The organism is Vibrio sp. 10N.222.49.C9 (assembly GCF_041474985.1).
Taxonomy (GTDB): domain Bacteria; phylum Pseudomonadota; class Gammaproteobacteria; order Enterobacterales; family Vibrionaceae; genus Vibrio; species Vibrio crassostreae_C.
This window is the reverse complement of sequence record NZ_JBFRVD010000018.1, coordinates 302,048-359,718: the sequence shown is the minus strand read 5'-3', so window position 1 is coordinate 359,718 and position 57,671 is coordinate 302,048. Positions and strand designations below refer to the sequence as shown.

The window sequence follows — 57,671 nt, the reverse complement described above, 5'->3', positions numbered from 1 at the left end:
CTTGGGTGATGGGACACGGACGCAGTGAAAACCTAGGCCATGCATCAATGGTTGATAAAATTGTCGCACACAACCTCAGCAAGGTTCGTTAAGCTCCAGCTTAACCCTTCATATTCCGCATTATTCGCAAAGGGCACTGTTTTCGGGTGCCTTTTGTTTTTCATCGTCCTGTCTTCTATTCCACTTGTTGTCAGCCTTTATTGCTTGGCACTGCTGATTCATCTGCTTCAAACTAATCATCTGATTTTGAATAGTGCCCATGGCCGTTTTGATTATAAAGAGGATGGTGATATTCGACTCAATGACCGAACTTACCGACTCAAGTCCGTTGATAAGATCTGGGCGCAGTTCTTCGTTAAATTACAGTTTGAATGTGGGCACTCGGTACTGCTTTGGCGAGACAGCTGTTGCGAGCGCGAATATCGTCATTTTCTGGCGAACTTACAACGAGTGCGCTAGAGAAGCCAAACTATTCGATGAAAGAAAGTATTAGATAAAAGAAAGCGTTAGACAAAAGAAAAGGGAGCACTCGGCTCCCTTTCGTTTAATCATTTTCCGCTGACGGCTAATTCGCTAAGCACGTTTAACCAATTATTATGATTGGCGTTTCTCTGGCGTCAGAATCGTTGGGCCACTGTCTTCTGCAAGTTCAGGGTAATCCAACGTGTAGTGGAGGCCGCGGCTCTCTTTACGTTGCATTGCACAACGAACCATTAGCTCTGCCACTTGTAGCAAGTTACGCAGTTCTAATAGGTTATTCGAAACCTTGAAGTAGCTGTAGTACTCATGAGTTTCTTGTTGCAGCATCTGAATGCGACGCAATGCTCGCTCTAGTCGTTTATCCGTTCGAACAATGCCCATGTAATCCCACATGAATAGGCGCAGTTCGTGCCAGTTGTGTTGAATGATAACTTCTTCATCACTGTTGGTGACCTGGCTTTCATCCCATGCTGGCAGTTCAGCGCACAGTTGAGATTGGTCGATGTTCTCAACGATATCTTTTGCTGCTGCCCATGCGTAAACCACACACTCAAGCAGTGAGTTAGAAGCCATTCGGTTTGCACCGTGTAAGCCGGTGTAGCTCACTTCGCCAATCGCATACAAGTTCGTTAGGTCGGTTTGACCCTGCTTATTCACCATGACACCACCACACGTGTAGTGAGCGGCTGGTACGATAGGGATCGGCTCTTTGGTCATGTCGATGCCCAAGTCCATCAAGCGAGTATGGATCATCGGGAAGTGCGCTGTGATGAATTCTTCAGGCTTGTGGCTGATATCAACATACATACAGTCGGCACCTAAGCGCTTCATTTCGAAGTCAATTGCACGAGCAACCACATCACGTGGCGCCAGTTCACCGCGCTCATCGAAGTCCTTCATAAAGCGAGAACCATCTGGACGACGCAAGTAAGCACCTTCACCACGCAGTGCTTCCGTTAGTAGGAAGTTACGCGCTTCTGGGTGGAATAAACAAGTTGGGTGGAACTGGTTGAACTCAAGGTTTGCCACACGACAACCCGCACGCCAAGCGATAGCAATACCATCACCTGAAGAAACATCTGGGTTAGAGGTGTATTGGTAAACCTTTGAAGCGCCGCCTGTTGCTAATACAACAAACTTAGCGCGCACGGTTTCAACATGTTCTTGGTTACGGTTCCAAATGTAGGCACCGATCACCTTGTCTTTTGAACCACCAATCTTATCTTCCGTGATCAAATCCAGCGCATTGTGGCGCTCGAAGATCTCGATATTTGGGTGGTTGTTGACGTTATCTTGTAGTGAGGTTTGCATCGCCATGCCAGTTGCATCGGCAGCGTGCAGAATTCTGCGGTGACTGTGGCCACCCTCACGAGTGAGGTGATATTTTGGTTGGCCTTCTGTGCTGTTCTCATCTTTATCAAATGGAACACCACCATCAATCAGCCATTGCACACACTCTTTCGCATTTTCAGCAATGAATTGAACTGTATCTTCTTCGCATAACCCAGCCCCAGCGATTTGAGTATCCTCTACATGAGACTCAATACTGTCCGACTCATCGAACACCGCGGCGATACCACCTTGTGCGTAATACGTCGATCCTTCGCTGCGTGGTCCTTTGCTTAATACAATTACTTTTGCATGTTCTGCTACGCGTAAGGCTAATGACAAGCCTGCCGCACCACTTCCTACCACTAATACATCACACTGATGTTCACGGTTTGCGTTCATAAAACTTATTAAATCCCGGGCTATAGTCGAGTTGTCCACTCTCAATTGACTTTGTCTTGTTTTAGGAGTTTGGCTAAGACTGTTATAATCTCTCCAGAGTCATCCTTAAACGCTATGCAAAATCAATATATAGACAGCTATCTAGAAATATTTAATTGCTCAATACCATTGCTTTTGCTCAAGTTTCCCCAAATTGATAGGGATAGCTATTTTTATTACATCACATTGTGAAACAATAATGGCAAATAATTTTAAGAAAGTTGGAACTTTCGGTATTTGGCTTAGTCACAATAGTGCTCTTGTAGACGGTGGTGTCAATACTACATTTCGCATAATTAGTACCCATATCTGTGAAGGTGAGGGTTATAACAATAGGAGTACCCGCTCGAATGAACGAGCAGCTAACCGATCAAGTGTTGATTGAGCGAGTTCAGAGTGGAGATAAGCAGGCATTTAACTTACTAGTGGTTAAGTATCAAAACAAAGTTTGTAATCTTATCTCTCGATACGTGAATAATTCCGGTGATGTACCTGATGTAGCACAAGAAGCTTTTATTAAAGCTTACCGCGCGATACCTAACTTTCGTGGCGAGAGTGCCTTCTATACATGGTTATACCGAATTGCCGTGAACACCGCTAAAAATCATATCGTTGCCCAAAGCCGTAGGCCGCCAGCAACCGATGTAGATGCAGAAGATGCAGAATATTACGAAACAGGCAGCGCGTTAAAAGAAATATCGAACCCTGAGAACTTAACGCTGTCTAAAGAATTGAAACAAGTTGTTTTTGGAGCGATTGAAGCGCTACCAGAAGACTTAAAAACTGCAATGACGTTGCGAGAGCTCGAAGGTTTGAGCTACGAAGAGATTGCAGAAGTAATGGATTGCCCTGTAGGAACCGTACGTTCGCGTATTTTCCGAGCTCGTGAAGCGGTGGAAAAGAAAATCAAACCTCTTTTGCAACGCTAGAACTTGTAATAATTATGGTGAAAATAATGGCTGATAAAGAAAAGCTTTCGGCACTAATGGATGGTGAAACGATCGATAAAGCTCTCATTGTAGATCTAGAATCTGATCAAGAAAGCATGGATACTTGGCAGAGTTACCATTTAATTGGTGATGTTATGCGTGGGGATTCGCCAGAAACTCCAGAGTGGAACATTGCTAATAGTGTAGCGGCAGCGCTTGAGAACGAGCCTGCACATGGTTCAATGTCGAACCTGCACCAAGTGAATGTTGAACCTACTGTTGCTCCAATTGAAGAGCAACCTAAACCTCAGCAAGCGAAGCGTCAGCTTCCGGCGTGGTTACAACAGTTTGGACAAGTTGCCGTGGCAGCGTGTGTTTCATTAGCCGTTGTATTAGGTGTTCAACAATATGGTGGTAGCGACCCTGCAGCACCAGAGCAGTTGCCTGTACTCCAGACGATTCCATTTGCCGGTTCTGCGGAACCAGTAAGTTTAACGCGTGACTCTGTTGAGAAACCAGCATCTGAAGCTAACTTGCAAGAGCAGCGCAAACGCGTTCATGCATTGTTAGAAGATTATGAGCTGCAGCTAAGATTAAACAGTGATGCATCGCCAATGCAAGATGCACATCTAGAATCGGACATTGAATGAAGAAAATCCTGGTCAGTGCACTGACACTGTTCAGCTTGATGTCTCCAACAGCCTTTGCAGAGGAAACCACTGCAAAGGCCTTGTTGCATCAAATGAACGAGGCCAGTCAGCATCTAAATTACGAACTCTCCTACATTTTGATAAAGAAGAGCAGTATTGAGCCTCTTGTTTATCGCCATGCGGTTAACGACGACCAACAACTTGCACACCTTGTTTATCTAAGCGGCCCTGTTCGTGAAGTCATTCGACGTGGCAACGAAGTTAGCTACATCGAGCCGGGTACAGAGCCATTTACGATTCAGTCAGGCAGCATGGTTGCGCCTGTTATTCCGATGATTAATCGAGATATCGAATCTCTGAATCAGTACTACGACTTTGTGAAAGTTGGTCGCTCTCGTGAAGCAGGTAGCACCACTCAAGTGCTGCGTGTCGTGCCGAAAGATGGCCTTCGCTACTCTTACGTGGTTTGGGTAGACGAAAAAACGAATCTTCCTTTGCGTGCCGACCTTTTGGATCGTGATGGCGAAGTGCTTGAACAGTACCGCACTATCTCTTACGTGGTGAACGATAAGATTGCTGAGGCTATGGGTGGCTTGAGCCAAGCTCAATTGCCGAAAGTTTTATCATTACCGGAAGGCTTAGTGAGTGAAACTAACTGGCAAGCGTCGTGGATTCCTGAAGGGTTTAAATCAAAAGAGCTTAGCCGCTATCAAATGGCTGCGACCGATAAAATGGTTGAAAGTCAGCTTTTCAGTGATGGACTGTTTAACTTTTCGGTTTATATCGCGGAAAAAGATGAGCATTCATTGAAAGGGCAGCTGGTGCGTCAAGGGCGTAGAACCTTGCACAGCTTAGTGATTGGCGATAAAGAGATCTCTGTGGTTGGTGACATTCCGCCGGCAACTGCAAAACGTATTGCTCAGTCAGTTACATTTAATAAATCGGTACAAGCGCAATGATGACCGCGCTGGCGACCGTTAGCTCGGTTGAACAAAAAGGTAAGCAATACTTTGTTCAATTGAGCTGCGAACAACAAACCAGTTGTAGCAGCTGTTCTTCTCAAAAAAACTGCGGTACGGGTATTGTGACCAAGGCTGTTGGCAATAAATCTTTGTTTTGGCAGCTTAAAACCAAAAGCTTAGTCAAAGCTGGACAAATCGTAGAAATTGGCTTTCCAGAAAAAAGCCTACTTCAGTCGGCGGCGATTGTTTATCTCATCCCACTTTTCATGTTGATGATTGGTGCTGGTTTTGGGCAACTCTTGTTACAACCCTTACTCCAGGGGGGCGAGGGCATTGTTATCTTAAGTGCAGCACTGTTTACTGCTGGTGGGATTGCCTTAGCGAAGCGGTTAGCCAAACCCATGGAAGACAAATCCAAGCAAGAAGTCGTCTTGATTCGAATCCTAGGTGAGTCTCTCGTCTAATTTATGATGCTTCTTGCCCTTAAATTGGGTAGAATCTGCCAACTTGATTGAAATGCCGCCACCAATGCTGACTGTAGATTGGACGCGTCGCGGCTTTCTTATTATCCCTATTCAAAGAGTTTAGTCACACCAAGCCTATGAAGCACATTCGTAATTTTTCGATTATCGCCCACATCGACCACGGTAAGTCGACCCTTTCTGACCGCTTAATCCAAGTTTGTGGAGGATTAAGTGAACGTGAGATGGCAGCTCAAGTCCTCGATTCTATGGATATAGAACGCGAGCGTGGTATTACAATTAAAGCGCAGAGTGTGACTTTAGATTACAAAGCTAAAGATGGTAAAACTTACCAACTTAACTTTATCGACACTCCTGGACACGTAGACTTCTCTTACGAAGTATCTCGTTCTCTAGCGGCTTGTGAAGGCGCACTACTTGTAGTGGATGCTGGCCAAGGTGTTGAAGCACAAACTCTAGCAAACTGTTACACAGCAATCGAAATGGAACTGGAAGTAGTGCCAATCTTGAACAAGATTGACCTACCAGCTGCTGAACCAGAACGTGTTGCTGAAGAAATCGAAGAGATCGTTGGCATCGATGCGATGGAAGCGACTCGCTGTTCTGCGAAAACAGGTTTGGGTGTTGATGATGTTCTAGAAAACATCGTGACGGCAATCCCGCCACCGGAAGGTGATCCTGAAGCGCCTCTACAAGCGTTGATCATTGACTCTTGGTTCGATAACTACCTTGGCGTAGTTTCTTTGGTTCGTATCAAAAACGGTAAGCTGAAGAAGAACGATAAGATCAAAGTAATGTCGACAGACCAAGTATGGGGTGTTGACCGTCTAGGTATCTTCACGCCTAAGCAAATCGATACTACAGAGCTAAATACTGGCGAAGTAGGTTGGGTTGTTTGTGGTATTAAAGACATCCTAGGTGCACCAGTTGGTGATACGTTGACGCTTGCAAAAGGCGGCAGCACTGAACGTCTACCTGGTTTCCAAAAAGTGAAGCCTCAGGTATACGCTGGTCTATTCCCTGTATCATCTGATGACTACGAAAACTTCCGTGACGCGTTAGGCAAATTAAGCCTGAACGATGCATCACTGTTCTTTGAACCAGAAAGTTCAGCAGCACTTGGTTTTGGTTTCCGTTGTGGCTTCTTAGGAATGCTTCACATGGAGATCATCCAAGAGCGTCTAGAGCGTGAATACGACCTAGACCTAATCACAACTGCTCCAACAGTAGTGTATGAAGTTGTAAAAACAGATAAAACGGTTCTTTACGTTGATAGCCCGGCTAAACTGCCAGCGGTTAATGACCTAGAAGAAATTCGTGAGCCAATTGCACGCTGTAATATTCTGGTACCTTCGGATTACCTAGGTAACGTAATCACACTGTGTGTTGAGAAGCGTGGCGTACAAGTAGACATGGTCTACCACGGTAACCAAGTTGCTGTGACGTACGATCTTCCTATGGCAGAAGTAGTTCTAGACTTCTTCGACCGTCTGAAGTCAACGTCTCGCGGCTATGCATCATTGGATTACAACTTCCAACGTTACGAGCCATCAAACATGGTACGTGTAGACGTACTGCTGAATGGCGAAACAGTTGATGCACTAGCTATCATTACGCACAAAGATATTGCTCAGTCTCGTGGTCGTCTACTGGTAGAGAAGATGAAAGAATTCATCCCTCGTCAGATGTTCGATATCGCGATTCAAGCAGCGATTGGTAACCACATCATTGCTCGTTCTACAGTGAAACAACTGCGTAAGAACGTAATCGCAAAATGTTACGGTGGTGATATCAGTCGTAAGAAGAAACTTCTTAAGAAACAAAAAGAAGGTAAGAAGCGTATGAAGCAGATCGGTAACGTTGAACTGCCTCAAGAAGCTTTCCTTGCAATCCTTCATGTTGGCAAAGACTAGGTATCAATCGCACTAACTATCTGCTGAACATTACTGGTTAAAATCGTTTATTTCTTTGTTGCAAAGATTGCAATTAGGCCCACTAGTCACTGCACTTTGCGCCTCGAACTAAACGATTTTTCCTGCGTAATCTCCCCAGCATTTAGTCAGCATGATTGATACAGATTAGAAATATTAAGCAGAGTGAAAGGGTTATACTCTTTCACTTTCGTTATTTTTAAAGAAATGAAATTTAAGGGATATCAATGGCTAATACATTTTCGCTTATCTTAGTGATCGTAACTCTAGTGACCGGCATTGTATGGGCGTTGGAAAAGTTTGTGTGGGCGAAGAAGCGCCAGCAAAAGCTTGCTGACGTTGAAGCACAATCGAATGGCCTAGACGCTGAAACCAGCGCAAAAGTTACGGCTCAACCTTGGTGGGTTGAGAACAGTGTGTCCATTTTCCCGGTAATTGCATTTGTTTTGATCTTGCGTTCATTCATCTATGAACCGTTTCAAATCCCTTCTGGCTCGATGATGCCAACCCTTTTGGTTGGTGATTTCATCTTGGTAGAGAAGTACGCGTACGGTCTAAAAGACCCAGTATGGCGCACTCAACTGGTAGAAACGGGCAAGCCAGAGCGTGGTGATTCAATCGTATTTAAGTACCCACCTCAGCCTAACATCGACTACATCAAGCGTGTTGTTGGTATGCCAGGTGACACCATTCGCTACAGCAGTCGTAAAGAGATCTGCATTCAGGCGAAGGGTACAAGTAGCTGTGAACCAGTGAAACTAAGTAATGTTGAAGAGAGCCAATTTATTCAAGATGGTGTGCCTCTGATTCAGCTGAACGAACAGCTTGGAGACGTAGAACACCAGATTTTAGTTAACCCATTGCGCCGCGATCGTGTGCAAGCATATCAGCCTCGCAATGGTGTTAACGAATGGGTCGTTCCAGAAGGCCAGTACTTTGTGATGGGTGATAACCGTGACAACAGTGCCGATAGCCGTTACTGGGGCTTTGTCCCTGAAGCAAACCTTGTTGGTAAGGCCGTTGCTATTTGGATCAGCTTCGAATTCGAACGCGGTTCAGACAGTGTACTTCCAACATGGATTCCTACTGGTGTGCGTTTTAATCGCATCGGTGGGATTCATTAATCGATCACATAACACATCGAGAGAGCATGAATTCTCCAATTGATAAACTAGAGAGAAAGATTGGCTATCAGTTTAATGATGCCGATCTTATCCACTTGGCGCTGACTCACCGCAGCGCCGCAGGTAAACATAACGAACGTCTTGAGTTTCTGGGCGATTCAATTTTAAGTTTTGTTATCGCTGATGATCTTTACCACCGTTTTCCTAAGGTAAACGAAGGTGATATGAGCCGCATGCGCGCAACATTAGTACGTGGTCATACATTGGCAGAACTAGGTCGTGAATTCGAACTAGGAGATTACTTAAAATTAGGTCCAGGTGAGTTGAAGAGTGGCGGTTTCCGTCGTGATTCTATTCTAGCGGATGCGGTTGAAGCGGTCATCGGCGCTGTCTATTTAGATAGTGATACCGAGACGGTTCGCGGCATTATTTTAAGCTGGTACCAATCTCGCCTAGATGCTATTCAGCCTGGAGTATCTCAAAAAGATCCGAAAACTCGCCTACAAGAGTTTTTGCAAGGTCGAAGAAATCCTCTACCTGTCTACACAGTGACTAATATTAAAGGTGAAGCACACAACCAAGAGTTTACGGTTGAGTGTGAAGTGGCAGGTGTGGATAAACCTGTTATCGGTAAAGGCACTAGCCGCCGCAAGGCAGAACAAGCGGCTGCTGAAACAGCATTAGAGCAACTAAGCAATGTCTGATAACAACCAAGATTTCGATATCGATGCATTCTTTTCATCTGATAGCAAAAAAACAGGCCTACCGGAAAACCAACACTGTGGCTTCATCGCTATTGTCGGTCGCCCAAATGTAGGTAAGTCGACGCTTCTGAACCATATTCTGGGTCAGAAGATTTCTATTACATCACGTAAACCACAGACGACACGTCACCGTATTATGGGCGTTGAAACTGAGGGTGATTACCAAGCGATCTTTGTTGATACTCCTGGACTTCATATTGAAGAAAAGCGTGCCATCAACCGCTTGATGAACCGTGCGGCGAACAGCTCATTGAGTGATGTAAACCTAGTATTCTTCCTTGTCGATGGTACTCACTGGACTGACGACGATGAGATGGTTCTGAACAAACTGAAGAAGACTGACTTCCCAGTTGTACTTTGCATCAACAAAGTAGATAACGTTCAAGACCGTACTAACGTGATGCAGCACATGATGGAAGTCTCTAAGAAGATGGACTTCATTGATGTAGTGCCAATCTCAGCGAAGCAAGGTAAAAATATTGATGTACTGCGTAAGCACGTACGTGAACATTTACCTAAAGCGACACACCACTTCCCTGAAGAATACGTGACTGATCGCTCGCAACGTTTTATGGCCTCTGAAATTATCCGTGAAAAGCTGATGCGCTTTACGGGTGACGAGCTACCTTACTCGGTAACGGTTGAAATCGAACGTTTCGATTACAACCCAGATAACGATGGCTTCCACATCAATGCACTGATTCTTGTTGAGCGTACAGGCCAGAAGAAAATGGTGATTGGTAAAGCGGGCGAGAAGATCAAAACGATTGGTCGTGAAGCGCGTATCGATATGGAAGAGCTATTCGGCCGTAAGGTTTACCTAGAGACTTGGGTCAAGGTTAAATCTGGCTGGGCTGATGATGAGCGTGCACTTCGCTCGTTAGGCTACATCGACGATCTATAATATATTGAACGTCACTTTCTGAGATTAAGAAAGTTGAACTGAAGATAAATCCAAGAGAGAGTGCGAACTCTCTCTTTTTGTATCTGTAATAAGGGTAAGTGATTGAGCGAAGGGTTACAGCGATGCTTTGTGTTGCACCGTCGACCATACAGTGAGTCGAGCCTGATCTTGGACGTCTTCAGCGAAGAGTTCGGTCGGGTGACGTTGATGTCTAAAGGCGCTCGCAGCAAGCGTTCCAATTTGAAAGGTGCATTACAACCTTTTACGCCGCTATTGCTTAAGTGGTCTGGTAATGGTTCGATGAAAACCTTACGCCAAGCTGAACCCATCAGCTTGGGGCTCCCTCTCGCCGGTATTAATCTGTATTCAGGCATGTACGTGAACGAGCTTATCGGTCGGGTATTGATGGCGGAAGTACCGATGCCTGCACTTTTTCACGACTATCTTCATGCTTTAACAGAGCTGGCGCATAATGATAATCCTGAGCCAGCACTGCGTCGCTTTGAGCTGGCTCTATTATCTGCTATGGGTTACGGCGTCGACTTTTTACACTGCGCGGGCACTGGCGAAGCGATTGATCCGAGCATGACTTATCGCTATCGAGAGCAGAAAGGTTTCATCGCTTCAGTACGTCGAGATAACCTGACTTTTATGGGCGATGAACTTATTGCAATCAGCGAACGTAGGTTTATCACTAAAGAGCAGTTAAAAGCGGCAAAACGCTTTACACGCATAGCCTTAAAGCCGTATCTTGGCGGCAAACCATTAAAAAGTAGAGAGCTATTTATGCCAACAATAGCCCTCTCCAGAGCACGGAGTATTGGAAAATGAGCTCAATCCTTTTAGGCGTTAATATCGACCATATTGCAACACTACGTAATGCACGTGGTACTAAATACCCAGATCCAGTACACGCAGCTGAAATCGCTGAACGTGCTGGTGCAGATGGCATTACTATTCACCTGCGTGAAGACCGTCGTCACATCGTTGATCGCGATGTGCGTATTCTGGCTGAAACACTTCAAACTCGCATGAACTTGGAGATGGCCGTAACGGACGAGATGGTTCAAATTGCACTCGATACTAATCCTGAGTTTGTTTGTCTGGTTCCTGAAAAACGTGAAGAGCTAACCACTGAAGGTGGCTTGGACGTAGTTGGTCAACTAGAGAAGATCAAAGCGGCGACACAAAAACTGTCTGCAGCAGGTATCAAGGTATCTCTGTTTATCGATGCTGACCGTGAGCAAATCGATGCTGCAAAAGCGTGTGGCGCACCGTTCATTGAACTGCACACGGGTCACTATGCTGATGCTAAGACAGAAGAAGATCAACAAGACGAGCTTAAGAAGATCGCAGCAGGCGCAAGCTATGCAGATGACTTAGGTATCACAGTCAATGCGGGTCATGGTCTGACTTACCACAACGTAGCACCGATTGCGGCACTTCCAGAGATCTACGAGCTGAACATCGGTCACTCGATCATGGGACGTGCAGTGTTTGATGGCTTAAACAAAGCCGTTGCAGACATGAAAGCAATCATGGAAACAGCACGTAACAACGCTTAGTTCGGCAAGTCGTCGGCACTAAGCGATGTACAGTTAATCATTAGACAGAAGTTAAGTAGTAGAGGAAACATGGCAGTTGTTGGATTAGGTACAGATATCGCAGAAATCGAACGTGTCGAGAAGGCGCTGTCGCGAAGTGGCGACGCTTTTGCTCAGCGTATTTTGACGGATTCTGAGTTTGAAGTATTCCAACAGTTGAAGCAAAAAGGCCGTTACCTTGCAAAACGTTTTGCTGCTAAAGAAGCTGCATCTAAGGCGTTAGGTACGGGGATTGCGCTGGGTGTTACCTTCCACGACTTTGAGATTTCAAACGATGAGCATGGTAAGCCAGTATTGAGCTTACACAAGAAAGCGCGTGAAATCGCAGAGGCGAATGGCACAACATCGATTCATCTGACTATCTCGGATGAGCGTCACTACGCTGTGGCAACGGTGTTACTCGAATCGTAAACAGATTATCGCGACTTTATATCTAGTGCTCTTGGCTCTAGACAGAAAAAAGCAGAGCTCATGAGCTCTGCTTTTTTATTGGCGGGTAAACCCTCTAAAGAATACTAGTGAGTAACAAGTACCCGCTAGGCCTTCGCCTGTTTCAAGTAGTGAATCGCGGTTGCTTGAACCTTATCTAATTCATCCTGAAGCTCGAAAAGCTCAGGTTCAATGTCTTCAACAGAAGTACCTGAACGCAGCTCTTTCTCTATTGTCGCACATACCGATTTTAGCCTTGGTACGCCGCTGTACGAGCTGCTGCCATGCATCTTGTGAATGATGTGTATCAGCTCTTCAACTGGATAGTCACTGTCTTCTATCGCTTTGTCTGCTGCCTCATACACCTCTGGAATAAAGTCGACGAGCATTTGCAGCATATCGCGTGCGAGGTCTTCTTTATTGGCGGCTTGTTTCATCGCAGCTTGCCAATCAATGATGATGTTTGTGTGTACGCTGGCTTCAGTTTCTGACACTGGACCGTTGTCGACTTCAGCGGAGACCGCTGGGTGGTCTGGATCTATTTTTTCGATGTGCTCAACCTCAGAGGTCGGGCTCCAATGAATCAGAACCTGCTGTAAAACATGCTCTTCAATCGGTTTGGTTAGGTAGTCATCCATGCCCGCTTCAAGCAGTCGATCACGCTCGCCAATCATTGCATGTGCGGTCACGGCAATTACAGGTGTATTCGCATTGTTCGCCAGTTTTTTGATGTTCTGACAAGCGGTTACACCGTCCATCTGTGGCATTTGAATATCCATGAAGATGATATCAAATGGCGTCTCTGTCGCTTTGTCTATCGCCTGCTGACCACTGGTACAACTGATGACGGTTTCTACACGCTCTTTAAGCAGCGCGGTAATCAACTTAAGGTTGGCTGGGTTGTCGTCTACTGCCATCACAGTAAGCGGTAACTTCTCTTCAGAATGCGTTTCAATCGCTGGTGCAATCAAGGTAGGTGCCTGATTCGATACCAGAGTTTGCAGCAACTTCTTACGAGAAAGAGGCTTGGTGATGCACTGAACATCGACCTCTTTCATTAGTTGCTCACCCAACGCTAGCTCGGTACTTGGTGTACCAATAATCACGTTTTGAGCAATCTTCTTCGCACCGATCGCCCAACCACTCACAGTATCAAATTGATACTCTTGGTTGGCGGCTAGGTTAAGCAGAACGTAGTCATACGAGGTCGTCTCATCTGGCATCACCGAACGATACGTTACCACTAAGCCTTCTTGGGTTAGGATTTGCTGAGTAATCGATGCCGCTTGCATGTTTGGCTCGATAAGCAGCAGTTGTTTGTCTTGCAGACACTGCGTCTCAATCAGCTCTGTCATCGGCATATCAGTCGTTGATAGTCTCAAGGTGAACCAGAAGGTAGAGCCTTGGTGAAGACGACTGGTTAGGCTGATCTCTCCGCCCATTTGGCTGACCAGTTTTTGGGTGATAACCAGACCTAAGCCTGTACCGCCGTAACGACGAGAGATACTTGCATCGGCTTGGCTGAAAGCTTGGAAAAGCTGAGCTTGTTGACGCTCAGAAATACCAATACCCGTATCGCGAACCATGAATTGCAGCTCGATGTTGTCTTCACTTTGTGAGCGAAGCTCAACGCTGATATCAATGTTGCCGCGTTCGGTAAACTTGATTGAGTTACCAACAAGGTTGGTTAGGATCTGCTGAATACGCAGTGGATCGCCCACCACACCTGGCGGTACTTTAGGGTCGATCTTCAGTGTCAGTTCTAGGCCTTTCTCATGAGCGTTGGTTGCTTGAAGGTTTACTACCTCTTCAAGGCTGGCTTGGAATTCAAATGGGATGTTCTCTAGGGCTAATTTACCGGCTTCAAGTTTCGAGAAGTCCAAGATATCGTTGATGATGCTAAGCAGGTTGTTTGCCGAGCGTTCAATGGTTTGTAGGTAATCGGTTTGACTGTTCGATAGGTGAGTCTTGAGCATTTGACGAGTAAAGCCAATCACACCGTTCAGCGGCGTTCTCAATTCGTGAGACATATTCGCTAAGAACTCAGACTTAACACGAGCCGCTTCTTGAGCGCGTTTCTTCGCGATGTCTAACTCAACGTTTTGAATCTCTAGCTGTTCAAGAGTTTCACGCAAATCTGATGTGGCCTGGTCGATACTGTGCTGCATCTCGACGTGATACTCTGATAGCGATACCGCCATCGCATTGATACCGTTTTTCAGCGAGTCTAGCTCACCATGCATCTTACCTTCGATACGCACATCTAGGTGACCTCGACGAATTCGGTCGACCATGTTTTTCATGTGTGTGATCGGTTGAGTGACATCGTGCATTAAGCGGAACGCAAACACGCCCGATAAACCAAGCCCGAGAATCAACACTAAGAATGCAGAGAACACTTCTTGATATTGCTGCAATCGAAGTGATGAAAGATCTAATTCAATCGCAATGTAGCCGATCGCTTGATTAGCTTGAGACTGACCGTTGGCTGAATTGATGTACTGGCCTTCGGCGATGATAGGTGTCCGCAGAATCAGCGTATTATCGAGAAGGTTCGATGAGCTTAAATGCGGGATCGGTTTATCTTTGGGGTAGGTCAGGCTTTCAAAATCGGGGTGGAAGTTTGAGGTTACAAACAACTCATGACGCTCATCAAACACCGCGATACTGCGCACTAGCTTAGAATTCTTTCGATGCGCATAGCTAATAAGCTGACGAACAGACTCTCGACTTTCGAGCTTCATGCCTGATTCACTCGTAATCGCAAGTGGCTCAATGATGCTAGTACCAGTGTTAACCACTTGACCTTCAAGGTCTTGATAGCGGTTAAATGAGAAAAATGCACTCAATAGCAACCCAATAATCAGGGTTGGAGCTAGAGTTAAGGTAATTACACGGGCTCTTAAGCCATATCTGGTCATGTTCTTTAATTACATCGAGGTCTGGATATGGGAAAATAACGCACACAATGGCGGTTAAGTGAACGGTAAGCTTAATCAAAGCCGTGACGTTCGACAATGATTCCAAGACATAATAGTGAGTCCTGGATACCAATTACTTATTAAAAGATACATTAGGCACAAGCAATGGCACGTTTTTTCCAACCAAAAAAGAAAACTCAACTCGAGACCAAGCATCAATCGGTTTTGGTTGAACGAATGGATCACAATGGCGCTGGCATCGCTTATCAAAAGAATAAACCGGTTTTCATTGATGGCGCATTGCCCGGTGAGCAGGTGGTTATTCAACTTACTGAGAGCAAAAGTAAGTTTTCGCGAGCTAAACTCATCAAGTTATTGAAGCCGAGCGAGCAGCGTTTAAAGCCGTTTTGTAAGCACTTTAATCAGTGTGGTGGCTGTCACCTTCAACACCTAGGTTACTCTTCTCAGGTTGAGCATAAATCGCAATCTCTGACGCACCTGATGAGCCAATACCAAACGGCGAACACTGAAGTTGCACAACCTATTGTCGGTGATGAAACCGGTTATCGACGTCGCGCACGTATCAGCCTATTTGTTGATAAGAAGACACAACAGCTTCAATTCGGTTTCCGTAAGAAGCAGAGTAAGCAGATTGAAAACATCACCGACTGTGCCGTGCTTGATCCTCGCCTTAATGTGTTGCTGCCAAAACTGAAAAATTTACTGAACACTTTCAACAGCCTTACGTCTTTAGGACACGTTGAATTGGTGTTGGGCGATACTGGCCCTGTTATGGTGCTACGTCACCTTAAGCCTCTGGTTGAAAAAGATGAGCAAGCGCTGATTGCGTTAGCAAAAGAAGAAGGCGCTACGCTGTATTCGATGCCTGAAACCGATAAGTTGGTTCGCTTAGTCGGCGATACACCTTCTTACAGCGAAACTGGCGTGACGTTACCGTTTGAGCCAAACCACTTTATCCAAGTAAACCAGAAAGTGAATCAGCAGATGGTGGCTCAAGCGATTGAGTGGCTAGAGCCTCAAGCGGATGAGCGAGTGCTAGACCTGTTTTGTGGTCTCGGTAACTTTAGTCTGCCTATCGCGCAACAATCGGCGTTTGTGGTTGGTGTAGAAGGCGTTGATGAAATGGTTCAGCAAGCCGCATCTAATGCAGCGTTAAACCAGTTAAGCAATACGGAATTTTACCAAGCTAACCTTGAAGAAGACTTATCTTCACAGCCTTGGGCAAAAGAGAAATTTGATAAAATCTTACTTGACCCAGCTCGTGCTGGAGCGAGTGGTGTTGTTGATCAAATTTCAGCGTTAGGAGCGAAGCGTGTGGTTTATGTTTCGTGTAATCCTGCTACTCTAGCTAGAGATTCAGAGAGCTTAGAAAAGCAAGGCTACCAATTAGCCAAACTTGGTATGTTGGATATGTTCCCACACACTAGCCATTTAGAATCGATGGCTCTCTTTATCAAGGCTTAAAGGCCCGTAAATAAGGCTTAAAAATGAATGACAAAGGCGCAGGGACACCTGCGCTGATATCAATATGGTCGAACTAACTTGGAACCAGTTAGTCATATTGAATTGGGTATAAAACAGAATAACTAGGAAGGCACGATGGTTGCGGTACGAAGCGCACATTTAAACCCAAGCGAACAGTTTGAGCTAGAAAGTTGGATTGCGTCATTAAAGCAAGACGCAAAAACCTCGAATAAACTGAACAAAGTTTATCGTCACTGTGAAGAGCTATTAAAAGATCACGAGCAAGCATCACTCTTGCTATGGCGTGGACGCGAGATGATTGAAATCTTGGTCACGCTGTCGATGGATCGTGCAACATTAGTCGCAGCACAACTCTTCCCAGTGGTATCAAGTGGCGTTTTTGAACGCGAAGCCTTCGAAGAAAGCTACGGCAAAGAAATCGTTAAGCTGATTGACGGCGTTGAAGAAATGGCGGCCTTGGGCCAGCTAAACGTGACCCTTGAAGGCAGTGCAGCCTCGGGTCAAGTCGATAACGTTCGTCGCATGCTATTAGCAATGGTTGATGACTTCCGTTGCGTAGTCATCAAGCTAGCGGAGCGAATCTGTAACCTTATTGAGGTGAAAAAGGCACCTGATGCTGTGCGTCGCGCGGCCGCAAAAGAGTGTTCTAACATCTATGCCCCACTGGCAAACCGTTTAGGTATCGGCCAACTTAAGTGGGAAATCGAAGATTACGCATTCCGCTACCAACAACCAGATACCTACAAGCAGATTGCAAAACAGCTGTCTGAGCGTCGTATCGTTCGTGAACAATACATCACAGATTTCGTTGATGATTTAACCGCAGAAATGCAGCGTTCAAACATCAATGCTGAAGTGAGTGGCCGACCAAAACACATCTACAGTATCTGGCGCAAAATGCAGAAGAAAGGCTTAGCCTTCGATGAGCTTTTTGACGTACGAGCAGTACGTATTATCGCTGACCAGCTGCAAGACTGTTACGCCGGCCTTGGGGTGGTACACACTAAATACAAGCACCTCCCGAGCGAATTTGATGACTATGTGGCGAACCCTAAGCCAAATGGTTACCAGTCGATTCATACCGTAGTACTTGGCCCTGAAGGCAAGACCATTGAGATTCAGATCCGTACTAAGCAAATGCACGAAGACTCTGAGCTTGGTGTGGCGGCGCACTGGAAGTACAAAGAAGGAGCTTCAAGCGGCCGTAGTGGCTACGATGAGAAAATCACTTGGTTGCGTAAACTTATCGACTGGCAAGAAGAGATGTCGGACTCTGGCGAGATGCTGGATGAGGTACGTAGCCAAGTCTTCGATGACCGTGTATACGCATTTACTCCACGTGGTGACGTGGTCGACTTACCAATGGGCGCAACCCCGTTGGATTTCGCCTACCACATCCACTCGATGGTCGGACACCGCTGTATCGGTGCCAAAGTAGCGGGGCGTATCGTACCGTTCACTCATAAACTATCGATGGGCGATCAAGTTGAGATCATCACGCAGAAAGAGCCGAACCCATCTCGTGACTGGTTAAATCCAACCACAGGTTTTGTTCATTCTGGTCGAGCTCGAGCGAAAATCAACGCTTGGTTCCGCGCACAAAGCCGTGAGAAAAACCTAGAAGCGGGTCGTGATATCCTGGAAGTTGAGCTAGCGAAAGTAGGCGCAACCCTAAAAGATGCTGATCAATACGCACTAAAACGCTTTAACGTGAATACGCCAGACGAACTCTATGCAGGTATTGGTAGTGGCGACTTGCGTATTAACCAAGTGGTTAATCACATCAATGCGCTAGTGAATAAGCCAACGGCGGAAGAAGAAGACAAGAAAGCGCTAGAGAAACTGCTTGAGTCGGAAAACAAGCCGGCACAACAGAGTCGTCCGAAGAAAGATGCGGTAGTGGTTGAGGGCGTTGATAACCTAATGACGCACCTAGCGCGTTGCTGTCAGCCAATCCCAGGTGATGTGATTAAAGGTTACATCACTCAAGGTCGTGGTATCTCAGTGCACCGCGCTGACTGTGAACAGCTAGGCGAGCTAAGCGTGCATGCGCCAGAACGTATCATTGATACCGTTTGGGGTAATGGCTTTGTCGGTTCATACATCCTAACGCTGCGTGTTGAAGCGCTAGAACGTAATGGCTTGTTGAAAGACATCACCTCACTGTTCTCGAATGAAAAGATCAGCGTGACCACAATGAAGAGCCGCATCGACTACAAGCGTCAGCTATCGGTAATGGATTTCGATTTGGAAGTGACCAATATTGAAATTCTGAGCCGAGTGACAAGTCGAGTAGAACAGATCAAAGATGTAATGAGCGTTAAGAGACTTGGATGATCCTTTTGTGTCATTTATGTCATTCCCTACAGTGAGGGACGAACGTGATAGGGAATCTCGCCAAGCGGTTTGAGATCCCCAACTCGCTCATACTTCACTCTTGGAGATGACGAAAAATAGAAAGGTGAGTGGTTTTGGCTGCTCACCTTTTTAGTTTTAAGAAAAGAATTAGATTAAAACAATCAAACAGAATAATAGGAAAGCACCATGAGCCACCCGATTGAACAACTAGAACAAATTATGACTAAGCTGCGCGATCCAGAAGGTGGCTGTCCTTGGGATTTAAAACAAAATTTTGAAACAATTGTCCCGCATACTATCGAAGAGACGTACGAAGTGGTGGATGCGATTCACAACAAAGATTGGCCGAACCTACAAGAAGAGTTGGGTGACTTGTTGTTTCAGGTGATCTTCTATAGCCAGTTAGCGAAAGAACAGGGGTTGTTTGAGTTCTCTGATGTGGTTGATGGCATTAACGAAAAGCTAACACGCCGTCACCCGCATGTGTTCTCTGATACTGAGTTTGCCAGTGATGAAGAAATCAATGCCAATTGGGAAGCGGAAAAAGCCAAAGAAAAAGCACAAGCAGGCAAAACTCAAGAAAGTATTCTAGACTCAATACCAAACTCTCTACCTGCACTTTCGCGTGCTACAAAAATTCAAAAGCAGGTCGCGAAATATGGCTTTGATTGGGACTCAATTGGCCCAGTCGCCAATAAGGTATTAGAGGAAGTGGACGAGGTGCTAGAAGAAGCACTTCAAGTGACGCCAAACGAAGAATTGGTTGAAGAAGAGCTGGGGGATTTACTGTTCGCGACCGTTAACTTGGTACGACATTTAGGTAAAAACCCAGAATCGGCACTCAATAAAGCCAATCTCAAGTTTTCGCGTCGCTTTAAAGGGGTGGAACAAAAAGTTCGTCAGCAAGGTAAAAATTTGACCGATTTTTCACTACAACAGCTTGATTCCATGTGGGGTGAAGTCAAAGTGGCGGAGAAAAGATAACCAAAGCTTTTATCATGAATTGATTTGAAGCAAAAAATAAAAAATAGCAGTGTGATAGATTTCACGTTGTGGCGATAAGGGGCTTCTGGTATATTTTCATCCCGTCCAGAAGTAGTCCATTTCCCTCATTCAACCAATTTCAGGTTAAACATGACGACAAATTACATTTTTGTTACTGGCGGGGTTGTATCCTCTCTAGGTAAAGGTATTGCTGCAGCATCTCTTGCGGCTATTTTAGAAGCTCGTGGTCTTAAAGTGACTATGATGAAGCTTGACCCTTACATCAACGTTGATCCAGGCACTATGAGCCCGACTCAGCACGGTGAAGTGTTCGTTACGGAAGATGGCGCTGAAACAGACCTTGACCTTGGTCACTATGAGCGATTCATTCGCACCAAGATGACTAAGCGTAACAACTTCACTGCAGGTCGTGTTTACTCAGACGTACTCGCTAAAGAGCGTCGCGGTGATTACCTAGGTGCAACTATTCAGGTTATCCCACACATCACTAACTCTATCAAAGAGCGTGTAATTTCTGGCGCAGCTGGCCACGATATTGCGATCGTTGAAGTTGGTGGTACGGTTGGTGATATCGAATCTCTACCATTCATGGAAGCGATTCGTCAGCTAGCAGTAGAACTAGGCCGTGAACGCGCAATGTTCATGCACCTTACTCTAGTGCCATACCTAGCAGCTGCGGGCGAAGTGAAAACTAAGCCAACGCAACACTCTGTAAAAGAGCTACTGTCTATTGGTATTCAGCCAGACATCCTAGTTTGTCGTTCAGACCGCAACATTCCTTCGAACGAGCGTAAGAAAATTGCTCTGTTCTGTAATGTGCAAGAAAATGCAGTTATTTCTATGCGCGATGTTGACTCTATCTACAAGATCCCTCAGCTTATTAAAGCTCAAGGTACTGATGAACTTGTATGTAAACGTTTCGGCATCACAGCTCCAGAAGCAGACCTGTCTGAATGGGAACAAGTAATTTACGAAGAAGCTAACCCAACGGGTGAAGTGACGATTGGTATGGTTGGTAAGTACATTGAACTACCAGACGCATACAAATCAGTAAATGAAGCGCTAAAACACGCGGGCTTGAAAAATCGCCTAAGCGTTAATATTAAATACGTAGATTCACAAGACGTTGAGTCTCGTGGCGTAGAAGTTTTAGAAGGCCTAGATGCAATCCTAGTTCCTGGTGGCTTTGGTGACCGTGGTGTTGAAGGTAAGATTCTTGCTGCTCAATACGCTCGTGAAAACAAAGTACCGTACTTAGGTATCTGTCTAGGTATGCAAGTAGCACTTATCGAGTACGCTCGTAACGTTGCGAAAATGGAAGGGGCACACTCTTCTGAATTCTGTACTGAAACTAAGTACCCAGTTGTTGGTCTTATCACTGAGTGGACTGATGGCGAAGGTAAAGTTGAAGAGCGTACAGAAACATCTGACCTTGGCGGCACAATGCGTCTTGGTTCACAGCTTTGTCACCTAGCGAAAGGGACGAAAGCTTACGAATTATACGGTAGCGCGACGATCCATGAACGTCACCGTCACCGTTACGAAGTGAACAACAATCTTCGTCCACAAATCGAAAAAGCGGGCCTAAAAGTATCGGGTCTATCTGCGGACAAGAAACTGGTTGAAGTTATTGAGAACCCGAACCACCCATGGTTCGTTGCTGCTCAATTCCACCCAGAGTTCACTTCAACACCTCGCGATGGTCACCCATTGTTTGCAGGTTTCGTTAAAGCGGCTGGTGAGTTCCAGCGCGGCGAGTTAGAGAAGTAAAAAGGAATACAGGTAGCTGCGTAAGTTGTGCTGCTACCTTTAAATTTGACATTTATATATTCAACGAGAAGGAAACATTCAATGTCTAAGATCGTTAAAGTTCTAGGTCGTGAAATCATCGATTCACGTGGTAACCCAACTGTAGAAGCTGAAGTACACCTAGAAGGCGGTTTCGTAGGTATGGCTGCTGCTCCATCTGGCGCATCTACTGGTTCTCGCGAAGCTCTTGAGCTACGTGACGGCGACAAATCACGTTTCCTAGGTAAAGGTGTTCTTAAAGCTATTGAAGCTGTAAACGGCCCAATCGCTGAAGCTCTAGTTGGTACTGACGCTAAAGCACAAGCTGACGTTGACCAAATCATGCTTGACCTAGACGGTACTGATAACAAGTCTAAGTTCGGCGCGAACGCTATCCTAGCTGTATCTCTAGCTAACGCAAAAGCTGCTGCTGCTGCGAAAGGCATGCCTCTATACGAGCACATCGCTGAGCTAAACGGTACTGCTGGTCAGTTCTCTATGCCTCTACCAATGATGAACATCATCAACGGTGGTGAGCACGCAGATAACAACGTTGACATCCAAGAGTTCATGATCCAACCAGTTGGCGCTAAAACTCTTAAAGAAGGTCTACGTATCGGCGCTGAAGTATTCCATAACCTAGCTAAAGTTCTTAAGTCTAAAGGCTACAGCACTGCAGTTGGTGATGAAGGTGGTTTCGCTCCTAACCTTAAGTCTAACGCTGAAGCTCTAGAAGTTATCGCAGAAGCTGTTGCAGCTGCTGGTTACGAACTAGGTAAAGACGTTACTCTTGCTATGGACTGTGCAGCATCTGAGTTCTTCGACAAAGAAGCTGGCATCTACAACATGAAGGGCGAAGGTAAAACTTTCACTTCTGAAGAGTTCAACCACTACCTAGCTGAGCTAGCGAACAACTTCCCAATCGTTTCTATCGAAGACGGTCTTGACGAGTCAGATTGGGATGGCTTCAAGCACCAAACTGAACTTCTAGGCGACAAGCTTCAAATCGTTGGTGACGATCTGTTCGTTACAAACACTAAGATTCTTGCTGAAGGTATCGAGAAAGGCGTAGCTAACTCTATCCTTATCAAGTTCAACCAAATCGGTTCTCTAACAGAGACTCTAGCTGCTATCAAGATGGCTAAAGACGCTGGCTACACTGCAGTAATCTCTCACCGTTCTGGCGAAACTGAAGATGCAACTATCGCTGATCTAGCGGTAGGTACAGCTGCAGGTCAAATCAAAACTGGTTCTATGAGCCGTTCTGACCGTGTTGCTAAGTACAACCAACTTATCCGTATCGAAGAAGCTCTAGGTTCTAAAGCTCCTTACAACGGTCTTAAAGAAGTTAAAGGTCAATAATTCGTCCTATTTGGCACTGTAGCTGCGTTAACTGCAGAAGATTCACTAAGTCACATAGGAAACTATGCTCCATAGCTGAATCTTCTTTGTTGCCTTGCTACAGCACCAACTAGTTAGAATTATGCACTAATACTTTTGAATGCCTCGCTTATGCGGGGCATTTTTTTGTCTGTAGAAAACTGAATGAAAGAAGCTCTAGGCTCTAAAGCTCCTCCTTGTCACATATAAAGTTCGTCATTCCCTAGACTGACGAAGGAAGGAGTAGGGAATCTCATTGTTTTCCTGACAATGACTCCCCGACTTATTGATTCCCTGACACCACATATCTCGCACCAATAAGCTCATTATGGTATATATGTGCCTTATTCTAGTTCCTTCTTTTTCAACCGGCGAAAGGTGTTATGCGAATTTTTGCTTTAGTACTGCTCATAGTGTTTGGCTGGCTACAACACACACTGTGGCTCGGTAAAAATGGTATCTCTGATTACTACGGTGTGAACAACGAAATCCAAGTTCAACAGCAAGTAAATGAAAAGCTGCATATTCGAAATGCAGAAATGTTTGCTGAAATTGACGATCTACGCCAAGGCTTAGACGCGATAGAAGAACGCGCACGTCATGAACTTGGAATGGTCAAAGAAGGTGAAACGTTTTATCGCATCATTGGTGAGGAATCCCATTAATGTCGACTCAACTTCAAAGCGTGATTGCCGTTGTACCTGCGGCGGGCGTCGGTAGCCGAATGAAGGCAGACCGCCCTAAGCAATATCTCAAGATTCACGACAAAACAATTTTAGAGCACACCATTGAGAAATTACTGTCTCACCCACAAGTCGCTCAAATTGTCGTTGCGATCAGCGATGATGACCCATACTACCCTGATCTAGCACTCAACCTGAACCCGCAAGTGATCAGAGTGTCAGGCGGAAGCGAGCGAGCGGACTCTGTACTCTCTGCGCTAAACTATATCGCTGAGCAGCAGCTTAGTGATTGGGTAATGGTTCACGATGCGGCAAGGCCGTGTGTTCAGCTAAGTGATATCGACAAGCTAATTTCCGGCGCGATGAGCCATGATGTGGGCGCTATTTTAGCGGCTCCAGTTCGTGACACGATGAAGCGCGGTGCCCAAGGGCAGATCGAGCATACCGTTGAGCGTGCCGATTTATGGCATGCACTTACGCCGCAAATGTTCAGAGCAAAGCCTCTGTGGAAGGCATTAAGTGAGGCGTTGCAACAAGGCGCTTCAATTACTGATGAAGCCTCAGCCTTTGAGTGGAAAGGTTTATCGCCCGCATTAATCGCTGGGCGTTCAGATAATTTTAAGATTACTCAGCCAGAAGATTTAGCGCTCGCTGAGTTCTATTTAAGTCAGAATAAGGAATAATGATGATTCGTATTGGCCATGGCTTTGATGTACATAAGTTTGGTGGTGAAGGCCCGGTAATTATTGGTGGCGTGAGCGTCCCTTATGAACAAGGTCTTATTGCACACTCAGACGGTGATGTTGCCCTTCATGCGTTGTGTGACGCTCTATTGGGTGCGATTGCTGCGGGTGATATTGGTCGTCATTTCCCTGATACCGATGACGAATGGAAAGGTGCGGATAGCCGTGAGCTACTGAAAGATGTTTACCGTCGAGTAAAAGAACAAGGTTACGTGATTGGTAATGCCGATATTACTATCATGGCGCAAGCTCCAAAGATGGCGCCTCATATAGACTCTATGTGCCAAGCTATTGCTCAAGACCTAGAAACCAGCATTAGCAATGTGAATGTAAAAGCGACGACCACTGAGCGTTTAGGTTTTACAGGTCGCAAAGAGGGCATCGCATGTGAAGCGGTGGTCCTAATTACTAAAAGTGCGTAAGCACCAACACGAAAAGAACAGCATGTCAGATATTTTATCTTCATTGGCTTATCTAAACGGTAAACCAACTGCGAAAGCAAAACTAAAAGCAAAAGCCGAACACTTTGTCGTTAATGAAGACTTGGGTTTTGAGTTTGCTGGTGAAGGCGAGCACCTAATGGTTCGTATTCGTAAAACTGGTGAAAACACGAGCTTCGTAGCCAATGAGCTGGCTAAAGCTTGCGGTGTTAAGTCGAAAGACGTGAGCTGGGCGGGTTTGAAAGACCGCCACGCTGTGACAGAGCAGTGGTTGAGCGTTCACCTACCGAAAGGTGAGCCTGACTTTTCAGGGTTCTTAGCACAGTACCCAAGCATTGAGATCTTGGCGACAGCACGACACAACAAAAAGTTACGTCCGGGTGATTTAGTTGGCAACCAATTCGAGCTGACTTTGTCTGAAGTAACAGACTGTGATGATGTCGTAAAACGTTTGGAAAAAGTCGCTCAAGTCGGTGTGCCAAATTACTTTGGTGCTCAGCGTTTTGGCAATGAAGGTAACAACCTATCTGAAGCTCGTCGTTGGGGCCGCGATAACGTTCGTACTCGTAACCAGAATAAGCGCAGCTTGTACCTTTCTGCTGCTCGTTCGTGGATTTACAACCTGATCCTTTCAGACCGTATTGAGCAAGATGCGTTTGTATCAGCATTGGTTGGCGATATCGTGGTGAAAGACGGTGCTCAACTGGCAGTAACAGCAGACAACATTGAAGCTGTAAACCAAGACATTGCGAACGGTTCTGCTTTGATAACTGTTGCTTTGGCTGGCGATAATGCCTTACCAACGATTGATGAGTCTCAAGCTCTAGAACAGAAACACCTTGATGCTGAACCGGATCTAATGGCTCTGATTCGTGGTAACCGTATGCGTCATGATCGCCGTGAAGCGTCACTGAAACCAACAGACTTAACTTGGGAAGTGAACGAAGATAATGTCACGCTTAAGTTCTCTCTTGATGCGGGTTGTTTCGCAACAGCGATCGTTCGCGAATTGGTTGAAGAAGTACACGTAGAGAGAACCTACGAGCAATAACGATTCTGCTTGGAGCTGAGTCACTTGATATTGGAATTTAAGTGACTTGGCTTAGCATGGGAACAAAAGAAAGGATACAAGATGAAGATTTTACTCAGCAATGATGATGGTGTGCACGCTCAAGGTATTCATGAGCTGGCAAATGAGCTACGTGATCTTGCTGACGTTATCATTGTTGCCCCTGACCGTAATCGCTCGGGTGCGTCAAATTCATTAACTTTAGAACAGCCTCTGCGTGTTCAAGAGATTACTGAAAATACCTATTCGGTACAAGGAACACCGACCGACTGTGTGCATTTTGCGTTAAACGAACTGCTAAAGAATGACATGCCTGATCTGGTATTAACGGGCATTAATCACGGTGCTAACCTGGGTGATGACGTGCTTTATTCCGGCACGGTGGCTGCAGCAATGGAAGGGCATTTTCTAGGCGTTCAATCGGTAGCGTTTTCTCTGGTGGGAAAAAAACATTTTAAGACAGCGGCAGCGATTGCTCGTCGTATTGTCGAACAACATTTAGCAAACCCAATCCCGACCAACCGCTTGTTGAACGTAAACGTTCCTGATTTAGCCTTAGAACAATTGTCTGGTACTCAGGTGACGCGCTTAGGTGCTCGTCATCACGCTGAAGATATGATCAAGCAAAAAGACCCGCGTGGTCACGATATCTATTGGCTTGGCCCTCCGGGTAAAGAGCAAGATGCCGGTGAAGGTACCGATTTTTACGCGATTGAGCATGGCTTTGTGTCGGTAACACCGTTGCAGGTTGATCTGACGGCGCATGAGTCGTTGGGTGCGATGGCAACATGGTTAGGGGAGAAGTAAGTGAGTAATCCGCAAGCTGAGCGTTTAATTACTTTCCTGATTGAAAATGGTATTCAGGATCAAAAGGTTCTTGATGCGATTTACCAACTGCCGAGAGAGAGCTTTTTATCACAGGCGATGTATCACCAAGCCTATGATAATAATGCGCTGCCTATCGGTCAGGGTCAGACAATCTCACAGCCATACATTGTTGCTAAAATGACAGAGCTACTTGAATTACAACAAGATAGCCGTGTCTTGGAGATCGGAACGGGTTCTGGTTACCAAACTGCGGTATTGGCTCAACTTGTTGATCATGTGTATTCGGTTGAAAGAATAAAGTCGCTACAATGGGATGCCAAGCGTAGGTTGAAGCAACTCGATTTCTACAATATCTCAACTAAGCACGGTGATGGTTGGCAAGGTTGGTCTTCAAAAGCCCCTTTTGATGCGATTATTGTCACCGCCGCTGCAGAGTCGATTCCTCAAGCGCTTCTGCAACAGCTGAAAGATGGCGGTCGTTTACTGATTCCTGTCGGTGATGACGAACAGCAACTATTGAAGATCGTTCGACACGGCGATGAGTTTTTATCGAGTGTTATCGAGATGGTGAGATTTGTACCTCTTGTTCCTGGTGAGCTAGCTTAATAAAAGACTAATGGTGTAGGTGGATAGAGAGTCGATGCGTTCGAAGTTGTTTAAAGGAAGTACTTTACTGCTTAGCTGTGCCCTTGTTGGGTGTGCAGCGAATTCGCCTGCGCCGGTTTCAAGCCTTAACAAGAAATACTCATCGATTGATCGTGGTAGTTATCGCGGCAGTTACTATGAAGTGAAAAAAGGCGATACGCTTTATTTCATCGCTTATGTGACCAATAAAGACGTCAATGACCTCGTCAGCTACAACAAATTGTCTGCGCCTTATACTATCCACCCCGGGCAGAAGCTTAAGTTGTGGCGTCCTAGCTACAATGCGCCAGCGTATGGTAAATCAACGGTAGCGGCAGCAGCAGTTGCTGCGCCTGTCGCGGCATCGACAACGTCATCTGCGGCAAGTAAACCTAAAACCACATCGCAACCGAGCAAAAACTCTAAACCGGCTCCAGCTCAAACTACCACCAAAGTGGTGAAAAAAGATCCACCAAAGAAGGTTGAACAATCCAAATCAAAGGAGTATGTTGGTTCTAAAGGTAAACAGAATGTTACACCGCCCACCAAACCAACAAGTGATAAAGTATCCAAATGGTTATGGCCAACTAAAGGGAGAGTAATCAAGAGTTTCTCTGTAGGCGAACAAGGAAATAAAGGCATAGACATAGCAGGACAGCGAGGTCAGCCAATAGTATCTACTGCAGGGGGAACGGTTGTTTATTCGGGTAATGCACTACGAGGCTACGGCAATCTAGTGATTGTGAAGCACAATGATAATTACTTAAGTGCATACGCGCACAACGACCGACTATTAGTATCTGAAGGGCAAAGTGTGAAACCAGGGCAGAAGATTGCAACAATGGGAAGCTCTGGAGCCAGCAGTGTTAGGCTGCACTTTGAGATTCGTTACCAAGGTAAGTCCGTTAATCCAAAACGATATTTACCTTAAATACAATATGCAAAAATTACGTATTGTATGGAGTGACATAGTCATTTAGCGACATATGAAGTTGTAATGTCATGCTAATTTCGCCAGGGGGAGGCGTTATGAGTATAAGCAATGCAGTAACCAAAGAAGAGTTCGATCTTGACCAAGCAACCACGGAACCGGAAGCTCTTGGAAAAGCAAAACGAACAGTCACTAAGAAAACCGAAGCGAAAGAAGAAGTTGAAGTTACGTCTAAAAGTTTAGATGCCACTCAACTCTACTTAGGCGAAATTGGTTTCTCACCACTACTAACCGCTGAAGAAGAAGTGCTATATGCACGTCGAGCTCTACGCGGTGATGAAGCAGCACGTAAACGCATGATCGAAAGTAACCTGCGTTTAGTGGTAAAAATTTCACGTCGTTATAGCAACCGCGGCCTTGCACTTCTCGATCTAATCGAAGAAGGCAACCTAGGTTTGATTCGCGCCGTAGAGAAGTTTGATCCAGAGCGTGGCTTCCGCTTCTCAACTTACGCGACATGGTGGATTCGTCAAACCATTGAACGTGCGTTAATGAATCAGACTCGCACTATCCGTTTGCCAATCCATGTTGTGAAAGAGCTGAACATCTACCTACGTACTGCAAGAGAGCTATCACAAAAGCTTGACCATGAACCAACGGCAGAAGAAATTGCTTCTAAGTTAGATAAGCCGGTTGGTGATGTGAGCAAGATGCTTCGTCTAAACGAAAGAGTGAGTTCTGTAGATACGCCAATTGGTGGTGACGGTGAGAAAGCACTGTTGGATATTATTCCAGACATCAACAATTCAGATCCTGAGGTTTCAACTCAAGATAGCGATATCAAGAACTCACTGATCTTCTGGCTTGATGAACTGAATCCTAAGCAGAAAGAGGTACTTGCACGTCGATTTGGACTACTGGGTTATGAACCGTCAACGCTAGAAGAAGTTGGCCGTGAAATCAGCCTGACTCGTGAGCGAGTTCGTCAAATCCAAGTTGAAGGTCTTCGTCGTCTACGTGAGATTTTGATCAAGCAAGGTCTGAACATGGAAAACCTGTTCAACGTTGAAAACGACTAAACGATATTCCACGATATCGAAATAAAAAAACGCTGACCTAATGTCAGCGTTTTTTAGTTTTAGCTTCTGGTTTAATTTTGACTTCAGCTAGAAACCACAGTGCTTGGCTATTTTAACTAGAGTGCTTCTTAAGCTAGAGTAGTTTCTTCAAGCGGTAGAGCTCTTCTAATGCTTGGCGAGGTGTTAGATCATCAGGATCAACATTCGCTAGTGCTTGCTCCACCTCACTCGGTTCAGGGATCAGGCTAAGTTGGTTCGCGATATCAACACCACTTGGCTTTGATGTTGGCGACTCCATACTTAACGCTTCTAACTGAGTCAGCTTCGCACGAGCATTCTTGATCACTGCTTTCGGTACGCCAGCTAAACCTGCAACCGCTAGACCATAAGATTTACTTGCAGCACCTTCTTGAACTGCGTGCATAAAGGCAATGCTATCACCATGTTCAACCGCATCTAAGTGTACGTTTGCTAAAGTTGGAAGTTGGTTAGGTAGTTCAGTTAGCTCAAAGTAGTGCGTTGCAAACAGTGTCATCGCATTGATTTGATTGGCTAGCCACTCTGCACTTGCCCAAGCCAGAGACAGGCCATCGTAAGTACTGGTACCACGACCGATTTCATCCATTAGCACAAGGCTGTTTGGTGTTGCATTGTGCAGGATATTTGCGGTTTCTGTCATCTCAACCATGAAGGTTGAACGGCCAGAAGCCAAATCATCGGATGCGCCAATACGCGTAAAGATACGGTCGATAGAGCCGATGGTTGCGCTTTCTGCAGGAACATAACAACCGATATGAGCCATCAATGCGATGAGTGCCGTTTGGCGCATGTAGGTCGATTTACCACCCATGTTGGGACCCGTGATGATCAGCATCTTACGTTGATCATTCAGGTCGATAGGGTTAGCAATGAAAGGTTCGTCCATCACTTGTTCAACAACAGGGTGACGACCGGCCTGAATTTGTACGCCAGCAGACTCTGTCATGGTTGGACGACAGTAATCAAGGGTATCTGCACGCTCAGCCAAGTTCTGTAGAACATCAAGCTGAGATACTGAAGAGGCGATATTTTGTAGGCGCTCTAGATACGGCAGTAGTAAGTCAAACAACTCTTCCCACAGCTGTTTCTCGATAGCGAGTGCTTTCGACTTAGAGTTAAGTACTTTGTCTTCGTGCTCTTTTAGCTCAGGAATGATGTAACGCTCAGCATTTTTCAGCGTTTGACGACGAACATAGTGTGGCGGCACAAGATGGCTTTGCCCACGGCTTACTTGAATGAAGAAACCATGTACGTTGTTGTAGCCAACTTTTAGCGTGTCGATGCCATGACGTTCACGCTCTTCTTGCTCAAGCTTATCAAGAAATTCAGTTGCGCCTGCTGCAAGGTCGCGCCATTCGTCTAACTCGGCATTGTAGCCTTCTGCAATCACACCACCGTCACGGATAACCACCGGTGGGTTCTCTTTGATTGCACGTTCAAGCAGCTCAGAAACCTCATCCACAGGAGAAGCATATTGAGCAAGTTGAGTTAGGTATGGGTGCTTCAGTTGCGTCAGTGTTTCAGCAAGCTCTGGTAAATATTCCATTGCTTGGCGAAGACGCGCCATATCGCGAGGGCGAGCAGAGCGAAGTGCTAATCGAGCGAGAATACGTTCGATATCACCAATCTGTTTTAAGGTTGGCTGTAGTTCTGTGAATAGAGCCAAATCTTTCATTTCACCAATTGCATCTAAGCGCTGATCGAGTGCAGATATATTGCGCATTGGTTGATGTAACCAACGCTTAAGCATACGGCTACCCATTGCTGTCGCAGTGTGATCAAGTACTTCGGCAAGGGTGTTATCAGTACCACCCCCAAGATTTTGCGTGATCTCCAAATTACGACGAGTTGCAGCATCAAGGATCACCGAGTGATCTTGTTTATCCATCGTGAGTGAACGGATATGAGGGAGGGCAGTACGTTGGGTATCTTTCACGTATTGGATCAAACAACCAGCCGCACATAGACCCAGTTTCGCGCTTTCTACGCCAAAGCCAACCAGATCGCGAGTACCAAACTGCTTATTCAATTGCTGCTTAGCGGTGTCTAATTCAAATTCCCATACAGGGCGGCGGCGGTTGCCATTACGGCTTGCCATTAAATCGACGGGTTCGAAATCTTCAGGGAACAGCAGCTCACGCGGAGAGGTTCTTTGTAGCTCAGCGGCCATCGCTTCTTCTGTTTCTGGCTCGCAAAGTTGGAATCGGCCAGAGGTAATATCAAGTGTCGCATAACCGAATTTACCGTTGTGGTGATAAATGGCTGCAATTAGGTTATCAACGCGTTCAGAAAGCAAGGCTTCGTCGGTTACGGTACCCGGTGTCACGATACGCACTACTGCGCGCTCAACAGGGCCTTTTGAAAGTGCTGGATTACCAATCTGTTCACAAATTGCTACGGACTCACCAAGTTGCACTAACTTTGCAAGGTATCCTTCAACCGCATGGTATGGAACACCTGCCATCGGAATCGGTTCACCATTTGATGAGCCACGCTTAGTCAGTGAAATATCGAGGAGTTGAGAGGCTTTTTTAGCGTCATCGTAGAAAAGCTCGTAGAAATCGCCCATGCGGTAGAACAGCAGAATTTCTGGGTTTTCTGCTTTCAGTTTTAGATACTGCTGCATCATGGGAGTATGTTTTTGATCGGCTTTCACAGTTAACTTCTTTCGTTTATTTCTATTGCGGCTTAGGATACGTGAAAGCGTTTCGTGCGAAAAGCGGCTGATGCGAAAAGATGCGAATCCAAATGATATGACAGTAAATAAAGGGAAGCAGATGATGCAGATGACTCAAGACCTTAGTGAGCAGCTTGGACATTTACTCGCTAAACACAAACACGTGTTAGTGACGGCTGAATCTTGCACTGGCGGAGGTGTCGCGAGTGCAGTCACCGATATTGCGGGCAGCTCTGGATGGTTTGATCGCGCTTTTGTTACGTACAGCAATGAAGCCAAACAAGAGATGATCGGTGTACAGCTTAAAACCTTAATGGAGTTCGGCGCCGTGAGTGAGCCTGTCGTAATAGAAATGGCGAGCGGGGCATTGCAACATTCAAACGGGACGATCTCTGTATCAATCAGTGGCATCGCTGGCCCAGGTGGCGCGACCGAAGATAAGCCTGTTGGTACAGTATGCTTCGCGTGGAAAGCGCTAAATGGCTGGGATAAAGTAGAAACGCATGTATTTACAGGCGACAGATCACAAGTACGCCAACAAGCCACGCACCATGCCCTGCAAGTTATTTATGATTACCTATCAATGGAAGGTAAGTAACATTTGTACAAATTATTTTCATACAGGTATAGACACTGTATGAATCAACAGTATAATGAAAGCCAATTAGTCACCCCTATGTGGGTTAGAAATAGATTCTAGATCGCTTGTTGAGACAACCGATTATGTGGAGATAGAAATGGACGAGAATAAACAAAAAGCGTTAGCCGCAGCCCTTGGTCAGATTGAAAAGCAATTTGGTAAAGGTTCTATCATGCGTCTTGGTGATAACCGCACAATGGACGTAGAAACTATTTCTACAGGTTCTCTATCTCTAGATATCGCACTAGGTGCTGGTGGCCTACCGATGGGACGTATCGTAGAAGTTTACGGTCCAGAATCATCAGGTAAAACAACGCTAACGCTTGAGCTTATTGCTGCAGCACAGAAAGTGGGAAAGACGTGTGCATTCGTTGATGCGGAGCACGCACTAGACCCTATCTACGCTCAAAAGCTTGGTGTTGATATCGATGCACTTCTTGTTTCTCAACCAGATACTGGTGAGCAAGCGCTGGAAATCTGTGATGCACTGGCTCGTTCAGGTGCAATCGACGTTCTTGTTATTGACTCAGTAGCAGCCCTAACACCAAAAGCAGAAATCGAAGGCGAAATGGGCGACAGCCACATGGGTCTTCAGGCTCGTATGCTTTCTCAAGCAATGCGTAAGCTGACGGGTAACCTTAAGCAGTCTAACTGTATGGCTATCTTCATTAACCAAATTCGTATGAAAATTGGTGTGATGTTCGGTAACCCAGAAACAACAACAGGTGGTAACGCACTTAAGTTCTACGCATCTGTTCGTCTTGATATTCGCCGTACTGGTGCGATTAAAGATGGTGATGAAGTTGTTGGTAACGAAACTCGTATCAAGGTCGTTAAGAACAAGATTGCTGCACCATTCAAACAAGCTGAGACTCAAATCCTTTACGGTAAAGGCTTCAACCGCGAAGGTGAGCTTATCGACTTAGGTGTTAAGAATAAGCTAGTAGAAAAAGCAGGCGCTTGGTACAGCTACAAAGGCGATAAGATCGGCCAAGGTAAAGCTAACGCTGGTAAATACCTACGTGAAAACCCAGAAGTTGCTCTAGAGATCGATACTAAACTTCGTGAGTTACTACTGACTCCTGCTGTTCTTGAAGAGAAAGACGTAGAGAAAGAAGAAGAAAACGAAGAGTTATAAGCTCACGTTTTATAGAGTGGATGTTTGAAAGAAGCATCCGCTTTGAAAGAATTTAAAGCCTCGCATATTTTATGCGGGGCTTTTTTATTGGATCTGCTCCGTCGAGCATGTCTTTGGTCAAATCTCTCTCGTTGACTGAGTTTCTTCGGTACTAGGTCGTCAATTTAGTTCTGCTTTTCCACGGCAAGATATAGTGGAATATTCTTCATTTTATCGAATTCCCACTAAAATCCTGCCCAAGGGTGTCTTTTCTACAAGAAAACTAGTCGAAGCCTTAACCATGATCTACAATACGGCAAAATTCTAACTCGACTATTTTCAGGAAGAGCTGCATGTACATGAGCACTGATGAGGTTCGCAACGCGTTCCTTAAGTTCTTTGAGAGCAAAGAACACCAAATCGTAGACAGTTCATCGTTAGTTCCACATAACGATCCAACCCTGCTATTCACTAACGCAGGTATGAACCAATTCAAAGATTGCTTCTTAGGCGCCGAAAAGCGTGCCTACACTCGAGCAACTACGGCTCAGCGTTGTGTACGTGCGGGTGGTAAACACAATGACCTTGAAAACGTAGGTTTCACGGCTCGTCACCACACGTTCTTCGAAATGCTAGGCAACTTCAGCTTTGGCGACTACTTCAAAGAAGAAGCGATTGGATTTGCTTGGGAATTCCTGACTGAAACTCTTCAACTGCCAAAAGATCGTCTACTGGTAACGGTATACGAGACAGATGATGAAGCATTCGATATCTGGAACAAGAAAGTAGGTGTTCCTGCTGACCGTATCGTTCGCATTGGCGACAAAGAAGGCGGTAAACAGTTCGAGTCTGATAACTTCTGGACGATGGGTGACACAGGTCCTTGTGGTCCATGTACTGAAATCTTCTACGATCACGGTGAGCACATCTGGGGCGGCCGTCCTGGTACACCTGAAGAAGATGGTGACCGTTTCATCGAGATCTGGAACAACGTATTCATGCAGTTCAACCGTCACGCTGACGGCACAATGGAACCGCTACCTAAGCCTGCTGTAGATACAGGTATGGGTATTGAGCGTATTTCTGCAATCATGCAGGGCGTTCACTCTAACTACGAAATTGATGTATTCCAAAAGCTAATCAAAGCGACTGCGGAAGTTGTTGGTCATGACGATCTATCTAACCAATCGCTACGCGTTATTGCTGACCACATCCGTTCTTGTTCATTCCTAATTGCTGACGGTGTTATGCCTTCAAACGAAGGTCGTGGCTACGTTCTACGTCGTATCATCCGTCGTGCAGTTCGTCACGGTAACAAGCTTGGCGCACAAGGCGTGTTCTTCCACAAACTTGTGGGCGTACTGGCTGAAGTGATGGGCTCTGCGGCAGATGAACTTAAGAAACAGCAAGAGCTGGTTGAAAAAGTACTTCGCATTGAGGAAGAGAACTTTGGTCGTACGCTAGAGCGCGGCATGGTTATTCTTAATGACGCACTAGATGCACTTGAAGGCAAAGAGCTTGACGGCGAAACAGTTTTCAAACTTTACGATACATACGGCTTCCCAGCTGACCTTACTAACGATGTAGCTCGCGAACGCGATTTTACTATCGATGAAGAAGGCTTTGAGAAGGCGATGGAAGCACAGCGTAAGCGTGCACGTGAAGCAGGCCAATTCGGCACGGATTACAACGCGACAATCAAAGTAGACACCAACACTGAGTTCTGTGGTTACACAGCAACTGAAGGTGCAGGTGAAATCTCTGCGCTATTCGTTGACGGCGAAGAGGTTGCTTCACTATCGGCTGGCGACAAAGCAATCATCATCCTTGAAGAGACACCATTCTACGCTGAGTCAGGCGGTCAATGTGGTGATGCTGGTACACTAAAAACAGCGTCGGGTCTTTTCAAAGTACAAGACACTCAGAAGCTAGGTAACGCATTTGCGCACCACGGTGAGCTAGTTGAAGGTGTATTTGCTAAGGGCGATAAAGTAGAAGCAACGGTTGACGCTGAGCGTCGAGCTGCTATCTCACTAAACCACTCTGCCACTCACTTACTTCACTCTGCATTGCGCGAAGTGCTAGGTGAGCACGTTGCTCAGAAAGGTTCTTTAGTTAAGCCAGACAACCTACGTTTTGACTTCTCTAACCTTGAAGCGGTAACACCAGCACAGATTAAAGAAGTAGAGCGTCTAGTTAACGCACAAGTTCGTAAGAACCATGTGATTGAAACGAACATCATGGACATCGAGTCAGCGAAAGAAAAAGGTGCAATGGCACTGTTTGGCGAGAAGTACGATGATGAAGTTCGCGTTCTATCTATGGGCGACTTCTCTACTGAACTTTGTGGTGGTATCCACGCTTCAAACACAGGTGATATCGGCCTATTCAAGATCACTTCTGAAGGTGGTATTGCTGCGGGTATTCGTCGTATTGAAGCGGTAACAGGTGAAGCTGCACTAGATGCAGTAGAAGCTCAAGCTAACGCTTACGAAGAGAAACTGGCTGAGTCAGCTAAGAAAGCGAAATCGCTAGAGAAAGAAATCCAACTGCTTAAAGAAAAGATGGCTGCTGCAGAAAGCGCAAACATCATGGGCAAAGTAGAAGACATCTCTGGTACTAAAGTTTTGGTTGCTGCAATTGAAGGCGCAGACAACAAGAACCTACGTACTATGGTTGATAACGCTAAAAACCAAGTAGGTAGCGGCATCATCCTGATCGCGAACGTAGCAGACGGTAAAGTTGGCTTGATTGCTGGTGTAACCAAAGACCTAATCGGCAAAGTAAAAGCGGGTGATCTCGTCAAGATGGTTGCTGAGCAAGTTGGCGGTAAAGGCGGCGGTCGTCCAGATATGGCTCAAGCGGGCGGTACAGACGTTGCAGCACTGCCAGAAGCGCTTAAATCTGTGCGTACTTGGCTAGAAGAGCGTCTTTAAGCTTAAGTAATTGATACAAAGATGCCCAATCAGTTGATTGGGCATCTTTTATTTTGCCTATTGGAAGTGTGTTTAAACAAGATTTGATTGAGATTAACCAAGAAGTCTAATGGTGGCGTTAGACTCCTTGGTTAATTTTTTATTGCTTCGCCCTGACGCGGAGTATGTGTTTTTTTGTCATATATAGACATTGGTCTTGGGAAGGTGAGGACGGGTGAAAATGCCTCTTATCGTGCAGAAATTTGGTGGAACGTCGGTGGGTTCAATTGAACGAATCCATCATGTAGCAGAAAAAATCATTGAAGCGAAAAATGAAGGGAACCAGATCGTGGTTGTCGTTTCTGCTATGTCTGGTGAAACAAATCGGTTAGTTAATTTAGCCACGCAAGTTGATAGCGTACCAAACGCTAGAGAACTGGATGTGTTGTTAACGGCTGGCGAGCAAGTTTCCATGGCCTTGTTAGCAATGACGTTACACAAGTTAGGTTATGAAGCGACATCGATGACTGGCTATCAAGCCAAGATACACACGGATTCTAATCATAATAATGCGGCGATTGAGCGTATTGATACTGCTCCGATTCAAGCTCTGCTAGATGACAACCAGATTGTTATTGTTGCAGGCTTTCAAGGATTCAATGCGAAAGGTGATATCACGACATTAGGCCGCGGTGGTTCAGATACTACAGCGGTCGCGCTTGCAGGTGCCTTGCAGGCGAAAGAATGCCAGATCTATACTGATGTAGATGGTGTTTACTCTTGTGACCCTAGAGTCGTAAAACAATCTCAGAAATTAGATACTTTAGACTTTCCTTCTATGGAAGAGATGGCTCGCCGAGGCGCTAAGGTATTGCACCTTCCTTGTGTTCAGTATGCATGGCAGCACAACGTGTCATTGCGAGTGCTTTCAAGCTTTGAACAAGGCGAGGGCACATTGATCGCGGGTAATCAGTGTTTGAATGATATTGCTGGCATCGCCATCCAAAGAGATATGGTGCGTATCGAGTGTTTGAATGAAGATTTACCGTCTTTCATTTCACATTGCCAACTGTTGGGGATCGAAGTCTGTAGTGTGATCGAGGAAACAGAACGGGCAGCACTCATTATTAAACAAGACATAAGTGCCAAATTAAAACTAGTTTTTGCTGAGAAAATCCGTAATAGTGAACAGGTTAGTTTGTTAACTGTGGTAGGAAGCCGAACACAAGAAATTGTGGTCAGTTCACATGGATTGTTGTCTGAAGGCGAAATTGATGTACAGCATCACTTATTGCAGCAGCAGTCTTTAACTTTGGTGATATCACCAACGCAAGTCGATATGGCTGCTAACATATTACACAATGCATACATCGTAGCGCGTGAAACACAGGGTTATCCTAAAAAAGAAGTGCATTTTGGTTAAATAAACTCAATCGATAGTTTACGAAAATATAACTTTTGTTGGATAATGCTCTCGTAGCTAGATAAATTTAGAGATTACTCAAGGAGCAAAGAATGCTAATTTTGACTCGCCGCGTTGGCGAAACACTGATGATTGGTGATGAAGTAACAGTTACTGTACTAGGCGTTAAAGGTAACCAAGTACGTATCGGTGTTAACGCACCTAAAGAAGTATCTGTTCACCGTGAAGAGATCTACATGCGCATTCAAGCTGAAAAAGGTAATGGTAACGTTGCATCTGGCAACTACTAATACTTTTGCGTAGAGAAGAGGCTAGCATTGTTGCTAGCCTTTTTTGATCTTGGGGAACCGAAACACTGATTGGGACATAGATGGGTTGGATAACGGATCGGTCTCAAAGTGGTGAAGTGAATGCTTTGTGATGCTGCGAGATACAGACAAGGTTGAACAGAACTGTTGCTCTGTATTTTGTTTGGCAAAACTCAAGATTTATTCGCTTCCCCTATGGCGAAAATACGCATCCCGTAGTATTGTGCCATCAGCGGTAGCACTTGCTGCTGGAGAAATTAGATAATTGTTTTCGGCTGTTTATTATTGCCAATCTTTCACCTTAATTTTTAAGGGAAAAAGCGCGATTTGAATCTTATAAGTTCAATTTGCAAGCGCTTTGATTAAATAGCAAACGGTTGAGTGTTTTTGTCCAATTTTTTTCAATAAAGTGTTTGACATATTTTCGGTAAAACGTAATATGTGCCTCCGCAAGACGGTGAGGTGGCCGAGAGGCCGAAGGCGCTCCCCTGCTAAGGGAGTATGTGGTTTGTAGCTGCATCGAGGGTTCGAATCCCTCCCTCACCGCCATTTCTTGCGAGTCTAAAATTAGCAATTTAGACAATGTAAATGTGCGTCCTTAGCTCAGCTGGATAGAGTACCTGGCTACGAACCAGGCGGTCGGAGGTTCGAATCCTCCAGGACGCGCCATTCTCTCTTCTCTTACTTGTAAGTGATTTGAGAATAATGAATTAGGTGAGGTGGCCGAGTGGCCGAAGGCGCTCCCCTGCTAAGGGAGTATGTGGTTTGTAGCTGCATCGAGGGTTCGAATCCCTCCCTCACCGCCATTCATTACAGGCCGATGGCCTTTTTTTTTCTTCGTAGCAAGAAGAATGTGATATATTTCACAACTTCATTCTTAATGAATGAACACCGTGCGTCCTTAGCTCAGCTGGATAGAGTACCTGGCTACGAACCAGGCGGTCGGAGGTTCGAATCCTCCAGGACGCGCCACTATTTAAGGGTTTATTTCTTTTAAGAATGAAAGTCCTTGTATTGACTAAGTTGATACTAAAACCGTGCGCTCTTAGCTCAGCTGGATAGAGTACCTGGCTACGAACCAGGCGGTCGGAGGTTCGAATCCTCCAGAGCGCGCCACTATTTAGGGTTTAGTTCTTATAAGAATGTGAATCCTGATATTGATAAATCGTTCGTCGAGAATTAATATCAAAAACCGTGCGTCCTTAGCTCAGCTGGATAGAGTACCTGGCTACGAACCAGGCGGTCGGAGGTTCGAATCCTCCAGGACGCGCCACTATTTAGGGCTTCTTTCTTATAAGAACAGAAATCCTTGTATTGAGTTGTTGTTGTTGTTTACAACGAATTGATACTAAAACCGTGCGCTCTTAGCTCAGCTGGATAGAGTACCTGGCTACGAACCAGGCGGTCGGAGGTTCGAATCCTCCAGAGCGCGCCACTATTTAGGGTTTCTTTTATGAACCCCTGATATTGGGAATACCGATATCGAAAACTGCGCGTCCTTAGCTCAGCTGGATAGAGTACCTGGCTACGAACCAGGCGGTCGGAGGTTCGAATCCTCCAGGACGCGCCACTCTTTAGGGTTTCCTTGTGAACTCCTGATATTGGAAATACTGATATCGAAAACCGTGCGTCCTTAGCTCAGCTGGATAGAGTACCTGGCTACGAACCAGGCGGTCGGAGGTTCGAATCCTCCAGGACGCGCCACTATTTAGGGCTTTTTTCTTATAAGAATGAAATCCTTATATTGATCTCTTGTTAGTAACAATGAATTGATATTAAAACCGTGCGCTCTTAGCTCAGCTGGATAGAGTACCTGGCTACGAACCAGGCGGTCGGAGGTTCGAATCCTCCAGAGCGCGCCACATTATTAGAAAAAGCCTCGTTTATACGAGGCTTTTTTTATGTCTGCTGCAAATTTGTTGCGACAATGTTAAATTTGTTAGTTGTTTAACTTGTTGTATTTAAAGTAGTTCTTGATTGCTTCTTTGTTATTCCACCTTTCTCATATCAATTCCCAGAAAAGCCCCGTTTAAGTCACAGTTTAAATATCTAAAAATGACGTATTTGACAGATTTATGTGATCTGATAGGCGAATAATTAACCTTATGTGTGCGTTATCCGTAACAGAACCTTAAACAAAATTGACAAACTTTTACCAATCGAGATAATCCATGGGTCGGGATCACTATTCGCTGAAATCCTGTACGTATGTCAGGATGACGAAGAAAGGAAGCAACATGACTAATATTGGAAGCCTGCTAGGAGATGCGGCGACTCTAATGATAACGGGGATGTCCGTTGTCTTTATTTTCCTAACTATTCTAGTTTACCTCGTTCGGTTGATGTCAAAACTGGTACCAGAAGAAGTACCAGAGCCGATCGCAGCACCTAAAAAAATTCAAAAATCACAATCAAACCCTTCAGCTGTTAGTCCACAGGTAGTGGCAGCAATTTCGGCCGCGGTTCATCAATACCGTGCGTCTACTGCTAAGTAGCATTTAAAGGATTAAAAAGGAGTTTATGAGCATGTCTAAACCACTAGCTATCACAGATGTGGTACTTCGTGACGCGCACCAGTCACTATTTGCTACTCGTATGCGTATCGAAGATATGCTGCCAATTGCGGCAGAACTGGATAAAGTCGGTTACTGGTCTCTAGAGACTTGGGGCGGCGCGACATTTGATTCGTGTATCCGTTTTCTTGGAGAAGATCCATGGGAGCGTTTACGTGAACTTAAAAAAGCGATGCCAAACACACCAATGCAGATGCTACTGCGTGGTCAAAACCTGTTGGGTTACCGTCACTACGCGGATGATGTAGTAGAAAAATTTGTTGAACGTGCCCATAAAAACGGCATGGACGTATTCCGTATCTTTGATGCGATGAATGACGTACGTAACTTTGAAAAAGCAGTGAAAGCAACGATCGACGTTGGTGGCCACGCTCAAGGTACGTTGTCTTACACAACCAGTCCGGTTCACAACTCAGATACTTGGGTTGATTTGGCCAAACGCCTAGAGGACCTAGGTTGTCACTCACTATGTATCAAAGATATGTCAGGTTTATTAAAGCCGTATGAAGCAGAAGAGCTGATTACACGTATCAAAGCATCGTGTGACGTTCCTCTAGCACTGCATAGCCACGCGACAACTGGTCTATCGACTGCAACAGCGGTTAAAGCCGTTGAAGCGGGTATCGACATTCTAGATACCGCTATTTCTTCAATGAGCTGTACTTACGGTCATACGCCAACCGAAACGGTTGTTGCGATGTTAGAAGGTACAGAGCGCGACACGAATCTTAAACTAGACCAAATCGAACCCATCGCGGCTTACTTCCGTGATGTACGTAAAAAGTACGCGAAATGGGAAGGTCAGCTAAAAGGTGTCGATTCTCGCATCTTAATCGCTCAAGTTCCTGGCGGAATGTTAACTAACATGGAAGGCCAGCTTAAAGAGCAAGGCGCCGCCGATCGCATGGATGAAGTTCTAGAAGAGATCCCACGCGTACGTAAAGAGCTTGGTTACATTCCTTTAGTAACACCAACTTCTCAGATTGTCGGTACTCAAGCGGTTATTAACGTCTTAACGGGCGAACGCTATAAGAGCATCACGAAAGAGACTGCTGGTCTACTGAAAGGTGAATACGGTCAAGCTCCTGCTGAAGTGGATGCTGAACTGCAAGCGAAAGTTCTAGACGGTGCAGAGCCGATTACTTGTCGTCCTGCTGATTTACTTAAGTCTGAAATGGATACGTTAACGACGGATCTGTTAGAGAAAGCGAAATCAGAGGGTATCTCTCTAGCTGAAGATACGGTTGATGATGTACTGACTTACGCGCTCTTCCCACAAGTGGGTCTTAAGTTCCTTAAGAACCGTCGTAATCCTGAAGCATTTGAACCTGCACCAACGCTAGAAGTTGCGGCTCCAGTTGCTGCAGCTCCTGTACAAGCTTCTGGTGGTATTGAAAGCTACAGCGTGAAGGTTGATGGTCAAGTTTACGATGTTGAAGTTGGCCCACAAGGTGAACTGACATCGGTGGCGCCATCTGCAAAACCTGCTCAGGCTGCACCAGTAGCAGCGTCTGACGCTGAAGCGGTTCCAGCTCCATTGGCGGGTAACATCTTTAAAGTAAACGTTCAGGCAGGTACTGAGGTTTCTGAAGGCGACGTTCTACTAATCCTAGAAGCGATGAAGATGGAAACGGAAGTTCGTGCTGCTCGTGGCGGTATCGTTCAAGAATTGAATGTTAAAGAAGGCGATGCAGTTACTGTAGGCGCTCCACTACTAAGCTTAGCGTAAGGGAGTACCATGGAAGGATTGATGACCTTATGGTCTGAAACAGGGATTGCGAACTTTGAGTTCGGCCAGATCTGTATGATGCTGGTTGGTTGCTTACTGTTGTTTTTGGCAATTCGTAAAGGATTTGAACCGTTACTTCTACTGCCTATTGGTTTTGGTGCTGTATTAGCAAACATTCCAAATGCTGGGTTTACTGATCCAGGTGGTTTGCTCTACTACGTCTACTACATTGGTATTGAGACAGGTATTTTCCCACTGCTGATCTTTATGGGTGTTGGTGCGATGACGGACTTCGGTGCGTTGATTGCGAACCCTAAAACGTTGTGGCTAGGGGCTGCGGCTCAGTTTGGTATCTTCGCGACGCTATTTGGCGCGATCTTGCTGAACTACGTTCCAGGAATGGAGTTCTCGATGGCCGATGCTTCGTCAATTGCGATCATTGGTGGTGCCGATGGCCCAACTGCGATCTTCTTGGCGAGTAAGTTATCTCCGGATCTTTTAGGTGCCATTGCAGTAGCGGCTTATAGCTACATGGCTTTGGTTCCGATCATTCAGCCACCAATCATGAAAGCGTTAACGTCTCCTGAAGAGCGCAAAATTAAGATGGCTCAACTTCGTCACGTTAGCAAAGCCGAGAAGATTCTTTTCCCGCTTGCTGTACTTCTGATGACGATTTTGTTCCTACCTTCAGCAACACCTCTAGTTGGTATGTTCTGTTTGGGTAACTTAATGCGTGAAGCGGGTGTGGTTGATCGCCTTTCAAAAACAGCTCAAAACGAACTGATTAACGTTGTAACTATTTTCCTAGGTCTAGGGGTTGGTTCTAAGCTTCAAGCGGATACGTTCTTGAACTTAGAAACACTGGGTATTCTAGGTTTGGGTGCGGTCGCGTTCAGTATCGGTACGGCGGGTGGTGTATTGATGGCTAAGGTGTTGAACCGATTCTCGAAAGAGGACATCAACCCACTGATTGGCGCAGCTGGCGTATCAGCGGTTCCAATGGCGGCACGTGTTGTGAACAAGGTTGGTCTTGAGGCAAACCCTCAGAACTTCTTGTTGATGCATGCAATGGGCCCGAACGTAGCCGGTGTACTTGGTAGTGCGGTTGCGGCGGGTATTCTATTAGCTCTCGTGGGCTAGTGGATTTGCTGGGTCATGTATCGTTACGTTAATTGGTCGTCAATTTACGAATGAGCGGTTAACTTCGCCTTATTAAATGGTTTATAGTCAAAGGGATGCTTTCGCATCCCTTTCTTTTTATTAATTAGGGTGCTTGCTCACTAGGGCTTTTATCAATCAAGGAAATGTGGAAATGGAAAATAAACAGATTGCGATTACTCAATTCGGCGGCGTCGAAAACCTAAGTATTCAAACCAGTGCGATCCCTGAGCCTAAGGCTGGAGAAGTGGTGGTTAAAGTTTCCTTTTCAGGCATTAATCCGATTGATGTCAAAACCCGAGCGGGCCTTGGTTGGGCGGCAGCACAAAACAAAGATAACCTGCCTTGGGTACCTGGCTACGATATTTCAGGGAAAATTGTCACGCTAGGCGAACAGGCTGAACGCTTTACTGTTGGTGATAACGTGGCTGGCTTTATTGGTTTTCCACTGCAAGGTGGCGGTTACAGCCAATATGTGTGTGTTCCAGAAGCGGCACTAAGTATGGTTCCTGATTCTGTCACTTTAGAAGCGGCAGCTGCATTACCACTCGCGAGTCAAACCGCGGCACAAGCGCTCAACAAAGCCGAAGTGAAAGAAGGCGACCGCGTGCTTATTTTAGCGGGCGCGGGCGGCGTTGGTCACCTTGCGGTTCAAATTGCAGTGGCAGCAAAAGCTGAGGTTTACACAACCTGCAGCGAAGCCAATCTTGATTACCTTGCGACGCTAGGTGCTCACGCGATTAACTATAAGTTTGCGCCAGCATCAGAAAGAGTATCAGATGTCGATGTGCTGATTGATTTGGTCGGTGGCGATACCGCGCTTGATGCATTGAAGTGCCTAAAAGATGGCGCGCGAGTCGTGACTGTGCCGACTCTATCTGCAGAACTTATCTGTGAGAAAGCAACACTATTAGGTTTTACTGCATCAGGCATGCTGGTTGAACCAACCCCTGAGCAAATGGACACCATGCTTTACATGGTCAGTGTCGGATTGCTCAAAACAGAAATTCAAGGTATCTACCAGTTAGACGAGGCGCAGTCGGCTCATCTGCAGGTTGAAACCGGACACACCAGAGGCAAGGTGCTACTTAAAATGCAAGAAAGTTGATAGGCAGTGTTAGAATTTTTTAACTCGCTTTTTGAAAATATCGCGCTGTGGTTCTCGGACTCAGCGCTATGGGTACTCTTCATTAGTGGATTCTTGAGTGCCACGTTACTACCCGGTGGTTCAGAAGCTAGCCTTGTGGCTGCATTGAGCTTAGATCAGTTTTCAACTTCATCGATCATTCTGGTGGCAACATTAGGCAATACCTTAGGCGGCCTGACTAACTATTGGATTGGTTTGTGGTTGCCTAATCGAACTCAATCTGAAAAGCATGGTCATAAGGCTATGGCTTGGCTGAGTCGTTATGGCTACTGGACACTGTTATTTAGTTGGTTACCGATCATTGGTGACCCTTTGTGTCTAGCGGCGGGTTGGCTAAGAATGAAATTCATCCCTAGCGTTATTTTGATAGCGATTGGCAAAGCCGCTCGCTATAGCTTACTTGCTGCTATCTACTTCGGTTTTTTCTAAGGAGAACCTATGAAAAAGGTTTTACTTGGTACATTTTCTCTTATCGCCATTGCTGGCTGTTCTTACAATGTACCTAGCTCAACGCCCTTCTTTTCCTCGTTACCTGAAGGTGTCACTCTGTTAGAAGAGGTTAAGCACTCTAAAGATAAAGTGGTGATTCCTTACACCAAGTATCAGCTTGAAAACGGTCTGACAGTTATTCTTTCCCCTGATGATTCCGATCCGTTGGTGCATGTTGATGTAACTTATCATGTCGGCTCAGCACGTGAAGAGATTGGCAAGTCGGGCTTTGCTCACTTCTTTGAGCACATGATGTTCCAGGGTTCTGAGAACGTTGGTGACCAACAGCACTTTAAGATCATTACCGAAGCGGGTGGTTCGTTAAACGGCACGACCAACCGTGACCGCACCAACTATTTTGAAACTGTTCCTTCTAACCAACTTGAGAAAATGTTGTGGTTAGAATCAGACCGAATGGGCTTCTTGTTGGATGCTGTTTCTCAGAAGAAATTTGAGGTTCAAAGAGGCACGGTCAAGAACGAGCGAGCGCAGAGCTACGAAAATCGTCCTTACGGCTTGATGTGGGAACGCATGGGCGAAGCGCTTTACCCTGAAGGTCACCCTTACTCTTGGCAACCAATCGGCTATGTTGAAGATCTTGACCGTGTTGACGTGAATGATCTTAAAGCGTTCTTCCTGCGTTGGTACGGCCCAAACAATGCCGTGTTAACGATTGGTGGTGATATCGACGTTGATAACACGCTAGAATGGGTTAACAAGTACTTTGGTTCAATTCCTCAAGGCCCTGAAGTGAAGGCGGCAGAGAAGCAACCTGCTGTTCTAACAGAAGATAAATACATCACCTTAGAAGACAATATTCGTCAGCCGATGGTGCTGGTGGGGTGGCCAACAACGTATCGCGGTGAAGAGACGCAAGCTTCACTGAATGCATTGTCTAACGTGTTAGGTTCAGGTACCAACAGTTACCTATATCAAAACCTCGTAAAAACGCAGAAGGCCGTCAGCGCTGGCTCTTTCCATGATTGTGCTGAGTTGGCGTGTACCATGTACGTGTATGCAATGGGCAACTCAGGTGAAAAAGGCGATTTGACGGTTCTCAATAAAGAGCTGATGGATACCCTGGAGCAATTCTCGAAAGAGGGCGTTGAGCAAGAGCGTTTAGACCAGATCACTGGCATGGCCGAAGCGAATGCTGTTTTTGCATTGCAAAGCGTTAAAGGTAAGGTGTCGCAACTCGCGTCGAACCAAACCTTCTATGGTCAGCCTGATCGCATTGAATCACAACTCGATCAAATCCGAGCGGTGACGCCTGAGAGCGTGAGCAAGGCATACCAAGATTTCATCGAAGGTAAGCACAAGGTTACCTTGAGTGTGGTTCCTAAGAAAAAGCTCGATTTGGCGGTTCGTGAAGCGACCTTTACCACGCCACCACGTACGTTGCCGGAATACAGCAAGGTGACGGAAGATCAACTGGATTTCAGAAAGGCACCGGATACCTTTGATCGCAGTGTGATGCCAGAAGTGAACTTTGGTGTTGAGGCGACCATGCCTGAGTTGTACCGCATGCACTTTGCAAATGGCACTGACTTAATTGGTACCGTGACCAGTGAAACGCCGACAGTACAGCTGCAAATTCAATTGCCTGCAGGCGAACGCTATGTTCGCAAAGGGCAAGAAGGCCTAGCGAACCTAACGGCTTCGATGATGGAAGAAGGCTCAACTAAACGAACCGTTGAAGAGTTACAAGCGACCTTAGATAAACTTGGTAGCAGCGTGAGCATTAGTGCGGGCAGCTACACCACAGATATTTCAGTCTCGACGCTAGAGAAAAACTTGCCTCAAACCTTAGCGATTGTGCAAGAGGTTCTATTCGATCCTAAGTTCGATGAGCAAGATTTTGAGCGCGTTAAGAAACAGATGCTAGAAGGCGTTGTGTATCAGCATCAGCAGCCAAGCTGGATGGCTTCTCAAGCAACCCGTGAAGTGCTGTTTGGTGACACTGTTTTTGCTCGTGCAAGTGATGGTACTAAGGAATCTCTATCGAAATTGACCTTAGACGATGTGAAAAAATTCTATGCGCAACATTACACACCAGAAGGTGCCAATATTGTTGTGGTGGGAGACATCTCGAAGAAAGAGGTAGGGAAACAGCTACAATTCTTTGAAGAGTGGCAAGGCGATGCGGCACCATTAACGCGTCCACAGATCGTTAAAGAGCTTTCTGGTCAGCACCTGTACTTAGTTGATAAACCGGGTGCGCCGCAAAGCATTGTTCGCTTGGTTCGTAAGGGCCTGCCGTTTGATGCGACGGGCGAATTGTATTTGAGCCAGTTAGCTAACTTTAACTTAGCGGGCAACTTCAATAGCCGTATCAACCAGAACCTACGTGAAGACAAAGCCTACACTTACGGTGCAAGCGGTTACTTCGCAAGTACTCGTGAAACTGGCGCAGTGGTATTTAGCGCGCAGGTAAGGGCGAATGCGACGGTTCCATCGATTCAAGAGTTTATTAATGAGCTGAATGAGTTTAGCCAAAGTGGATTAACTGACGAAGAGGTGAAATTTATGCGCCTTGCCGTCGGTCAACAAGATGCACTTAAATACGAAACGCCAAGTCAAAAGGCGGGGTTGTTGAGTAATATTGTTGCATTGAGCCTTGATGAAGATTACCTACAACAGCGTAATCAGATAGTTGAAACGGTTTCAAAAGAGACCTTAAACGAGCTATCTAAGAAATGGTTTGACCCGAATGATTATCAAATAATCGTTGTTGGTGACGCGACTTCGCTTCGCCCGCAATTAGAAAAGTTAGATATTCCAATAGAAGAGCTTGAAATCATTCGTTAGAGTACACATTAAAGGGGGAGGGAAGAGACTCTACTTTTCTCCTCCAACCTAATTTATGATAGTTCTAATCAGAACAATATAAGATAAGTGAACTGAATTTTGACTGATTTTGCTGCGCGACTAAAGCAAGTTGCAACCAACCCTAAGACCTTCTCTCAATTTGGTCGTGGTGTTGAAAGGGAAACATTACGCTACACGGAAGATGGGCACCTTGCTACTGGGCCGCACCCTGAGGCTTTGGGATCTGCGTTGATGAACGAATGGGTAACGACCGATTTCTCTGAGTCGCTACTGGAATTTATCACGCCTGTTTCTAACGACGTTCCGACGCTTTTGAATCAGTTGTCTGATATCCACCACTTCACGCAAACCAAGTTAGACGGCGAAAAACTATGGCCGCTTTCTATGCCTTGTTACGTTGGCAGTGAAGATTACATTCAGCTAGCGCAATACGGCACCTCGAATAACGGTAAGATGAAGACCCTATATCGTGAAGGCCTAAAACGTCGTTACGGTAGCCTGATGCAGATTATCTCTGGTGTTCACTTCAACTTCTCTTTCCCAGAAAGCTTTTGGGATAGCCTGTTTGGAGAGCAAACTGAAGAAGCGCGTTGTGAATCTAAGTCAGATGCTTACTTTGGTTTGATTCGTAACTACTACCGCTTTGGTTGGTTAATCCCATACTTCTTCGGTGCTTCACCTGCGCTATGTTCTTCTTTCATCAAAGGAAGAGAGACAAACCTGCCTTTTGAAAAGATTGGCGAGACACTGTATCTGCCAAAAGCAACGGCACTGCGCCTGAGCGACCTTGGCTACACGAACAGTGCGCAAAGTGTGTTGAAGATTGGTTTCAACAGCCTAGACCAATACCTTGAAGGTTTGAATCAAGCGATTCGCACACCATCAGAAGAATTTGCCGAGATTGGCACTAAGGTTGATGGTGAATACCGTCAGTTGAATAGCAACGTACTGCAAATTGAAAATGAGCTTTACGCTCCAATCCGCCCTAAGCGTGTGGCGAAGAGTGGTGAGAAACCATCTGAAGCATTGGCACGCGGTGGTGTTGAGTACATTGAGGTTCGTTCTTTAGATGTAAACCCATTCAGCTCAATTGGTATCAATGAGCAGCAGGTTCGTTTCCTAGACTTATTCCTAACGTGGAGTGTGCTAACGGACTCTGCTGAGATGGATAACTGCGAGCTTGAATGCTGGCGCGATAACTGGAACAAGGTGATCCTACAAGGTCGTCAGGTTGGTCTAGAGCTGCAAATCGGTTGTCATGGTGAGCGATTGTCTCTGCAAGATTGGGCGAAGCGTGTCTTCAAAGATCTGCGCTCTATTGCCGAGATGATGGACGCTGAACAAGGTGGTCGTGCATACCAAGAAACATGCGATACGCTTGAGGCTTGGATTGATAACCCTGAGCTAACTATTTCTGGCCAGTTGCTAGAAGAGACCAAAAAATTGGGCGGCTTAGGTAAAGTGGGTTGCGCGTTAGGTAAAACGTACGCTCAGCAACACAAAGCGCACCAATACAAAGTATATTCAGCTGAGTTGATGGAAGCAGAAGTTCAACGTTCTGTGATTGCTCAGCAACAAAGTGAAGAAGCAAGCACTCAAGATTTTGATAGCTTCTTAGCGGATTATTTTTCGTATTTAAAAGCATAGCGAGACTTTGGTGGAAAGGAAGCAAGCCTTATTAGGTCAGCCTACTCGAGTGAGTAGTAAATGGTTACCTGTAGTGACTGTTGGTGTTGTCTCTAGCCTGTTGGTTGGATGTGCAACGCCACCGCCAAAGCAGCAAGATAATTTGTGTAGCATCTTTCGAGAGCACCCTTCATGGTATGAAGATGCCTTGGATATGCAAGAAGAATGGGGAACGCCGATTAACGTTGCGATGGCTTTTGTGAAACAAGAGAGTAGCTATCGTCATGATGCGCGCCCACCTAAAGATTACATTCTTGGCTTTATACCGTGGGGGCGTGTAAGCAGTGCCTACGGTTATGCACAAGCTCAAGATCCTGCTTGGGAAGACTTCCAAAAGGCGACCAATAACGGTGGTTCAAGAACCAACTTTGATGATGCATTGATGTTCATCGGTTGGTATACCAGCGAGACGCGTCGTCAATTGGGCATCTCACTATGGGACCCATATAACCAATACCTGGCTTATCATGAAGGCCGTGGTGGTTATAAGCGCAAGTCATACAACAGCAAGCCATCGCTAATTAAGGTGGCGCGCAAAGTCGAACAGCAAGCAAAAGATTATGGATGGCAGCTGAAACAGTGCCGCAAAGAACTAGAAGACAATCGAAGCTGGTTTTTCTAAAGCCAGCCGTCATGGAGAAGAGCAATGCCTTTATTAGATAGTTTCACTGTTGATCACACACGCATGAACGCACCTGCCGTTCGTGTTGCTAAAACAATGCAAACCCCAAAAGGGGATACCATCACTGTGTTTGACCTGCGTTTTACTGCGCCAAACAAAGACATCCTATCTGAGAAAGGTATCCATACTCTAGAGCACCTATATGCTGGTTTCATGCGTAATCAATTGAACGGTTCAGATGTAGAGATCATCGATATCTCACCGATGGGCTGTCGCACTGGTTTCTACATGAGCCTGATTGGTACGCCTACAGAACAACAAGTGGCTGACGGTTGGTTGGCAGCGATGCAAGACGTACTGAAAGTTGAGAACCAGAATAAGATCCCTGAGCTGAACGAATACCAATGTGGTACCGCGGCAATGCACTCTTTGGATGAAGCGAAAGAGATCGCGAATGCGATCATCGCTGCAGGCATCTCTGTAAACAAGAATGATGAACTGGCACTGCCAGAGTCTATGCTGCAAGAGCTTAAGATCGACTAGTCATTGATAGCTACCCTAGATAGGGCGAGTTAGATACTAAAAGGCCCGGTTCAATGAACCGGGCCTTTTTCGTCAACGTATTTTAGGGCGAGACAGAGATTCAGTGATAACTCAGTTAGCCGTTCACGATCTGTGGGAACACGCGAACCAGTTTGATGCGGTTCTCTTCAAGCTCAACAATTTCCATTGGGTGGCTGGCTACCTGAACACTGAGGTGACTCTCTGGAATATCTTCAAGGTGTTCCAGTATCAAACCATTCAGCGTTCTTGGGCCATCGGTAGGCAGTGCCCACTGTAAGCCTTTGTTGATATCTCGGATATTGGCACTGCCTTCAATCAAGAAGCTGCCATCGCTTTGCGGAGTAATCTCTTCAGATAAGCTTGGGGTGATTGAGGTGGTAAACTCACCTACGATCTCTTCTAGAATATCTTCTAATGTAACCAAACCATTGATGTCGCCATACTCATCAACAATCAAACCGATGCGCTGCTTATTGCGTTGAAACTTAAGCAGTTGAATATTGAGTGGTGTCGCTTCAGGAATAAAGTAGATCTCATCCGCGGCACGCAACAGGGTTTCTTTATTGAATTCGTTCTTTTCAAGCATCAGACGGTAAGCTTCACGCAGCCTAAGCATGCCGACCACTTCATCTATTTGGTCACGGTACAGCACTACGCGACCATGAGGCGAGTGGGTAAGTTGACGAACGATCGATTTCCAGTCGTCATTGATGTCGATACCAGTAATCTCATTACGCGGCACCATGATGTCGTTCACGGTGACGTGCTCTAAATCCAGAATAGACACCAACATATCTTGGTGACGTTGAGGGATTAAGCTACCGGCTTCATTTACCACGGTTCTAAGCTCTTCGGAGCTCAAGTGGTCGGTTGCATCATGGCTGGCTTTGACACCTAAGATACGAATGAAGCCATTGGTAATGAAGTTAACTAAAATCACCAACGGTGACAGTACCTTCATCAGCACCATCAAAAGGATGCTACTGGCGTAAGAGACACGTTCAGGAAATAGAGAAGCGATAGTCTTTGGGGTTACCTCGGCGAATACGAGGATCACGAGAGTCAGGGTACCAGTAGCGATAGCCACACCGATATCCCCGTAGATGCGCATACCAAGAATAGTAGCGATCGCAGATGCAAGAATGTTGACGAGATTGTTGCCGATGAGGATGAGGCCAATCAATCTGTCTGGGCGGTTCAGAAGTTTTTCTACACGTTTGGCACCTTTATGACCCGTATTGGCCAAGTGCTTTAAACGGTAGCGGTTCAGGGACATCATGCCCGTTTCGGAACCAGAGAAATAACCAGAAATTACAATGAGACACGCGAGTAGCGCAAATAAGATACCCGTTGATATGTCGTCCAAAACTATTCTTTTCCTATTTGTGTATCTTGATTAATTTATGACCGAACATGGTCGAGATGTCAATTGAATGTATTGCACTCAATATTTTAAAGGCAAGGTATGTGAGACCTTGCCTTTATTTTACAGACTAGTTCAGGATGATTTCCTGGACGAAGCGGCTACCGAAGTAGGCTAATGTGAGCATGCTGGCGCCGGCCAGTGCGAACCAAGTGACTTTCTGTCCACGCCAACCTTTCTGATAGTGACCCCACAGAAGGATGGAGTAGATAACCCAAGCGATAAAAGACAACACAGCCTTGTGTGCCTTTCCTTGAGCAAACATATCTTGCACGAAGATGAGACCCGTTAACAAGGTACCTGTTAATAAGCCATTACCAATCAAAATGATCTTGAAAAGTTGTCTTTCCACCATCATTAAAGGAGGTAGGTTAGGGTTTATCACTAAGGCTTTTTTCTTTTTAAGTTTGTGATCTAGCCACGCAAGTTGCAGGGCGTATAGCGCACCGATAGTTAACGTTGCGTATGAGAATAGAGCCAAAGAGATGTGCACGAGCAGTTTTGGGTCATTCTCTAGATGTTTGATGAAGGTGCTTGGAAGAAAAGTGGCAGCCATCAAGTTCAGCGCAGCGAAGCTATAGACGACGGGTAAGATAAACCACAGACGGGTTTTGAGCATTGCACCGCTCATTACCACAGATATGATTAAACTGATTAATGAAGCAACGTTCAAGATACTGAGGTTTTGGCCACTGGCATTAAAAATCAAATCGCCAAGCAACCAAGCATGGAAAGCTAGAGCAAGTAATGCGCTGATAAACACCGTTTTTACACGGATTCCTGTTTGGTGCACGAGACCTGGAATGATCGTGGAAATCGCCATTGTATAAAGAAAGGCTGCTGCGATCGCAATAAGACTGTCCATGGTATCCATTTTAATGATTACTAATTGGCGAATTATACCTCGCATCGCTCTTTGGGGCTATGGCGAACCTCATTCAATTCCAAGTGAATAATGTCTCACATCACAAGCACGGATGATTAACGCTCTACAACGGGTATGACTCTAATCCGCGCTAATGTATACTCACAGTAATAGTCGCAGTTTTGAGCGAAGAGAAAACTATGTTTGATAATTTAACGGATCGTCTATCCAAAACGCTGAAGAACATCAGCGGTAAAGGTCGTCTGACCGAAGACAATATTAAAGAGACGCTGCGTGAAGTACGTATGGCGCTACTTGAAGCCGACGTTGCACTGCCCGTTGTCCGCGATTTTGTTAAGCGCGTAAAAGAAGGCGCTGTGGGTGTTGAGGTTTCTAAATCTCTAACGCCTGGTCAAGAATTCATTAAGATCGTTCAAGCTGAACTTGAAGCGGTGATGGGTGAGTCTAACGAGGCTCTTAACCTAGCAGCGCAGCCGCCAGCCGTTATCTTAATGGCGGGTCTACAAGGTGCGGGTAAAACCACATCGGTAGGTAAGCTATCTAAGCTTCTAACTGAGCGTGACAAGAAGAAAGTCTTGGTTGTGTCTGCCGACGTTTACCGTCCAGCGGCAATCAAACAGCTTGAAACGTTAGCAAGCGATGTTGGCGTAGACTTCTTCCCATCTTCAGCTGATCAAAAACCTCTTGATATTGCAAACGCTGCAATCGACCACGCGAAGAAGAAATTCTACGACGTGCTACTTGTCGATACTGCGGGTCGTTTGGCTATCGATGAAGAGATGATGGGCGAGATCAAAGAGCTTCATACTGCAATTAAACCAGTAGAGACACTGTTCGTTGTTGATGCAATGACAGGTCAAGATGCTGCGAACACTGCAAAAGCCTTTGGTGATGCGCTACCACTAACCGGTGTTATCTTGACGAAAGTTGATGGTGATGCGCGTGGTGGTGCTGCTCTGTCTGTTCGTCATATCACAGGCAAGCCGATTAAATTCTTGGGTGTTGGTGAAAAGACTGACGCACTAGAACCGTTCCACCCAGATCGTGTTGCTTCTCGTATCTTAGGTATGGGCGACGTACTGTCTCTTATTGAAGACCTACAGAAAAACGTTGATACGGAGAAAGCAGAGAAACTGGCTAAGAAGTTCAAAGAGAAGAAAGGCTTTGACCTTGAAGACTTCCGTGAACAACTAGGTCAGATGCAAAACATGGGCGGCATGATGGGCATGATGGATAAGCTTCCAGGCATGTCTCAGCTACCAGATAACGTTAAAGATAAAGTTGATGACAAGATGTTCAAGCAAATGGAAGCGATCATCAACTCTATGACCATGAAAGAGCGTCAACGCCCTGACCTAATCAAAGGCTCTCGCAAAAAGCGTATTGCCGCTGGTTCTGGTACACAGGTACAAGATGTAAACCGTATGCTTAAGCAGTTCACCCAAATGCAGAAGATGATGAAGAAGATGCAGAAAGGTGGCATGAAAGGCATGATGCGCAACATGCAAGGCATGATGGGCGGCGGTGGAGGTATGGGCGGAATGGGTGGTGGCTTTAACCCGTTTGGTCGATAATCTACAAATGTAAGCTTTAGCTGCGTTACTTTTCATAGTGTTAGCCGTGTCACAGAAAGTGTACGGCAGCTATGTTGGTGAAAAAATAGCTAAAGCCCTTGCATTGCACCGGAATAAGAGTAAAATTCCGGGGCTTTAATTTGGCACGAGACCCCAAGCTATTTACTTATACTTGGGGTTAATTATTTTATTAAGAAAGCAAAGAGGACGACATGGTAACCATTCGTTTGGCACGTCACGGTGCAAAGAAGCGCCCATTTTATCAAATCGTAGTTGCGGATAGCCGTAACGCTGCAACTGGCCGTTTCATCGAGAAAGTAGGTTTCTTTAACCCTACAGCTCAAGGTCAAGAAGAAGGTCTACGTCTAGACCTAGATCGTGTTAACCACTGGGTTGGTCAAGGCGCATCTCTATCTGATCGTGTAGCTAAGCTAGTTAAAGACGCTCAAAAAGCGGCTTAATTCTTTTTTAAAGAGAAATAGCTTATGTCGATGAAGGGTAAAGAAACTATGAGCGAGCAAAATAATAGAATTGTCATGGGTAAACTTGGGTCTACCTATGGTATTCGTGGCTGGCTCAAAGTGTTCTCCTACACAGACAATGCTGAAAGCATATTTGATTACAGCCCTTGGTATTTAAACCTAAAGGGTAAGTGGGTTGAGTACAAAGTTGAGAGCTGGAAACGTCATGGCCAAGGTTATGTATGTAAGCTAGCGGGATTAGATGTTCGTGAAGACGCGCAACTGATGACTAACTTTGAAATTGCTATTGACCCTGCTTCGTTACCTGAATTGTCAGAAGATGAATTCTACTGGCGCGAATTGTTCGGTATGCAAGTTTTTACCACTAAAGGTTACGACCTTGGTGAGGTCACTGACCTATTAGAAACTGGCTCGAACGATGTTCTAGTAATCAAAGCAAATCTTAAAGATGCTTTTGGCCAAAAGGAACGGTTAGTACCGTACCTTGAAGAGCAAGTGATCAAGAAAGTTGATCGCGAAGCTCGCCGGATCGAAGTTGACTGGGATCCTGGATTCTAACTCCAAATTACAGAGCGAGAGAACACATGTGGGTTGGCATTATTAGCCTTTTTCCTGAAATGTTCCGTTCTGTTACTGATTTTGGAGTAACAGGTCAAGCGGTTAAAAAAGGTCTTTTATCTATTGAGACATGGAATCCTCGTGATTTCACTCATGATAAACATCGCACTGTTGATGACAGACCTTACGGTGGTGGTCCTGGCATGTTAATGATGGTTCAGCCTTTGCGCGACGCTATCACAACGGCCAAGCAAGCAGCACCGGGAAAGACGAAAGTTATCTATCTTTCACCTCAAGGTCGTAAACTCGACCAGAAAGGTGTTGAAGAGCTGGCAACAAACGAGAATTTACTTCTTATTTGTGGTCGCTACGAAGGGGTAGATGAGCGCATCATTCAATCTGAAGTTGACGAAGAATGGTCGATTGGAGATTTTGTGATGACGGGTGGCGAACTGCCAGCCATGACGTTGATTGATTCAGTATCTCGGTTTGTTCCGGGTGTACTTGGAGATTTCGCTTCAGCAGAAGAAGATTCTTTTGCAAATGGTTTGCTAGATTGTCCCCATTATACGCGCCCTGAGGTGCTAGACGATAAAGATGTGCCATCGGTACTCAAGTCTGGAAACCATAAGGATATTCGTCGCTGGCGATTAAAACAATCGTTGGGCCGAACTTGGCTAAGAAGACCAGAACTCCTGGAAAACCTAGCTCTGACTGACGAACAGGAACAATTACTGGCTGAATTCATTAAAGAGCAACGCTCTTAACGAAAAGCAAGCAGTAACCTATTAAATTTAGTATCAGTTTATTCTAGGAATTTATACAAATGAGCAACATCATCAAGGCTCTTGAAGAAGAGCAACTAAAATCAGACCTTCCTAAATTCGCACCAGGTGACACTGTTGTAGTTCAGGTTAAGGTAAAAGAAGGTGACCGTGAGCGTCTACAGGCTTTCGAAGGCGTTGTAATCGCTATTCGTAACCGTGGTCTACACTCTGCATTCACAGTTCGTAAGATCTCGAACGGTGAAGGCGTAGAGCGTGCGTTCCAAACTCACTCTCCAATGGTTGATAGCATCGAAGTTAAACGCCGTGGTGCAGTACGTCGTGCCAAGTTGTACTACCTACGTGAGCGTTCTGGTAAGTCAGCTCGTATTAAAGAGAAGCTTACTAAGAAGTAATTCTTTTTGCATTCTATCGATAAAAGCGGAGCCATTTGGCTCCGCTTTTTTGTGTCTGTTATTTGGAGCTTAGCAGGTAAGAGATCCCCAATTCGCTCGTACCTCACTCTTGAGGATGACAAACCAGACGAAACTCATATTTAACCGTCATTCCCTAGACTGACGAAGGAAGGAGTAGGGAATCTCTACTAGCGCCGTGTTATAGGCAATAAAAAAGGATTGACGTTAAACGCCAACCCTTCAAAATTTACTCGCTACTCGCTACTCG

Annotated in this window: 50 protein-coding genes and 10 tRNA genes (1 of these 60 cut by a window edge); 55 read left to right on the top strand and 5 right to left on the bottom strand. The window is 45.7% G+C overall.

The window, feature by feature from the left end; all coding sequences use genetic code 11:
• Together AB4585_RS08045 and AB4585_RS08040 are read left to right on the top strand one after the other, a co-directional pair.
• Positions 1 to 92 carry the final stretch of a succinate dehydrogenase assembly factor 2 gene (locus tag AB4585_RS08045; protein ID WP_004735374.1) on the top strand. The gene continues 169 nt to the left of window position 1, outside the view, so only the last 92 of its 261 coding nucleotides appear in the window; its start codon lies beyond the left edge, outside the window; the stop codon is at positions 90 to 92.
• Entirely contained in the window at positions 40 to 459 is a 420-nt protein-coding gene (locus AB4585_RS08040; protein ID WP_372169522.1) for a protein YgfX, read from the top strand. Before AB4585_RS08045 ends, AB4585_RS08040 begins: the two co-directional genes overlap by 53 nt.
• 135 nt (positions 460 to 594) lie before the next feature.
• On the opposite strand, the gene nadB is transcribed toward AB4585_RS08040, so the two are convergent.
• Positions 595 to 2,211 carry an L-aspartate oxidase gene (gene nadB, locus AB4585_RS08035; protein ID WP_017059049.1) on the bottom strand — a complete coding sequence of 539 codons (1,617 nt, stop codon included), beginning with the start codon at positions 2,209 to 2,211 and terminating at the stop codon, positions 595 to 597.
• Between the two features lie 389 nt (positions 2,212 to 2,600).
• Between nadB and rpoE the strand changes: the two genes are divergently transcribed.
• The 11 genes from rpoE to acpS all read left to right on the top strand — a co-directional run bounded on the left by rpoE (position 2,601) and on the right by acpS (position 12,011).
• Positions 2,601 to 3,179 carry an RNA polymerase sigma factor RpoE gene (rpoE, locus tag AB4585_RS08030; protein WP_008223963.1) on the top strand — a complete coding sequence of 193 codons (579 nt, stop codon included), beginning with the start codon at positions 2,601 to 2,603 and terminating at the stop codon, positions 3,177 to 3,179.
• A gap of 26 nt (positions 3,180 to 3,205) precedes the next feature.
• Positions 3,206 to 3,829 carry a sigma-E factor negative regulatory protein gene (locus tag AB4585_RS08025; RefSeq protein WP_017063205.1) on the top strand — a complete coding sequence of 208 codons (624 nt, stop codon included), beginning with the start codon at positions 3,206 to 3,208 and terminating at the stop codon, positions 3,827 to 3,829.
• The gene (gene rseB / locus AB4585_RS08020) at positions 3,826 to 4,788 is read left to right on the top strand and encodes a sigma-E factor regulatory protein RseB (protein WP_017059047.1); all 963 of its coding nucleotides are present in this window, start codon (positions 3,826 to 3,828) and stop codon (positions 4,786 to 4,788) included. The genes AB4585_RS08025 and rseB overlap by 4 nt, the downstream gene beginning before the upstream one ends.
• A complete protein-coding gene (locus AB4585_RS08015) occupies positions 4,785 to 5,255 on the top strand; it encodes a SoxR reducing system RseC family protein (RefSeq protein ID WP_017059046.1) in 471 nt (156 codons plus the stop codon). Before rseB ends, AB4585_RS08015 begins: the two co-directional genes overlap by 4 nt.
• A gap of 137 nt (positions 5,256 to 5,392) precedes the next feature.
• A complete protein-coding gene (lepA, locus tag AB4585_RS08010; protein ID WP_017070453.1) occupies positions 5,393 to 7,186 on the top strand; it encodes a translation elongation factor 4 in 1,794 nt (597 codons plus the stop codon).
• 245 nt (positions 7,187 to 7,431) lie between these two features.
• Positions 7,432 to 8,328: a signal peptidase I gene (gene lepB, locus AB4585_RS08005; protein ID WP_017066013.1), complete on the top strand. Its 897-nt coding sequence runs from the start codon at positions 7,432 to 7,434 to the stop codon at positions 8,326 to 8,328.
• 26 nt (positions 8,329 to 8,354) lie between these two features.
• A complete protein-coding gene (gene rnc / locus AB4585_RS08000) occupies positions 8,355 to 9,032 on the top strand; it encodes a ribonuclease III (protein WP_017066012.1) in 678 nt (225 codons plus the stop codon).
• Complete coding sequence (gene era, locus AB4585_RS07995; RefSeq protein ID WP_017059042.1) at positions 9,025 to 9,996, top strand: GTPase Era; 972 nt, start codon at positions 9,025 to 9,027, stop codon at positions 9,994 to 9,996. Before rnc ends, era begins: the two co-directional genes overlap by 8 nt.
• A 102-nt stretch (positions 9,997 to 10,098) precedes the next feature.
• Positions 10,099 to 10,827 carry a DNA repair protein RecO gene (gene recO / locus AB4585_RS07990; protein ID WP_019826299.1) on the top strand — a complete coding sequence of 243 codons (729 nt, stop codon included), beginning with the start codon at positions 10,099 to 10,101 and terminating at the stop codon, positions 10,825 to 10,827.
• The gene (gene pdxJ / locus AB4585_RS07985) at positions 10,824 to 11,561 is read left to right on the top strand and encodes a pyridoxine 5'-phosphate synthase (RefSeq protein WP_017059040.1); all 738 of its coding nucleotides are present in this window, start codon (positions 10,824 to 10,826) and stop codon (positions 11,559 to 11,561) included. The genes recO and pdxJ overlap by 4 nt, the downstream gene beginning before the upstream one ends.
• 69 nt (positions 11,562 to 11,630) lie before the next feature.
• Complete coding sequence (gene acpS, locus AB4585_RS07980; RefSeq protein WP_017059039.1) at positions 11,631 to 12,011, top strand: holo-ACP synthase; 381 nt, start codon at positions 11,631 to 11,633, stop codon at positions 12,009 to 12,011.
• 125 nt (positions 12,012 to 12,136) lie between these two features.
• Here acpS and barA read toward each other — a convergent pair whose 3' ends face one another.
• The gene (gene barA, locus AB4585_RS07975; RefSeq protein WP_372123742.1) at positions 12,137 to 14,950 is read right to left on the bottom strand and encodes a two-component sensor histidine kinase BarA; all 2,814 of its coding nucleotides are present in this window, start codon (positions 14,948 to 14,950) and stop codon (positions 12,137 to 12,139) included.
• A gap of 165 nt (positions 14,951 to 15,115) precedes the next feature.
• Between barA and rlmD the strand changes: the two genes are divergently transcribed.
• The 13 genes from rlmD to rpoS all read left to right on the top strand — a co-directional run bounded on the left by rlmD (position 15,116) and on the right by rpoS (position 29,384).
• Positions 15,116 to 16,435, top strand: coding sequence for a 23S rRNA (uracil(1939)-C(5))-methyltransferase RlmD (gene rlmD / locus AB4585_RS07970; protein ID WP_372116633.1), 1,320 nt, complete (start codon positions 15,116 to 15,118; stop codon positions 16,433 to 16,435).
• A gap of 135 nt (positions 16,436 to 16,570) precedes the next feature.
• On the top strand, positions 16,571 to 18,793 hold the full coding sequence (gene relA / locus AB4585_RS07965) for a GTP diphosphokinase (protein WP_017063212.1): 2,223 nt from the start codon (positions 16,571 to 16,573) through the stop codon (positions 18,791 to 18,793).
• Between the two features lie 207 nt (positions 18,794 to 19,000).
• A complete protein-coding gene (gene mazG / locus AB4585_RS07960; protein WP_017063213.1) occupies positions 19,001 to 19,798 on the top strand; it encodes a nucleoside triphosphate pyrophosphohydrolase in 798 nt (265 codons plus the stop codon).
• A 150-nt stretch (positions 19,799 to 19,948) separates the two neighbouring features.
• Positions 19,949 to 21,589: a CTP synthase gene (locus tag AB4585_RS07955; RefSeq protein ID WP_017063214.1), complete on the top strand. Its 1,641-nt coding sequence runs from the start codon at positions 19,949 to 19,951 to the stop codon at positions 21,587 to 21,589.
• Between the two features lie 81 nt (positions 21,590 to 21,670).
• Positions 21,671 to 22,969, top strand: a complete 1,299-nt coding sequence (gene eno, locus AB4585_RS07950; RefSeq protein WP_017059033.1) for a phosphopyruvate hydratase — start codon at positions 21,671 to 21,673, stop codon at positions 22,967 to 22,969.
• 401 nt (positions 22,970 to 23,370) lie between these two features.
• Positions 23,371 to 23,652, top strand: a complete 282-nt coding sequence (ftsB, locus tag AB4585_RS07945) for a cell division protein FtsB (RefSeq protein ID WP_010435786.1) — start codon at positions 23,371 to 23,373, stop codon at positions 23,650 to 23,652.
• Entirely contained in the window at positions 23,652 to 24,353 is a 702-nt protein-coding gene (gene ispD / locus AB4585_RS07940; RefSeq protein WP_372128439.1) for a 2-C-methyl-D-erythritol 4-phosphate cytidylyltransferase, read from the top strand. Before ftsB ends, ispD begins: the two co-directional genes overlap by 1 nt.
• A 2-nt stretch (positions 24,354 to 24,355) precedes the next feature.
• Positions 24,356 to 24,835 carry a 2-C-methyl-D-erythritol 2,4-cyclodiphosphate synthase gene (ispF, locus tag AB4585_RS07935; protein ID WP_017067356.1) on the top strand — a complete coding sequence of 160 codons (480 nt, stop codon included), beginning with the start codon at positions 24,356 to 24,358 and terminating at the stop codon, positions 24,833 to 24,835.
• 22 nt (positions 24,836 to 24,857) lie between these two features.
• Positions 24,858 to 25,904 (top strand): tRNA pseudouridine(13) synthase TruD, encoded by a 1,047-nt coding sequence (gene truD, locus AB4585_RS07930; RefSeq protein ID WP_372128440.1) that lies wholly within the window; start codon positions 24,858 to 24,860, stop codon positions 25,902 to 25,904.
• A gap of 81 nt (positions 25,905 to 25,985) precedes the next feature.
• Positions 25,986 to 26,729 (top strand): 5'/3'-nucleotidase SurE, encoded by a 744-nt coding sequence (gene surE / locus AB4585_RS07925; protein WP_017059030.1) that lies wholly within the window; start codon positions 25,986 to 25,988, stop codon positions 26,727 to 26,729.
• A complete protein-coding gene (locus AB4585_RS07920; RefSeq protein ID WP_017059029.1) occupies positions 26,730 to 27,356 on the top strand; it encodes a protein-L-isoaspartate(D-aspartate) O-methyltransferase in 627 nt (208 codons plus the stop codon).
• A gap of 34 nt (positions 27,357 to 27,390) precedes the next feature.
• Entirely contained in the window at positions 27,391 to 28,305 is a 915-nt protein-coding gene (gene nlpD / locus AB4585_RS07915) for a murein hydrolase activator NlpD (protein ID WP_229648155.1), read from the top strand.
• 98 nt (positions 28,306 to 28,403) lie between these two features.
• Positions 28,404 to 29,384, top strand: a complete 981-nt coding sequence (gene rpoS / locus AB4585_RS07910; protein WP_017059027.1) for an RNA polymerase sigma factor RpoS — start codon at positions 28,404 to 28,406, stop codon at positions 29,382 to 29,384.
• Positions 29,385 to 29,517: 133 nt separating this feature from the next.
• Here the strand turns inward: rpoS and mutS are convergent, their stop codons facing one another.
• Positions 29,518 to 32,079, bottom strand: coding sequence for a DNA mismatch repair protein MutS (gene mutS, locus AB4585_RS07905; protein WP_017059026.1), 2,562 nt, complete (start codon positions 32,077 to 32,079; stop codon positions 29,518 to 29,520).
• A gap of 124 nt (positions 32,080 to 32,203) precedes the next feature.
• On the opposite strand from mutS, the gene pncC reads away from it, so the two are divergent.
• The 24 genes from pncC (at position 32,204) to luxS (ending at position 51,279) form a co-directional block, all read left to right on the top strand.
• On the top strand, positions 32,204 to 32,698 hold the full coding sequence (pncC, locus tag AB4585_RS07900) for a nicotinamide-nucleotide amidase (protein ID WP_029235458.1): 495 nt from the start codon (positions 32,204 to 32,206) through the stop codon (positions 32,696 to 32,698).
• A 139-nt stretch (positions 32,699 to 32,837) separates the two neighbouring features.
• A complete protein-coding gene (gene recA / locus AB4585_RS07895) occupies positions 32,838 to 33,878 on the top strand; it encodes a recombinase RecA (protein ID WP_017056586.1) in 1,041 nt (346 codons plus the stop codon).
• Positions 33,879 to 34,210: 332 nt separating this feature from the next.
• The gene (gene alaS, locus AB4585_RS07890; RefSeq protein WP_017063223.1) at positions 34,211 to 36,793 is read left to right on the top strand and encodes an alanine--tRNA ligase; all 2,583 of its coding nucleotides are present in this window, start codon (positions 34,211 to 34,213) and stop codon (positions 36,791 to 36,793) included.
• A 220-nt stretch (positions 36,794 to 37,013) separates the two neighbouring features.
• Positions 37,014 to 38,195, top strand: a complete 1,182-nt coding sequence (locus AB4585_RS07885) for an aspartate kinase (RefSeq protein ID WP_017063224.1) — start codon at positions 37,014 to 37,016, stop codon at positions 38,193 to 38,195.
• Between the two features lie 92 nt (positions 38,196 to 38,287).
• The gene (gene csrA / locus AB4585_RS07880; RefSeq protein WP_004415691.1) at positions 38,288 to 38,485 is read left to right on the top strand and encodes a carbon storage regulator CsrA; all 198 of its coding nucleotides are present in this window, start codon (positions 38,288 to 38,290) and stop codon (positions 38,483 to 38,485) included.
• Positions 38,486 to 38,959: 474 nt separating this feature from the next.
• Positions 38,960 to 39,052 (top strand) — tRNA-Ser (locus tag AB4585_RS07875).
• A 43-nt stretch (positions 39,053 to 39,095) separates the two neighbouring features.
• Positions 39,096 to 39,172: transfer RNA gene (locus AB4585_RS07870), tRNA-Arg, on the top strand.
• Between the two features lie 44 nt (positions 39,173 to 39,216).
• Positions 39,217 to 39,309, top strand: a tRNA-Ser gene (locus AB4585_RS07865).
• Positions 39,310 to 39,398: 89 nt separating this feature from the next.
• Positions 39,399 to 39,475: transfer RNA gene (locus AB4585_RS07860), tRNA-Arg, on the top strand.
• A gap of 67 nt (positions 39,476 to 39,542) precedes the next feature.
• Positions 39,543 to 39,619: transfer RNA gene (locus AB4585_RS07855), tRNA-Arg, on the top strand.
• 80 nt (positions 39,620 to 39,699) lie between these two features.
• A tRNA-Arg gene (locus AB4585_RS07850) sits at positions 39,700 to 39,776 on the top strand.
• 85 nt (positions 39,777 to 39,861) lie between these two features.
• A tRNA-Arg gene (locus tag AB4585_RS07845) sits at positions 39,862 to 39,938 on the top strand.
• Between the two features lie 58 nt (positions 39,939 to 39,996).
• A tRNA-Arg gene (locus AB4585_RS07840) sits at positions 39,997 to 40,073 on the top strand.
• A 57-nt stretch (positions 40,074 to 40,130) separates the two neighbouring features.
• Positions 40,131 to 40,207 (top strand) — tRNA-Arg (locus AB4585_RS07835).
• An 81-nt stretch (positions 40,208 to 40,288) separates the two neighbouring features.
• Positions 40,289 to 40,365, top strand: a tRNA-Arg gene (locus AB4585_RS07830).
• Positions 40,366 to 40,740: 375 nt separating this feature from the next.
• Positions 40,741 to 40,998, top strand: coding sequence for an oxaloacetate decarboxylase subunit gamma (locus tag AB4585_RS07825; RefSeq protein ID WP_004741884.1), 258 nt, complete (start codon positions 40,741 to 40,743; stop codon positions 40,996 to 40,998).
• Positions 40,999 to 41,029: 31 nt separating this feature from the next.
• Positions 41,030 to 42,805: a sodium-extruding oxaloacetate decarboxylase subunit alpha gene (gene oadA / locus AB4585_RS07820; protein WP_017059560.1), complete on the top strand. Its 1,776-nt coding sequence runs from the start codon at positions 41,030 to 41,032 to the stop codon at positions 42,803 to 42,805.
• A gap of 9 nt (positions 42,806 to 42,814) precedes the next feature.
• Positions 42,815 to 43,945 carry a sodium ion-translocating decarboxylase subunit beta gene (locus tag AB4585_RS07815; RefSeq protein WP_019825842.1) on the top strand — a complete coding sequence of 377 codons (1,131 nt, stop codon included), beginning with the start codon at positions 42,815 to 42,817 and terminating at the stop codon, positions 43,943 to 43,945.
• Positions 43,946 to 44,117: 172 nt separating this feature from the next.
• Complete coding sequence (locus tag AB4585_RS07810; protein ID WP_372154968.1) at positions 44,118 to 45,071, top strand: NADP-dependent oxidoreductase; 954 nt, start codon at positions 44,118 to 44,120, stop codon at positions 45,069 to 45,071.
• A 6-nt stretch (positions 45,072 to 45,077) separates the two neighbouring features.
• Positions 45,078 to 45,539: a YqaA family protein gene (locus tag AB4585_RS07805; protein WP_017059555.1), complete on the top strand. Its 462-nt coding sequence runs from the start codon at positions 45,078 to 45,080 to the stop codon at positions 45,537 to 45,539.
• A 9-nt stretch (positions 45,540 to 45,548) separates the two neighbouring features.
• A complete protein-coding gene (locus tag AB4585_RS07800) occupies positions 45,549 to 48,407 on the top strand; it encodes a M16 family metallopeptidase (RefSeq protein WP_372169517.1) in 2,859 nt (952 codons plus the stop codon).
• Between the two features lie 99 nt (positions 48,408 to 48,506).
• Complete coding sequence (gshA, locus tag AB4585_RS07795) at positions 48,507 to 50,075, top strand: glutamate--cysteine ligase (protein ID WP_017063229.1); 1,569 nt, start codon at positions 48,507 to 48,509, stop codon at positions 50,073 to 50,075.
• Between the two features lie 10 nt (positions 50,076 to 50,085).
• Positions 50,086 to 50,736: a hypothetical protein gene (locus AB4585_RS07790; RefSeq protein WP_017629422.1), complete on the top strand. Its 651-nt coding sequence runs from the start codon at positions 50,086 to 50,088 to the stop codon at positions 50,734 to 50,736.
• Between the two features lie 24 nt (positions 50,737 to 50,760).
• A complete protein-coding gene (gene luxS, locus AB4585_RS07785) occupies positions 50,761 to 51,279 on the top strand; it encodes an S-ribosylhomocysteine lyase (protein ID WP_017056597.1) in 519 nt (172 codons plus the stop codon).
• 115 nt (positions 51,280 to 51,394) lie between these two features.
• Here the strand turns inward: luxS and AB4585_RS07780 are convergent, their stop codons facing one another.
• Positions 51,395 to 52,666: an HlyC/CorC family transporter gene (locus AB4585_RS07780; protein WP_017068872.1), complete on the bottom strand. Its 1,272-nt coding sequence runs from the start codon at positions 52,664 to 52,666 to the stop codon at positions 51,395 to 51,397.
• Between the two features lie 127 nt (positions 52,667 to 52,793).
• A complete protein-coding gene (locus AB4585_RS07775) occupies positions 52,794 to 53,588 on the bottom strand; it encodes an inner membrane protein YpjD (protein ID WP_019825854.1) in 795 nt (264 codons plus the stop codon).
• 200 nt (positions 53,589 to 53,788) lie between these two features.
• Here AB4585_RS07775 and ffh point away from each other — a divergent pair, with 200 nt between their 5' ends.
• The 5 genes from ffh to rplS all read left to right on the top strand — a co-directional run bounded on the left by ffh (position 53,789) and on the right by rplS (position 57,403).
• Entirely contained in the window at positions 53,789 to 55,183 is a 1,395-nt protein-coding gene (ffh, locus tag AB4585_RS07770) for a signal recognition particle protein (RefSeq protein ID WP_010435884.1), read from the top strand.
• A 212-nt stretch (positions 55,184 to 55,395) separates the two neighbouring features.
• Positions 55,396 to 55,644 (top strand): 30S ribosomal protein S16, encoded by a 249-nt coding sequence (gene rpsP / locus AB4585_RS07765; RefSeq protein ID WP_004410028.1) that lies wholly within the window; start codon positions 55,396 to 55,398, stop codon positions 55,642 to 55,644.
• A gap of 24 nt (positions 55,645 to 55,668) precedes the next feature.
• Positions 55,669 to 56,223: a ribosome maturation factor RimM gene (gene rimM / locus AB4585_RS07760; protein ID WP_017063236.1), complete on the top strand. Its 555-nt coding sequence runs from the start codon at positions 55,669 to 55,671 to the stop codon at positions 56,221 to 56,223.
• 26 nt (positions 56,224 to 56,249) lie between these two features.
• Positions 56,250 to 56,990, top strand: coding sequence for a tRNA (guanosine(37)-N1)-methyltransferase TrmD (gene trmD / locus AB4585_RS07755; RefSeq protein WP_017061056.1), 741 nt, complete (start codon positions 56,250 to 56,252; stop codon positions 56,988 to 56,990).
• Positions 56,991 to 57,049: 59 nt separating this feature from the next.
• Positions 57,050 to 57,403 carry a 50S ribosomal protein L19 gene (gene rplS, locus AB4585_RS07750; protein WP_004735514.1) on the top strand — a complete coding sequence of 118 codons (354 nt, stop codon included), beginning with the start codon at positions 57,050 to 57,052 and terminating at the stop codon, positions 57,401 to 57,403.
• The last annotated feature ends 268 nt before the right edge of the window (positions 57,404 to 57,671 follow it).

What these genes read in the sequence shown, in the direction of transcription:
- AB4585_RS08040 (WP_372169522.1), top strand. Translation starts at nt 40, where the DNA reads ATGCATCAATGGTTGATAAAATTGTCGCACACAACCTCAGCAAGGTTC.
- nadB (WP_017059049.1), bottom strand. Translation starts at nt 2,211, where the DNA reads ATGAACGCAAACCGTGAACATCAGTGTGATGTATTAGTGGTAGGAAGT.
- rpoE (WP_008223963.1), top strand. Translation starts at nt 2,601, where the DNA reads ATGAACGAGCAGCTAACCGATCAAGTGTTGATTGAGCGAGTTCAGAGT.
- AB4585_RS08025 (WP_017063205.1), top strand. Translation starts at nt 3,206, where the DNA reads ATGGCTGATAAAGAAAAGCTTTCGGCACTAATGGATGGTGAAACGATC.
- rseB (WP_017059047.1), top strand. Translation starts at nt 3,826, where the DNA reads ATGAAGAAAATCCTGGTCAGTGCACTGACACTGTTCAGCTTGATGTCT.
- AB4585_RS08015 (WP_017059046.1), top strand. Translation starts at nt 4,785, where the DNA reads ATGATGACCGCGCTGGCGACCGTTAGCTCGGTTGAACAAAAAGGTAAG.
- lepA (WP_017070453.1), top strand. Translation starts at nt 5,393, where the DNA reads ATGAAGCACATTCGTAATTTTTCGATTATCGCCCACATCGACCACGGT.
- lepB (WP_017066013.1), top strand. Translation starts at nt 7,432, where the DNA reads ATGGCTAATACATTTTCGCTTATCTTAGTGATCGTAACTCTAGTGACC.
- rnc (WP_017066012.1), top strand. Translation starts at nt 8,355, where the DNA reads ATGAATTCTCCAATTGATAAACTAGAGAGAAAGATTGGCTATCAGTTT.
- era (WP_017059042.1), top strand. Translation starts at nt 9,025, where the DNA reads ATGTCTGATAACAACCAAGATTTCGATATCGATGCATTCTTTTCATCT.
- pdxJ (WP_017059040.1), top strand. Translation starts at nt 10,824, where the DNA reads ATGAGCTCAATCCTTTTAGGCGTTAATATCGACCATATTGCAACACTA.
- acpS (WP_017059039.1), top strand. Translation starts at nt 11,631, where the DNA reads ATGGCAGTTGTTGGATTAGGTACAGATATCGCAGAAATCGAACGTGTC.
- barA (WP_372123742.1), bottom strand. Translation starts at nt 14,950, where the DNA reads ATGACCAGATATGGCTTAAGAGCCCGTGTAATTACCTTAACTCTAGCT.
- rlmD (WP_372116633.1), top strand. Translation starts at nt 15,116, where the DNA reads ATGGCACGTTTTTTCCAACCAAAAAAGAAAACTCAACTCGAGACCAAG.
- relA (WP_017063212.1), top strand. Translation starts at nt 16,571, where the DNA reads ATGGTTGCGGTACGAAGCGCACATTTAAACCCAAGCGAACAGTTTGAG.
- mazG (WP_017063213.1), top strand. Translation starts at nt 19,001, where the DNA reads ATGAGCCACCCGATTGAACAACTAGAACAAATTATGACTAAGCTGCGC.
- AB4585_RS07955 (WP_017063214.1), top strand. Translation starts at nt 19,949, where the DNA reads ATGACGACAAATTACATTTTTGTTACTGGCGGGGTTGTATCCTCTCTA.
- eno (WP_017059033.1), top strand. Translation starts at nt 21,671, where the DNA reads ATGTCTAAGATCGTTAAAGTTCTAGGTCGTGAAATCATCGATTCACGT.
- ftsB (WP_010435786.1), top strand. Translation starts at nt 23,371, where the DNA reads ATGCGAATTTTTGCTTTAGTACTGCTCATAGTGTTTGGCTGGCTACAA.
- ispD (WP_372128439.1), top strand. Translation starts at nt 23,652, where the DNA reads ATGTCGACTCAACTTCAAAGCGTGATTGCCGTTGTACCTGCGGCGGGC.
- ispF (WP_017067356.1), top strand. Translation starts at nt 24,356, where the DNA reads ATGATTCGTATTGGCCATGGCTTTGATGTACATAAGTTTGGTGGTGAA.
- truD (WP_372128440.1), top strand. Translation starts at nt 24,858, where the DNA reads ATGTCAGATATTTTATCTTCATTGGCTTATCTAAACGGTAAACCAACT.
- surE (WP_017059030.1), top strand. Translation starts at nt 25,986, where the DNA reads ATGAAGATTTTACTCAGCAATGATGATGGTGTGCACGCTCAAGGTATT.
- nlpD (WP_229648155.1), top strand. Translation starts at nt 27,391, where the DNA reads ATGCGTTCGAAGTTGTTTAAAGGAAGTACTTTACTGCTTAGCTGTGCC.
- rpoS (WP_017059027.1), top strand. Translation starts at nt 28,404, where the DNA reads ATGAGTATAAGCAATGCAGTAACCAAAGAAGAGTTCGATCTTGACCAA.
- pncC (WP_029235458.1), top strand. Translation starts at nt 32,204, where the DNA reads ATGCAGATGACTCAAGACCTTAGTGAGCAGCTTGGACATTTACTCGCT.
- recA (WP_017056586.1), top strand. Translation starts at nt 32,838, where the DNA reads ATGGACGAGAATAAACAAAAAGCGTTAGCCGCAGCCCTTGGTCAGATT.
- alaS (WP_017063223.1), top strand. Translation starts at nt 34,211, where the DNA reads ATGTACATGAGCACTGATGAGGTTCGCAACGCGTTCCTTAAGTTCTTT.
- AB4585_RS07885 (WP_017063224.1), top strand. Translation starts at nt 37,014, where the DNA reads ATGCCTCTTATCGTGCAGAAATTTGGTGGAACGTCGGTGGGTTCAATT.
- csrA (WP_004415691.1), top strand. Translation starts at nt 38,288, where the DNA reads ATGCTAATTTTGACTCGCCGCGTTGGCGAAACACTGATGATTGGTGAT.
- AB4585_RS07825 (WP_004741884.1), top strand. Translation starts at nt 40,741, where the DNA reads ATGACTAATATTGGAAGCCTGCTAGGAGATGCGGCGACTCTAATGATA.
- oadA (WP_017059560.1), top strand. Translation starts at nt 41,030, where the DNA reads ATGTCTAAACCACTAGCTATCACAGATGTGGTACTTCGTGACGCGCAC.
- AB4585_RS07815 (WP_019825842.1), top strand. Translation starts at nt 42,815, where the DNA reads ATGGAAGGATTGATGACCTTATGGTCTGAAACAGGGATTGCGAACTTT.
- AB4585_RS07810 (WP_372154968.1), top strand. Translation starts at nt 44,118, where the DNA reads ATGGAAAATAAACAGATTGCGATTACTCAATTCGGCGGCGTCGAAAAC.
- AB4585_RS07800 (WP_372169517.1), top strand. Translation starts at nt 45,549, where the DNA reads ATGAAAAAGGTTTTACTTGGTACATTTTCTCTTATCGCCATTGCTGGC.
- luxS (WP_017056597.1), top strand. Translation starts at nt 50,761, where the DNA reads ATGCCTTTATTAGATAGTTTCACTGTTGATCACACACGCATGAACGCA.
- AB4585_RS07775 (WP_019825854.1), bottom strand. Translation starts at nt 53,588, where the DNA reads ATGGACAGTCTTATTGCGATCGCAGCAGCCTTTCTTTATACAATGGCG.
- ffh (WP_010435884.1), top strand. Translation starts at nt 53,789, where the DNA reads ATGTTTGATAATTTAACGGATCGTCTATCCAAAACGCTGAAGAACATC.
- rpsP (WP_004410028.1), top strand. Translation starts at nt 55,396, where the DNA reads ATGGTAACCATTCGTTTGGCACGTCACGGTGCAAAGAAGCGCCCATTT.
- rimM (WP_017063236.1), top strand. Translation starts at nt 55,669, where the DNA reads ATGTCGATGAAGGGTAAAGAAACTATGAGCGAGCAAAATAATAGAATT.
- trmD (WP_017061056.1), top strand. Translation starts at nt 56,250, where the DNA reads ATGTGGGTTGGCATTATTAGCCTTTTTCCTGAAATGTTCCGTTCTGTT.
- rplS (WP_004735514.1), top strand. Translation starts at nt 57,050, where the DNA reads ATGAGCAACATCATCAAGGCTCTTGAAGAAGAGCAACTAAAATCAGAC.